At 67.9% G+C, this 57,671-nt stretch carries 46 protein-coding genes (1 of these 46 running past the window's edge); 24 read left to right on the top strand and 22 right to left on the bottom strand.

All coding sequences use genetic code 11. From position 1 onward, the window contains the following. The 3 genes from AC1HC7_RS01910 to AC1HC7_RS01900 all read left to right on the top strand — a co-directional run. On the top strand, positions 1 to 1,167 hold the 3' portion of the coding sequence (locus tag AC1HC7_RS01910; protein ID WP_479498595.1) for a multidrug effflux MFS transporter. 96 nt of this gene lie to the left of the window's left edge; only the last 1,167 of its 1,263 coding nucleotides appear in the window; its start codon lies off the left edge, out of view; the stop codon is at positions 1,165 to 1,167. 142 nt (positions 1,168 to 1,309) lie between these two features. Continuing rightward, positions 1,310 to 2,500, top strand: coding sequence for an efflux RND transporter periplasmic adaptor subunit (locus AC1HC7_RS01905; RefSeq protein ID WP_479496965.1), 1,191 nt, complete (start codon positions 1,310 to 1,312; stop codon positions 2,498 to 2,500). Then, complete coding sequence (locus AC1HC7_RS01900) at positions 2,497 to 5,601, top strand: efflux RND transporter permease subunit (protein WP_479496964.1); 3,105 nt, start codon at positions 2,497 to 2,499, stop codon at positions 5,599 to 5,601. The genes AC1HC7_RS01905 and AC1HC7_RS01900 overlap by 4 nt, the downstream gene beginning before the upstream one ends. A 251-nt stretch (positions 5,602 to 5,852) precedes the next feature. Here the strand turns inward: AC1HC7_RS01900 and AC1HC7_RS01895 are convergent, their stop codons facing one another. Further along, a complete protein-coding gene (locus AC1HC7_RS01895; protein ID WP_479496963.1) occupies positions 5,853 to 6,533 on the bottom strand; it encodes a TetR/AcrR family transcriptional regulator in 681 nt (226 codons plus the stop codon). A 133-nt stretch (positions 6,534 to 6,666) separates the two neighbouring features. Between AC1HC7_RS01895 and AC1HC7_RS01890 the strand changes: the two genes are divergently transcribed. Further along, complete coding sequence (locus tag AC1HC7_RS01890; RefSeq protein WP_479496962.1) at positions 6,667 to 7,488, top strand: CoA transferase subunit A; 822 nt, start codon at positions 6,667 to 6,669, stop codon at positions 7,486 to 7,488. Beyond that, positions 7,485 to 8,339 (top strand): CoA-transferase, encoded by an 855-nt coding sequence (locus AC1HC7_RS01885; RefSeq protein ID WP_479496961.1) that lies wholly within the window; start codon positions 7,485 to 7,487, stop codon positions 8,337 to 8,339. The genes AC1HC7_RS01890 and AC1HC7_RS01885 overlap by 4 nt, the downstream gene beginning before the upstream one ends. A 33-nt stretch (positions 8,340 to 8,372) precedes the next feature. On the opposite strand, the gene AC1HC7_RS01880 is transcribed toward AC1HC7_RS01885, so the two are convergent. Genes AC1HC7_RS01880 through fliF form a run of 5 tightly spaced genes read right to left on the bottom strand, consistent with a single transcriptional unit; the run spans position 8,373 to position 12,866 of the window. After that, positions 8,373 to 9,449, bottom strand: a complete 1,077-nt coding sequence (locus AC1HC7_RS01880) for a flagellar motor switch protein FliG (RefSeq protein WP_479496960.1) — start codon at positions 9,447 to 9,449, stop codon at positions 8,373 to 8,375. Positions 9,450 to 9,457: 8 nt separating this feature from the next. Then, positions 9,458 to 10,207 carry a flagellar type III secretion system pore protein FliP gene (gene fliP / locus AC1HC7_RS01875; protein ID WP_479496959.1) on the bottom strand — a complete coding sequence of 250 codons (750 nt, stop codon included), beginning with the start codon at positions 10,205 to 10,207 and terminating at the stop codon, positions 9,458 to 9,460. Beyond that, positions 10,197 to 10,523, bottom strand: a complete 327-nt coding sequence (locus AC1HC7_RS01870; RefSeq protein ID WP_479496958.1) for a FliM/FliN family flagellar motor switch protein — start codon at positions 10,521 to 10,523, stop codon at positions 10,197 to 10,199. Before AC1HC7_RS01870 ends, fliP begins: the two co-directional genes overlap by 11 nt. Continuing rightward, a complete protein-coding gene (locus AC1HC7_RS01865; RefSeq protein ID WP_479498594.1) occupies positions 10,516 to 11,277 on the bottom strand; it encodes a hypothetical protein in 762 nt (253 codons plus the stop codon). Before AC1HC7_RS01865 ends, AC1HC7_RS01870 begins: the two co-directional genes overlap by 8 nt. Continuing rightward, positions 11,274 to 12,866 carry a flagellar basal-body MS-ring/collar protein FliF gene (gene fliF / locus AC1HC7_RS01860; protein WP_479496956.1) on the bottom strand — a complete coding sequence of 531 codons (1,593 nt, stop codon included), beginning with the start codon at positions 12,864 to 12,866 and terminating at the stop codon, positions 11,274 to 11,276. Before fliF ends, AC1HC7_RS01865 begins: the two co-directional genes overlap by 4 nt. Before the next feature lie 232 nt (positions 12,867 to 13,098). On the opposite strand from fliF, the gene AC1HC7_RS01855 reads away from it, so the two are divergent. From AC1HC7_RS01855 to AC1HC7_RS01800, 12 genes are all read left to right on the top strand, one after another. Next, positions 13,099 to 13,506, top strand: coding sequence for a flagellar basal body-associated FliL family protein (locus AC1HC7_RS01855; protein WP_479497066.1), 408 nt, complete (start codon positions 13,099 to 13,101; stop codon positions 13,504 to 13,506). Between the two features lie 27 nt (positions 13,507 to 13,533). Next, positions 13,534 to 14,025, top strand: coding sequence for a hypothetical protein (locus AC1HC7_RS01850; protein WP_479496955.1), 492 nt, complete (start codon positions 13,534 to 13,536; stop codon positions 14,023 to 14,025). Then, positions 14,022 to 14,621 carry a MotE family protein gene (locus AC1HC7_RS01845; RefSeq protein WP_479496954.1) on the top strand — a complete coding sequence of 200 codons (600 nt, stop codon included), beginning with the start codon at positions 14,022 to 14,024 and terminating at the stop codon, positions 14,619 to 14,621. The genes AC1HC7_RS01850 and AC1HC7_RS01845 overlap by 4 nt, the downstream gene beginning before the upstream one ends. 90 nt (positions 14,622 to 14,711) lie before the next feature. Continuing rightward, positions 14,712 to 15,584: a flagellar motor stator protein MotA gene (motA, locus tag AC1HC7_RS01840; protein ID WP_479496953.1), complete on the top strand. Its 873-nt coding sequence runs from the start codon at positions 14,712 to 14,714 to the stop codon at positions 15,582 to 15,584. Beyond that, entirely contained in the window at positions 15,581 to 18,070 is a 2,490-nt protein-coding gene (locus AC1HC7_RS01835) for a prolipoprotein diacylglyceryl transferase (protein WP_479498593.1), read from the top strand. Before motA ends, AC1HC7_RS01835 begins: the two co-directional genes overlap by 4 nt. Further along, positions 18,063 to 18,785, top strand: a complete 723-nt coding sequence (locus AC1HC7_RS01830) for a flagellar hook-basal body complex protein (protein WP_479498592.1) — start codon at positions 18,063 to 18,065, stop codon at positions 18,783 to 18,785. Before AC1HC7_RS01835 ends, AC1HC7_RS01830 begins: the two co-directional genes overlap by 8 nt. Before the next feature lie 79 nt (positions 18,786 to 18,864). After that, complete coding sequence (flgG, locus tag AC1HC7_RS01825; RefSeq protein WP_479496950.1) at positions 18,865 to 19,650, top strand: flagellar basal-body rod protein FlgG; 786 nt, start codon at positions 18,865 to 18,867, stop codon at positions 19,648 to 19,650. Between the two features lie 38 nt (positions 19,651 to 19,688). Beyond that, the gene (gene flgA / locus AC1HC7_RS01820; RefSeq protein WP_479496949.1) at positions 19,689 to 20,177 is read left to right on the top strand and encodes a flagellar basal body P-ring formation chaperone FlgA; all 489 of its coding nucleotides are present in this window, start codon (positions 19,689 to 19,691) and stop codon (positions 20,175 to 20,177) included. Next, the gene (gene flgH / locus AC1HC7_RS01815) at positions 20,174 to 20,911 is read left to right on the top strand and encodes a flagellar basal body L-ring protein FlgH (RefSeq protein WP_479498591.1); all 738 of its coding nucleotides are present in this window, start codon (positions 20,174 to 20,176) and stop codon (positions 20,909 to 20,911) included. The genes flgA and flgH overlap by 4 nt, the downstream gene beginning before the upstream one ends. 9 nt (positions 20,912 to 20,920) lie before the next feature. Beyond that, entirely contained in the window at positions 20,921 to 21,439 is a 519-nt protein-coding gene (locus AC1HC7_RS01810) for a flagellar basal body-associated FliL family protein (protein WP_479496947.1), read from the top strand. A gap of 331 nt (positions 21,440 to 21,770) precedes the next feature. Next, positions 21,771 to 23,597 (top strand): FAD-dependent oxidoreductase, encoded by a 1,827-nt coding sequence (locus AC1HC7_RS01805; protein ID WP_479496946.1) that lies wholly within the window; start codon positions 21,771 to 21,773, stop codon positions 23,595 to 23,597. After that, complete coding sequence (locus AC1HC7_RS01800; RefSeq protein WP_479496945.1) at positions 23,594 to 26,998, top strand: adenylate/guanylate cyclase domain-containing protein; 3,405 nt, start codon at positions 23,594 to 23,596, stop codon at positions 26,996 to 26,998. Before AC1HC7_RS01805 ends, AC1HC7_RS01800 begins: the two co-directional genes overlap by 4 nt. A 50-nt stretch (positions 26,999 to 27,048) precedes the next feature. On the opposite strand, the gene AC1HC7_RS01795 is transcribed toward AC1HC7_RS01800, so the two are convergent. The 4 genes from AC1HC7_RS01795 to AC1HC7_RS01780 all read right to left on the bottom strand — a co-directional run bounded on the left by AC1HC7_RS01795 (position 27,049) and on the right by AC1HC7_RS01780 (position 33,467). Next, positions 27,049 to 29,463 carry a DUF1989 domain-containing protein gene (locus AC1HC7_RS01795; protein ID WP_479498590.1) on the bottom strand — a complete coding sequence of 805 codons (2,415 nt, stop codon included), beginning with the start codon at positions 29,461 to 29,463 and terminating at the stop codon, positions 27,049 to 27,051. Next, positions 29,460 to 31,433, bottom strand: coding sequence for an ABC transporter permease (locus AC1HC7_RS01790; protein ID WP_479498589.1), 1,974 nt, complete (start codon positions 31,431 to 31,433; stop codon positions 29,460 to 29,462). The genes AC1HC7_RS01795 and AC1HC7_RS01790 overlap by 4 nt, the downstream gene beginning before the upstream one ends. Then, entirely contained in the window at positions 31,433 to 32,461 is a 1,029-nt protein-coding gene (locus tag AC1HC7_RS01785; RefSeq protein ID WP_479496942.1) for a quaternary amine ABC transporter ATP-binding protein, read from the bottom strand. Before AC1HC7_RS01785 ends, AC1HC7_RS01790 begins: the two co-directional genes overlap by 1 nt. 67 nt (positions 32,462 to 32,528) lie before the next feature. After that, positions 32,529 to 33,467, bottom strand: a complete 939-nt coding sequence (locus tag AC1HC7_RS01780; RefSeq protein WP_479496941.1) for an ABC transporter substrate-binding protein — start codon at positions 33,465 to 33,467, stop codon at positions 32,529 to 32,531. Between the two features lie 273 nt (positions 33,468 to 33,740). Between AC1HC7_RS01780 and AC1HC7_RS01775 the strand changes: the two genes are divergently transcribed. Continuing rightward, on the top strand, positions 33,741 to 34,673 hold the full coding sequence (locus AC1HC7_RS01775; protein WP_479496940.1) for a LysR substrate-binding domain-containing protein: 933 nt from the start codon (positions 33,741 to 33,743) through the stop codon (positions 34,671 to 34,673). Positions 34,674 to 34,769: 96 nt separating this feature from the next. Here the strand turns inward: AC1HC7_RS01775 and AC1HC7_RS01770 are convergent, their stop codons facing one another. Further along, on the bottom strand, positions 34,770 to 35,426 hold the full coding sequence (locus tag AC1HC7_RS01770) for a VPLPA-CTERM sorting domain-containing protein (RefSeq protein ID WP_479498588.1): 657 nt from the start codon (positions 35,424 to 35,426) through the stop codon (positions 34,770 to 34,772). 338 nt (positions 35,427 to 35,764) lie between these two features. Continuing rightward, positions 35,765 to 36,490 carry a hypothetical protein gene (locus AC1HC7_RS01765; protein WP_479496938.1) on the bottom strand — a complete coding sequence of 242 codons (726 nt, stop codon included), beginning with the start codon at positions 36,488 to 36,490 and terminating at the stop codon, positions 35,765 to 35,767. A 364-nt stretch (positions 36,491 to 36,854) separates the two neighbouring features. On the opposite strand from AC1HC7_RS01765, the gene AC1HC7_RS01760 reads away from it, so the two are divergent. The 6 genes from AC1HC7_RS01760 (at position 36,855) to AC1HC7_RS01735 (ending at position 43,666) form a co-directional block, all read left to right on the top strand. After that, positions 36,855 to 37,607, top strand: coding sequence for an SDR family NAD(P)-dependent oxidoreductase (locus tag AC1HC7_RS01760; protein ID WP_479496937.1), 753 nt, complete (start codon positions 36,855 to 36,857; stop codon positions 37,605 to 37,607). Between the two features lie 13 nt (positions 37,608 to 37,620). Then, positions 37,621 to 39,321, top strand: coding sequence for an FAD-dependent oxidoreductase (locus AC1HC7_RS01755; RefSeq protein ID WP_479496936.1), 1,701 nt, complete (start codon positions 37,621 to 37,623; stop codon positions 39,319 to 39,321). 137 nt (positions 39,322 to 39,458) lie between these two features. After that, positions 39,459 to 40,511, top strand: a complete 1,053-nt coding sequence (locus AC1HC7_RS01750) for an ABC transporter ATP-binding protein (protein WP_479496935.1) — start codon at positions 39,459 to 39,461, stop codon at positions 40,509 to 40,511. 83 nt (positions 40,512 to 40,594) lie between these two features. Continuing rightward, positions 40,595 to 41,896, top strand: coding sequence for an ABC transporter substrate-binding protein (locus AC1HC7_RS01745; RefSeq protein ID WP_479496934.1), 1,302 nt, complete (start codon positions 40,595 to 40,597; stop codon positions 41,894 to 41,896). 70 nt (positions 41,897 to 41,966) lie between these two features. Continuing rightward, the gene (locus AC1HC7_RS01740) at positions 41,967 to 42,842 is read left to right on the top strand and encodes a carbohydrate ABC transporter permease (RefSeq protein ID WP_479496933.1); all 876 of its coding nucleotides are present in this window, start codon (positions 41,967 to 41,969) and stop codon (positions 42,840 to 42,842) included. After that, complete coding sequence (locus tag AC1HC7_RS01735; protein ID WP_479496932.1) at positions 42,839 to 43,666, top strand: carbohydrate ABC transporter permease; 828 nt, start codon at positions 42,839 to 42,841, stop codon at positions 43,664 to 43,666. Before AC1HC7_RS01740 ends, AC1HC7_RS01735 begins: the two co-directional genes overlap by 4 nt. 98 nt (positions 43,667 to 43,764) lie before the next feature. On the opposite strand, the gene phoB is transcribed toward AC1HC7_RS01735, so the two are convergent. The 10 genes from phoB to AC1HC7_RS01685 form a co-directional block, all read right to left on the bottom strand. Beyond that, positions 43,765 to 44,460, bottom strand: coding sequence for a phosphate regulon transcriptional regulator PhoB (gene phoB, locus AC1HC7_RS01730; protein WP_479496931.1), 696 nt, complete (start codon positions 44,458 to 44,460; stop codon positions 43,765 to 43,767). A 31-nt stretch (positions 44,461 to 44,491) separates the two neighbouring features. After that, positions 44,492 to 45,235, bottom strand: a complete 744-nt coding sequence (gene phoU / locus AC1HC7_RS01725; RefSeq protein ID WP_479496930.1) for a phosphate signaling complex protein PhoU — start codon at positions 45,233 to 45,235, stop codon at positions 44,492 to 44,494. Continuing rightward, the gene (gene pstB / locus AC1HC7_RS01720; protein ID WP_479497065.1) at positions 45,235 to 46,023 is read right to left on the bottom strand and encodes a phosphate ABC transporter ATP-binding protein PstB; all 789 of its coding nucleotides are present in this window, start codon (positions 46,021 to 46,023) and stop codon (positions 45,235 to 45,237) included. The genes phoU and pstB overlap by 1 nt, the downstream gene beginning before the upstream one ends. 112 nt (positions 46,024 to 46,135) lie before the next feature. Then, positions 46,136 to 47,941: a phosphate ABC transporter permease PstA gene (gene pstA, locus AC1HC7_RS01715; RefSeq protein ID WP_479496929.1), complete on the bottom strand. Its 1,806-nt coding sequence runs from the start codon at positions 47,939 to 47,941 to the stop codon at positions 46,136 to 46,138. A 124-nt stretch (positions 47,942 to 48,065) separates the two neighbouring features. Continuing rightward, positions 48,066 to 49,439, bottom strand: coding sequence for a phosphate ABC transporter permease subunit PstC (gene pstC / locus AC1HC7_RS01710; protein WP_479496928.1), 1,374 nt, complete (start codon positions 49,437 to 49,439; stop codon positions 48,066 to 48,068). 69 nt (positions 49,440 to 49,508) lie between these two features. Next, positions 49,509 to 50,507: a PstS family phosphate ABC transporter substrate-binding protein gene (locus AC1HC7_RS01705; protein ID WP_479496927.1), complete on the bottom strand. Its 999-nt coding sequence runs from the start codon at positions 50,505 to 50,507 to the stop codon at positions 49,509 to 49,511. A 303-nt stretch (positions 50,508 to 50,810) separates the two neighbouring features. After that, positions 50,811 to 54,248 carry an indolepyruvate ferredoxin oxidoreductase family protein gene (locus AC1HC7_RS01700; RefSeq protein WP_479496926.1) on the bottom strand — a complete coding sequence of 1,146 codons (3,438 nt, stop codon included), beginning with the start codon at positions 54,246 to 54,248 and terminating at the stop codon, positions 50,811 to 50,813. A gap of 232 nt (positions 54,249 to 54,480) precedes the next feature. After that, positions 54,481 to 55,905 carry a mannose-1-phosphate guanylyltransferase/mannose-6-phosphate isomerase gene (locus tag AC1HC7_RS01695; protein WP_479496925.1) on the bottom strand — a complete coding sequence of 475 codons (1,425 nt, stop codon included), beginning with the start codon at positions 55,903 to 55,905 and terminating at the stop codon, positions 54,481 to 54,483. A gap of 105 nt (positions 55,906 to 56,010) precedes the next feature. Beyond that, complete coding sequence (locus AC1HC7_RS01690; RefSeq protein ID WP_479498587.1) at positions 56,011 to 57,333, bottom strand: KAP family P-loop NTPase fold protein; 1,323 nt, start codon at positions 57,331 to 57,333, stop codon at positions 56,011 to 56,013. A gap of 174 nt (positions 57,334 to 57,507) precedes the next feature. Next, the coding region (locus tag AC1HC7_RS01685; protein ID WP_479498608.1) for a helix-hairpin-helix domain-containing protein at positions 57,508 to 57,671 on the bottom strand (164 nt) is incomplete at its 5' end.

The raw sequence follows: 57,671 nt of genomic DNA, 5'->3' as shown, positions 1-57,671 counted from the left end.
GCCGGGCTTTCGGCGCTGTCGATGAACATGTTCCTGCCCTCGCTGCCCGGCATGGCCGCGTGGTTCGAGACCGAATACGCGGTGGTGCAGCTCTCGGTCTCCGGCTATCTGGCGGTCACCGGGCTGCTGCAATTGTTCATCGGGCCGCTGTCGGACCGATACGGCCGCCGCCCGGTGCTGCTGTGGAGCATGGCGCTGTTCGTCGCCGCCAGCGCCGGCTGCGTGCTGGCCCCGGACATCGAGACCTTCCTGGCGTTTCGCGCCCTGCAGGCGGCGGTGGCCTCGGGGATGGTGCTGTCGCGCGCCATCGTGCGCGACCGCTATTCCGACGGTCGGGCGGCAAGCATGATCGGTTACCTGACCATGGGCATGGCGGTGGTGCCCATGCTGTCGCCCATGCTCGGCGGCCTGCTGGAACAGCTGTTCGACTGGCGCGCCAATTTCATCGGCATGGCGCTGTTCGGCGTGGCGGTGCTGGCGCTGGCCTGGGCCGATCTGGGCGAGACCAACGCCCACGCCTCCGCCAGCATCGCCGAACAGCTGCGCGCCTATCCCGAACTGTTCCGCTCCCGCCGCTTCTGGGGCTACGCGCTGGTCTGCGCGTTCTCCTCGGGGTCGTTTTTCGCCTTTCTCGGCGGCGCGCCCTTCGTGGCGAGCAGCGTGCTGGGCATGGCCCCGGCCGAGCTTGGCTTCTATTTCAGCTTCATCGCCACTGGCTACATGATGGGGAATTTCATTTCGGGCCGGTTTTCCGGGCGCATCGGCATCAACCGGATGATGTTCGCGGGGGCGCTGCTCACCGGCGCGGCGATGATCGCGTCCAACCTGCTGTTCGCCGTCGGAGTCGTGCATCCGCTGGCGCTGTTCGGGCCGGTGATGTTCGTCGGCGTGGGCAACGGGCTGACCATCCCCAACGCCATGGCCGGGTTCCTGTCGGTGCGCCCGCATCTTGCGGGCAGCGCCTCGGGGCTGGGGGGGGCGCTGATGATCGGCGGCGGCGCCGGGCTGTCGGCGACCACCGGCGCGCTGCTGGGGCCCGAGACCGGACCCTACCCGCTGCTGCTGATGATGCTGGCGACGGCGATCGGGGCGGTGCTGTGCACGCTCTACGTGATCCGGGTGGAGCGGATCGCCGGGCCGCTGCGGCGCAACGGGCGCGCGCTCTAGCCGCAATCGGCGCCCGGCGCCCGTCCGCAAGCGCGAATTTCGCGGTTCCGGGTTGCATGTTACGTCTGCTAACATATGTTAGCAGGCGTAACATGCGATTCCACGCAGCGAGTCCCGCCCCTTCAGATCAGCGAGCGCGCCGATGCCCGACCGTCATTCCGCCTGTCGTCCCGGCGTCTCGATTCTGGCGCGCCTGACGCGGATCGCGTTGGGGGCGCTGGCGCTGGTGATCATCGGCGGCGCCACGGCGTTCGGCGTCGGAACCCTGCGGATGCGCGCGGCGGATGTCGCGGCCCCGGTCGCGCCGCCGCCGCTGGAGGTCGCGGCGCTGCGGTTCCGGCTGGAGACCGGCTACCGCGCGCAGGCGCGGTTCATCGGCCGGGTGGAGGCGCGCCGCGTCGCCGACATGGCCTTCGAGGCCGGCGGGCTGATCGTTGAAATGCTGGTCGAGGAGGGCGGCGCAGTGCGCCGCGGGCAGCCGCTGGCGCGGCTCGACGACGCGCTGCTTGGCGCCGAGCGCGCCGTCGCCGCGGCGCAGCGCGCGCAGGTGCAGGCGCGGTTGTCGCTGGCCCGCCTGATCGAGGACCGCCAGCGCCAGTTGGTGGAGGGCGGCGCCGCCAGCCGCGCGCGCCATGACGACGCCCGCTTCAATGTCGCGGCGCTGAGCGCCGAATCCGCCGCCATCGACGCGCGCCTCGCCATGATCGACATCCGCCGCGACAAGACCCTGCTGCGCGCGCCCTTCGACGGGGTGGTGACGCGGCGCATGGCCGATGAGGGCGACGTGGCGGGCGCCGGGGCGCCGGTGCTGCTGCTCAAGGAAAACCGCCGCCCGCAGGCGCGCATCGGCGTGCCGCCGGGGCTTGCCGCCAGGCTGGCCGCGAGCTTCGCGGCGGGCGAGGCGCCGATCCTGCTGATCGACGGGCGCGAGATCGCCGCGCGGCTGGCGGCGCGCGTGCCCGACATCGATCCGGCGACGCGCACCGAAACCATGATCTTCGACCTGACCGGCGGCGCGGATCCCGGGGCCTCCGAGATCCTCGAGGGCGCGGTCGTCGAACTGCGCGCCGCGCGCTGGACCCCGGCCGCCGGCGGCTGGCTGCCGGTGGCGGCGCTCAGCGAAGGGCGCAAGGGGCTGTGGTCGGTGATGGTGGCGATCGACGGCGAAATCCGGCGCGAAGCGGTGGAGGTGGTGGCGCTGGACGGCGACCGCGCCTTCGTGCGGGGCACCCTGCGCGACGGCGCGACGGTGATCGCCGGCGGGGGCAACCGGCTGGCGCCCAGGCAGCCGGTGCTGGTGGCCTCGATCGACGGCGCGCCGGTTTCGCGATGACCACGCTGTTCCTGCGCGAACGCCGGGTGCTGGCGCTGGCCATCCTGATGATTCTGGCGCTGGGCGCCACGGCGATCCTGACCATCGGCCGTCAGGAGGATCCGACCATCACCAACATCTTCGCCGGCATCACCACGCCCTTCCCCGGCGCCTCGCCCGAGCGGGTCGAGGCGCTGGTGACCGAGAAGATCGAGGCCGAACTGCGCAAGATCCCGCAGATCAAGGAGATCAGCTCCACCTCCAGCGCCGGGATCAGCGCCATGCGGGTGGAGCTGAGCTCCTTCATCACGGACGCCGAGATCGACCGCACCTGGTCGGAGATCCGCGACGCGCTCGCCGACGCGGCGGCGAAATTCCCGCCCGGCGTGCCGGACCCGGAATTCGAGAACGACCGCGCCGGGGCCTACACCGCGATCTTCTCGCTGACCGCGCGCCCGCAGGCTGATCCGTCGCCGGGGCTGCTGGCGCGCCATGCGGAGATGCTGCGCGACCGGCTGCGCGCCCTGCCGGGCGTCCGCCGCGTCGATGTCTACGGCGCCGCCGAGGAGGAGATCCGCGTGGCGCTCGACGGCGTGCGCGCCGCCGGGCTGGGCCTGACCCCGCAGGCGATCGCGACGGCCCTGGCGCAGGCCGACGCCAAGGTCAACGCCGGGCGCGCGGCAGGCGAGACCAGCGATTTCCTGCTGGAGGTGGCGGGCGAATTCGACGCCGTGGCGCGGGTGCGCGACGTGCCGCTGCGCGTGGCCGGACGCCAGGGCGCGAACGCGCCGGCGGGGCGCGCGGCGCTGCGGGTCGGCGACGTGGCCGTGGTGACGCGCGCCGAACGCGCCCCGCGCGAGAGCCTCGCCTGGTCCGAGGGCCGCCCGGCGGTGCTGATCGCCGCGCGCATGGAGGACGACCTGCAGGTCGACAAATGGATGGCCCGGGTGCGGGCCGCCGCGCAAGCCGTGGACATGCCCGCCGGGCTGAAGCTGGAACAGTTCTTCGACCAGAGCGCCTACACCGCGGCGCGCCTGAAGGCGCTTGGCGTCAACATCGCCATGGGCGTCGGGCTGGTGGTGGCGGTGCTGTTCGTGACCCTGGGCTGGCGCGCGGCGGTGGTGGTGGCGCTGGCGCTGCCGCTGACCACCATGCTGTCGATCGCCATTCTCAAGGAAACCGGCATCGTCATCCACCAGATGTCGGTGACCGGGCTGATCGTGGCGCTGGGGCTGCTGGTGGACGCGGCCATCGTGATGACCGACGAGATTCGAAAACGTCTGATCGGCGGCATGGCGGTGCTGGACGCAGTGGATGAATCCGTGCGCCGTCTCGCCGTGCCGCTGCTGGCCTCGACGGTGACCACGGCGCTGGCCTTCCTGCCCATGGCGGCGCTGCCGGGGCCGGCGGGCGATTTCGTCGGGGCGATCGCCATATCGGTGATCGTGATGCTGTTTTCGTCGCTGGCGGTGGCGCTCACCATCACGCCGGCGCTGGCCGGGCTGCTGCTGCCGGGCGGGCTGGGGGGGCGCGGGATGCTCGCCGCCGGGCTGTCGGGGGGCGCCTTCGGGCGGCTGTTCGCCTGGAGCATCGACATGAGCCTGCGCCACCGCGTGGTGGCCCTCGCCGCGGCGCTGGCGCTGCCGGCGATGGGCTTCGCCGCCTTTCCGACGCTGACCGCGCAGTTCTTTCCCGGCGTCGATCGCGACCAGTTCCATGTGCAGGCGAAGCTGCCCGACGGCGCCTCGATCCGCGCCGCCGAGGCCACGGCGCGCCGCATCGACGCGCTGCTGGCCGCCGCGAATGGGGTGCGCCGCGTGGACTGGGTGATCGGCGAGAGCGCGCCGCCCTTCTACTACAACATGGAGGCCGACCGCCGCCGCACCGCCAGTTTCGCCGAGGCCCTGGTCAGCACCGACGGCCCTGCGATCACCGAAACGCTGATCCCGCAATTGCAGGCCGCGTTCGACCGCGCGATCCCCGAGGCGCAGGTGCTGGTGCGCGGTCTGGTGCAGGGGCCGCCGGTGAGCGCGCCGATCGAGATGCGCCTGGTGGGCCCGGATCTGGAGGTCCTGCGCCGGCTTGGCGACGAGGCGCGCGCGCTGATGGCGCGTCAGCCGGCGGTGATCCACACCCGCGCCGACCTGATGGGCGGCGCGCCGAAATACGTGTTCGAGATCGACGAGGACAAGGCGCGGCTGGCGGGGCTCGGGCTTCATGACATCGCCGGGCAGCTCGCGGCGCTGACCACCGGCGTGTCCGGCGGCTCGGTGCTGGAGGGCACGCAGGAGCTGCCGGTGCGGGTCATCCTGCCGCAAGGCGAGCGCGCCTCGCCCGCAGCGCTGGCGGCGCTCAACATTCTTGGGCCGAAGGGCGAGCTCATCCCGGCGACGGCGCTGGGCGCGGTGCGGCTGAGCCCCTCGGAAAGCCCGATCAGCCGCCGCAACGGCGAACGCGTCAACAACGTGCAGGCGTTCCTGACCCGCGGGGTGCTGCCCGAGGAGGCGCTGAAGGGCCTGCAGGCGGCGCTCGCCGAGACCCCGCTGCGGCTGCCGCCGGGGGTGCGCATCGAATGGGGCGGCGATTCGGATGCGCGCGAGGACACCGTGGCCAACCTGATCTCGACGCTGGGCGTGGTGATCGTGGGCACGGTGGCGACCATCGTGCTGACCTTCAATTCGTTCCGCCTGTCGCTGGCCGGGTTCGCGGTGATGGGCCTGTCCATGGGGCTCAGCCTGCTGTCGCTGGCGGTGTTCCAGTATCCCTTCGGCATCACCGCGCTGATCGGGGTGATCGGCTCCATCGGCGTGTCGATCAACGCGGCGATCATCCTCATCACCGGCATGCAGGAAGACCCGGCGGCGGCGCGCGGCGATCGAGCGGCGATGCGCAAGGTGGTGGTGGGCGCCAGCCGGCATATCGTGTCCACCACGGTGACCACCTTCGGCGGATTCCTGCCGCTGATCCTGGCGGGCGGCGGGTTCTGGCCGCCCTTCGCCATGGCGATCGCCGGAGGAGTGCTGCTGTCCACCGTGGTCAGCTTCTACTTCGTGCCGCCGGTGTTCAGCCTGCTGGTCCCGCGCCGGGCGCAGGCGGCGGATTCGCAAGCCGCGCGCGCCTGACCCGGGCGCCTGACCCGGGCGCCTGACCCGGGCGGGGGGGGGAGGGCGTTCCGGCCCGCCGACCGCCTGCCCGGCGCCCGGCGCGCGAATTCGCCGGGGAGCGCGGGTCGAAAGGCCGGGGGCGGCTCCCGCCCGTCGGCCGCCCCTGCGGGGCGACCTCCCGTTGGGCCCGGCCCTCGCGGCTGCGCCGCATCGGAGGCGGATCACGGGCGGGGCTCGCTCGCCCCTGGCGCTTCGCCCCTGGCGCCGGTTCAGATCTTGCCCTGGACCCCGCGCGCCTTCACGCCTTCGAGGATGCGCGGCACGGTCAGTTCGATCATCATATGCGGGGTCATGTCCGGCGCCACCGAGGCGAAGGCCCTGGAATTGCCGAGGCTCGCCAGCCCGTGCACCGCCATCCACATGGGCGCGGCGATGGTCGCGGGGGGGGCGATCGCGTCGGGATTCGCCGCGAGCCAGTCCTCGATCGCGCCGATCAGGCAGTCAAAGCATTTTCTGCCGCAGGCGGCGGTTTCGCTGTCCTCGTCCCGGGATTCCGGGTCGCCCCAGAGCAGGCCGTAGAGCTTGGGATGCGCGGCGTGGAAATCCACATAGGTCTTGCCGAGCGCGATCAGCGTCTCGGAGCTGCCGCGGGGGTGGCGGCTGCGCACCTGACGCATGCAGGCGGCGATCTCGTCGAAGACCGAGGCGGCGACATGGTCCTGGAAATCGTCCCGGTCGCGGAAATGCCGGTAGGGCGCGGTCGCCGACACGCCGGCAAGGCGCGAGGCGGCGGCGAAGGTTACGCCCTCGGCGCCGTGCTCCTCCGCCAGCCGCCGTCCCGCCGCGATCAGGGCGGAGCGCAGATCGCCATGATGATAGCGCTGCTTGCGCCGCGCCGGGGTTTGGGCGGCGGGCGTGGGCGGGTCCTCGGCCAGATCGGAGTCGCTCATGCGCCAGACGATACCGCTGTTCCCGGCGCAAGGGTAGGGGTTAAGGCGGCGTCGCGCCGCGAAGACGAGGATTTGCGCGCCGCGCCCGCCGCGCTATGCTGCGCCGGGCGCTTGGCAAACGGGAGACCCGCCAATGAATTTCCGGACATGCGAGAGCGTCGAGGCGCTGGCGGCGCTGGTCCCTGACGGCGCCGCGGCGGCGCTGGCCAAGGATCCCGCCGCGCCCATGGCGCTGGTCCGCGCGTTGATCCGGCGGGGCGCGCGCGACCTGCGGCTGCTGACCGTGCCCACCGGCGCCATGGCCGCCGACCTGCTGATCGGCGGCGGCGCGGTGGCGGCGATCGAGACCGCCGGGGTCTCGCTGGGCGAATTCGGCCCTGCAGGGCGATTCGCGGCGGCGGTGCGCGAGGGGCGCGTGGCGCTCAGCGATTCCACCTGCCCGGCGGTCTATGCCGGGTTGCAGGGCGGCGAGAAAGGCCAGCCCTTCGTGACGATCCGCGGGTTGATCGGCTCGGACATGCTGGCGCGGCGCGGGGATTTTCAGATTGTCGACAACCCGTTCGCGCCCGGCGATCCGGTGGTGGCGATGCCGCCGATCCGCCCGGATGTGGCGCTGATGCATGTGGAGCTGGCGGACCGGCAGGGCAATCTCTGGGTCGGCGCGCGCCACGATCTGAAACTGTTGGCCCATGCCGCGCACGCGACTCTGGCGACGGCGGAGCGGATCGTCGAGACCAGCCTCGCCGAAGATCCGCGCCGCGCCGCCAATCTGGTGAGCGGCATCTATGTGGGCGGCGTGGCCGAAGCGGTGAACGGCGCCTGGCCGACCGCGATGCCCGGGCGCTACGGGCGGGACGATGCGCATCACCGGCTTTACGCCAAGGCGTCGCGCGACGCGGGGGCGTTCGACGATTACCTGGCGCAATGGGTGCTGGATCGCGAGGCGGCGGCGTGAGCGGCCCGAAACCCGGCCCGAAACTCGGCCCGAAACCCGGCCCTGCGCCCGGCCAGATGTCCGGTCCGGTGTCCGGCCCTGCGCCTGACGCCGCGGGCGGCCTTCGTCGCGAGGAGCTGCTGATCAACGTCATCGCCAGGTTGCTGTCGGGCTGCGGCCATATCGCCGTCGGCGTGCTGTCGCCGATCCCCGGCGCGGCGGCGATCCTCACCGGGCTGCGCGAGGGCGCGCGGGTCTCCATCATCGGCTGCGACCTGCCGCGCTACCGTTCGGATGGCGGCGTGGAGATCTTCGATCAGGCGGCGCAGGGGCGGGTGGACGCGTTTTTTCTGTCCGGCGGGCAGATCGACGGGCAGGCCAACATCAACCTCACGGGCATCGGCGCCTATCCGAAGATGGATGTGCGCTGGTCGGGGGCTTTCGGCTCGGCCTATCTGTATTTTCTCGCCCCCCGGGTGATCCTGTTTCACGAGGAGCATTCCCGGCGGGTGTTTCCGCAAATGGTCGATTTCGTCACCTCGCCCGGGGTCAGCCCGCCGGAGGTGCATCGCCCCGGCGGCCCCCATGCGCTGGTCACCGAACTTTGCGTCATGGGGTTCGATCGCCGGAAAGGCCGGTTCCGCCTGCGGTCGACGCATCCGGGGGTGACGGTCGAGGAGGTGCGCGACCGGACCGGGTTCGATTTCGATGCGCCGCAGATCGTGCCGGAGACCCCGCGCCCCGACGCCGATGCGCTGGCGCTGATCCGGGGCGAGGTTGCGACGCTGATCGCCGATCCCTACCCGGTTTTCGCCGCCAGGACGTTCGGCGTCGCCAGCCCCGCGCGACCGGCGCCCGGGACCGCCGCCTGACGCGAATGCGCCGCCATGCGCGCCGGGCCGTGGTCAGTCGTCGTCGGATTCCACCTCGATGAGCTTGATCTCCCCGGCCTTGACCAGCGCCTGAATGCCCTGGATGAGCTCGGCCTGCGCGGCCTCGCCTTCCTTGCGGCTGGGTTCCGGCATGGCGTCGATATCCTCGATGAGGCGTTCGGACAGGCGTTTGGAGATGTTGCCGAGGAAGAAATCCACCGTGGCGTCGCCGGCGACCTTCGCGGTTTTCAGCGCGGCCAGCAGGACCGGTTCCTCGACCGCCTTGACCACCAGCGAGATGTCGCGCGCGGACACGCGGCTGGAGATGTCGGCGAAGGTGAACATCACCCGCTGCACATCCTGGGACAGCTTGGGGTCCACCTCGTCCATATGCCTCAGCAGATCCTCGCGCGAGGCGCCGGACACGTGGTTCAGCAGGCCGGCGATCATTTCCGAGGGCTTGCGCGCGCCCTGGGTGCGGGCCATGGCGGAGACGAAATCGCGCTCGATCACCCGGGTGATCAGATCCATGGCCTTGGGGTCGATGGTGGCGATGCGGCTCATGCGCAGCACCACCTCCTGCGCGAAACCGTTCTCCAGCCGTTCGAGAATCCGCGCCGCCTGATCGGATCTGAGGCGGGAAAGGATGACGCTGGCCAATTGCGGGTGCTCGGTCTGCAGCCAGGCGGCGAAGGGCGCGTCGGCGGCTTCGGACAGCTTGGTCCAGAGCGAGCGGCCGCCGCGGCTGTCCAGATCCTCCAGAATCCGCGACAGCGCCTCGCCGTCCATCATCTTGCCGAGAAACCGGCGCGCCGCGTCCGACCCGCCGCGCACGGTCATGTCGTCGCCGAGCACGGCAAGGAATTCGATCAGCACCTTCTCGACCGTTTCGCGCGGAATCTGGCGCATGTTGCTGACGGCGCGGGCGAATCGGCGCACCGAGACCTCGCCCATCTCGCGCAGCAGCTCCGAGGACACCTCCGGCCCCAGCGCCACGATGACGATGGCGGCCTTTTCCGACGGCGTCAGCCGCTCCGGCCCGGGCCCGCCGGGGCCGGGCAGCGCCAGATGCGCGCCGTCGGCCTCGGGGGCCGGCCCAGTGGTGGTCATTGCATCGCTCATGTTCCGTATCCCCGCACCAGGGCGCTTGCCAGCAGGGTCCAGCCGTCTGCGACCACGAAGAACGCCAGCTTGAATGGCAGCGAGACCACCGCGGGCGGCACCATCAGCATGCCCATGGACATGAGGATCGAGGCCACCACCAGATCGATCAGCAGGAACGGCAGAAACACCAGAAAGCCGATTTCGAAGGCGCGCTGGATCTCGCTGAGCAGAAAGGAGGGGATAAGCACCGACAGCGGCGCCTCCCCGCCGGCGGCGTCGCGGCTCGGCGACACCTCCAGCATGGCCGACAGCGTGTCGGGGCTCACGCGGGCCTCCATGAACACGCGGAACGGCTTGATGATCAGGTCAAACGCCGTGATCACATCGATCTTTTCGTCGAGCAGCGGCGCCAGCCCGGTTTCCCAGGCGGCGCGGAACACCGGCTCCATGACGAAATAGGTCAGGAACAGCGCCAGACTGACGATCATCATGTTGGGCGGCGCCTGCTGCACGCCGATGGCCTGGCGCAGGATCGACAGCACCGTCACCACGAAGGGAAAGCAGGTGACCATGATGGCGATCGCCGGGGCGAGGCTCAGCACCGTGACCAGCGCGAACAGCTGCACCGTGCGCAGGGTCAGCGAGCCCTCGCCGCCGAGATCGATCGCCACCTGCTGCGCCGCCGCAGGCCCCGCCCAGGCGAGGGCGAGGACAGCGGCGATCAGGACGGCGGCGCGTTGGATATGCCGGCTGTCAGACGCCATTCGACATGTCTGCCACTTCCGTGAGGCGCACGGCGAGGCGGCCGCTCTGGTCGTCCATCTCCTGCAATTCGCCCCGGGCGATGAGCCGGTCGCCGATATAGATCTCCACCGGGTCCTCGACCTTGCTGTCCAGCGGCAGCACCGAGTCGCGGCGCAGGTTGACCAGATCGGAGATCATCGGCCTGGCGCGGCCCACCGAAACGATGACCTCGATGGGCACGCCGAGCACGGCGCTGGAGCGCCCGGCTTCGTGCGAGACCTCGCCGGTCGCGGGCAGGTCCGGTTCGGGCTTGGAGGCGACTAGATCATCAGCCATGGGAGGTTTTTTCCTCGATGTGGTGGAAGAAGCCGTCCAGCGCCGCGCGGGCGCTGGAGATGCAGGCGTCGAGATCGATCTCGTCAAAGCCCGAGGCCCAGTCGACCCTTGCGCGCAGCGGGCCGAGCCCCGGCGTGATTTCGAGCCTGGCGTCGATCCCGGCCTCGGCCAGCGCCGCCGCGACCGCGTCGCGCTGGGTTTCCCCGATTCGCACGATCAGTTGCGCGCCGCCCGGCGTCGCAGCCGCCGCCGTCGCGGCCGCCGCCGCGGCGGCGGCGACTTCGGCGGCGAGCCCGGTCTGGGCCAGCGCCGGGGCCACGGCGCCCAGAAGCGCCTCGGCCATCCGGCGCATGGCGGCGGCGAGCTCCTCCCGGGCCTTTTCCCGCGAGAAATAGGCGTCCTGCATGCGCTCGCCGATCTCGGTGAGCAGAATGCGCCGCTCGGCGTTGAAATCGGCTTCGGCGCGGGCGACGCCCTCCTCGAAACCGGCGGCGCGGCCCTCGCCGCGCGCCCGGGCCAGCAACTGGTCGAGGTTGAACGCCGGGGTCTGCGGCGGCGCGGGCCGTTCGGCCTCGGTCGGCGCGAACCGGGCCAGGGCGGCGCTCGGCGCGGCGCCGAATCCCGCGTCCGGATCAATGGAGTGGGGCGCGTCGGCGCTTGCCTGAAACGCCTCGGCGACGGGATCGTCGGGGGGCGCGCCCGGCGCCGGGGCGTTGTTGGCGAACACCTCCCATCGCAATGCCGCGGTTTTCATGCCTGCTCCTTTCTGGTCGCGCTGGTGTCAAGCCAGTTGCTCAGCAGATGCGCGGCGTCCTCGGGCCGCTGGCTCACCGCGTCGCGCAGTTCGGTGAGCTGGTCGTTTTGCACCGTGGACGCGTCGATGATTCGGTCCGCCGCCTCGAGGCTGCCTTCCACCGCGCCCTCGAGCCCCGGCTGCATTTCGCCCAGCGCGTCCGGTCCCTCCAGCGCGCCCGCGGCGGCCAGCATCGGCGCCGGCTTGGCGAGAATCATCGGCCGCAGCACCAGCAGCCCGAGCGCCAGCGCCACCGCGCTGAGAACGCCCAGCTGCACCAGCGACATGGCGTTGACCGACAGGAAGTCGAAGGCGTCGGTTTCGGCCACCGTGCCGCGCTCCGGCTCGGCGCTGAACTCCATGGTCTGGATGGTCACGACATCGCCGCGCGCCGGATCGAAACCGATGGCCGAGCGGATGAGATCGCGCAGCGATTCGAGCTCCTCGTCGGGGCGCGGGATCCAGGTTTCCTGGCCGTCAGGGCCGGTCGCGCGGATCCCGTCCACCAGCGCCGCCACCGAGATCCGGCGGATTTCGCCGGGCCGGCGCACGCGTTCGCGCAGCACTTCGGACACCTCGTAATTGATGCGCTCGCGGGTCTGAGAGTTGGTGCGTTCGGAGCCGCTGCCACCGTTCGCGTCGCCGTCGGGGAGATTCGACGCCACGGTGACGTTGGCCGATCCGCCGGTCTCGTTTTCGGAGGTTTCCTCGGTGTCGGTGGAGATCGCCACCCTTCCCGCCGGGTCGATCACGCGCTCGGTGATCTTCTCGCTGTCGAGATCGGTCTCTACCGAGACCTCGACCACCACGGCGCCTTCGCCAACGCGCGCCGTCAGCAGACGTTCCACATTGACGCGCAGGGCCGCGGCGCGCTCGTCGGCGATGGCGCCGGCGCGGGTTTCGGGGCGTTCGTCGCCGGCGCGCAGCACCACGCCGTCCACCGAATCGACCACCGTCACGGCGTCTGGCTGCAGCCCGGCCACCGCCGAGGACACCAGATGGCGAATCGCCTGCGCCTGGCTTTCGCCCAACCCGCCGGTGCGCATGGTGACCGTGATCGAGGCGGTGGGATCGGTGCGGCGCTCGAAAGGCCGCCGCCTTGGGCTTGCGATGTGCACGCGCGCCCGGCGCACATTGGGCAGCGACAGGATCGTGCGCGCAAGCTCGCCCTCCTTGGCGCGCCAATATGTGGCGTCGAACATCTCCGAAGTGGTGCCGAATCCCGAAATCCCGTCCAGCAGCTCATACCCCGCGGCGCCGCCCGAGGGCATGTCCTGGGCGGCCAGATCCATGCGGATCCGGTCGCGCATGCCCTCGGTCACGAATATGGAATCGCCGCGCACGTCGAAGGCGACGCCGCGCTGTTCCAACGCGGACAGCACTTCGCCGGCCGCGGTTGATTCAAGGCCGGAATACAGCAGCGCCATGCTTGGCTGGGCGGCGATTCGCGCCAACCCGAACACGGCGACCAGCAGGGCAAGCCCCGCCAGGCCGGCCGCAAGGCGTTTTCGCGGCTCCGTCGCCGCCCATATCGTCAGAAACTGGTTCACGCTGCACTCTCGCTTAGCAGGGCCCGGGAGATCGGACCGGCCTTCTGGCTTGGGTGCAGCATTCAACTGACAGGTTTAACATTCGGTTAGCTGGTTGCGCATAGAACAGGATCTGACGCAGAAGTTGAACGACGGGCTTGAAATGGCCAATACGGCGGACATCGATTCTCAAGTGCTAGCGGAGGACCAGGCTCCTCGGCGCGGATTCGGGCTGATCATCGGCCTGGCGCTGATGCTGATTCTCGGCGCCGGCGGGTTCTACGCGGCCTATTCGGGGCTGCTGCCCATTCCCGGCGGCGAGGCGAAGAAGGCCTCGGCCCACAAGCCTGCGGACCTGCCTGCGATCGCCTTCGTGCCGATCGAGGAGCTGGTGATCTCGCTGAGCGCCCGCGCGCGCGCCCAACATCTGGTGTTCGAGGCGCAGCTCGAAGTGGCGCCGGAATACAAGGCCGAGGTCGAATTGCTGATGCCGCGCATCCTGGACGTGCTCAACACCTATCTGCGCGCCGTCGAGGAACGCGACATCGCGGAACCCAGCTCCATGCCGCGGCTGCGCGCGCAGATGCTGCGCCGGGTGCAGATCGTGACTGGCCAGGGCCGGGTGCGCGACCTCCTCATCACCCGCTTTCTGCTGAATTGACGTCGCTGGACCGGACGGAGACACCCGATGACCCTCATCGCTGACGGATTGATGATCGCCGCGGCCCTGGTCGCCGCCATTTACTGCCACGTGCTGGCGCGCCGTCTGAACAAGCTGCGCGATCTGGACAATGGCCTTGGCGGCGCGATTTCCGCCCTGGCGCATCAGGTCGACGAAATGCGCGTGGCGCTGGACGGGGCCAAGAAGGTCTCCGGCGCCTCGGTGAAGGACCTGGCTGAGCGCACGGCGCGCGCGGAAATCGCCGCCGGGCGGCTGGAGCTGCTGCTGGCGACGATCCATGACCGCGACGGCGCGCAGCCGATTCGCCCTGCGCCCGAAAAACCTCAGCGCGACGAGGCGGCCCGGGACAGCGCGCCCGCGCCGGATCGGGACGTGATGGCGCAACGCGGATCGGCGCGACCGGGCGCGGGCCTTGCCGATCCCGGTCAGGTGGTCGAGGCGCTGCGCGAGGAAATCGCCAGGGCGGTGCAGGAAATGAATCGCGGAGCCGTCGGGTGACACGCCGCGTCCGCTCGCCGCGCGCCCTGTTGATTCTGACGGTGTGCTTCGTTGGATCCGGGCTGGTTCGTCTCGGCGATCCCGACGGCGCCCTGGCCAAGGAGGCCGCGAATCTGGCGGCCGCCGTCGGCGCCGGAGAAGCGCTGAACGCCATGGCGACCGATGCGCCCGCCGCCTGCCCGGCGCCTCCTGACCCTTCGGCGCTGCTGGCGGGCATCAAGGAACGCGAATCGATGCTCAGCGCCCGCGCCATCGAAATCGCCGATCGCGAACGGCTTCTTGAAGCGGCGGAAGCGAAGTATCGCGAGAACATGATGCAGCTTGAAGAGGCGGAAAAGAAGCTGTCCGCCACGCTGGCGATCGCCGACAAGGCCGCGGACAAGGACGTCATGCGGCTGGTCTCGGTCTACGAAGCGATGAAGCCCAAGAACGCCGCGAAGATTTTCGAGACCATGGATGTGACTTTCGCCGCCGGCTTCATTGCGCGCATGAACAAGATCGCGGCAGCCCGGGTCCTCTCCCAGTTGAGCGCCGGCAAGGCCTATTCCGTCAGCGTGGTGATCGCCGGGAGGAATGCGCGGGCGCCGACGGAATAAGCGCGTCTCTTCGCGGCTTCTTAACCGTTGCGCCCCGATACTCGTCACATCCCGCTGGCGAGCGCGCCGGCCCTGCATCGCGAGGCTTACATGATTGGCATCGGCGGCATCGTGTTCACCTTGGCGATGGTGTTCGGCGGCTACCTGATCGCCGGCGGCAAGATGGCCATCATTCTCCACACGCTGCCTTACGAGATGATGATCATCGGCGGCGCCGCAATAGGCGCGTTTGCGGTCGCCAACGACATGTCCGCGATCAAGCATACGATCCGCGATGTCGGCAAGGTGTTCAAGGGCGCGAAGTGGAAACCTCAAGATTATCAAGATCTTCTGTGTCTGCTTTTCGAACTGATCCGCATCGGCCGCGCCAACCCCATGGATCTCGAACCCCATATCGAAGCGCCCGAAGAATCGACGGTTTTCGCCAAGTACCCGCGAATACTGAGCGACGGCGCCGCGGTGGATCTGATTTCCGACACTCTGCGCGCGGGGTCCATGAACTATGACGATCCGCATCAGGTCGAGGACGTGCTGGAAAAGCAGCTCGACGCCAAGCTGCACCACTCTCTGCACTCGAGCCACGCGCTGCAATCCATGGCGGACGGGCTTCCGGCGCTGGGGATCGTCGCGGCGGTGCTGGGCGTGATCAAGACCATGGCCTCGATCGACCAGCCGCCCGAAGTGCTCGGCGGCATGATCGGCGGCGCGCTGGTGGGAACTTTTCTCGGGGTGTTTCTGGCTTACGGGCTCGTCGGCCCGTTCTCGACCAAGGTGAAGTCAGTGGTCGAGGCGGATCACCAGTTTTACAATCTCATTCGCGAGGTTCTCGTCGCCAATCTATACAAGCATGCGCCCGACATCTGCATCGAAGTCGGTCGCCAGAACACGCCGCGGGAGCTGCGCCCGAGCTTTACGGACCTGAGCGACGCCCTGCGCGAAACCAAGACGGCGGCCGCGGCATGATTCGCCTGATTGTTTTCATTGCGATCTCCCTGGCGGGCGGCCTCGCCGTCGCGCAGGAAAAGGCCCGCGTGCGCGCGGGGGAGCACGCGACGTTCAGCCGGATCGCCATTGATCTGACCGACGTGACCGAGTGGTCGCTGACTCAGGATGGCCGCAAGGCCGTGCTGAGATTCCCGGGGCGAAAGGTTGATTTCGATACGCGCCAGATCTTTCCAGGGCGTCGCGTCACCAGAATCCTGAATGCGCGCGGCGAGAATGACGAAAGCGGCGCGCAGCTCGCGCTGACCTTGTCTTGCGCCTGCGAAGTCAAAGGCTATCGATTCGGCGCGAACATGCTGGTGGTCGACATACGAGAGGCCGTCAGGTCAGTCGAAGAAGCCGAAGCCGTCGCCACGCCGGAGACGCCTCCTGAACCGGCCGAGATCGCCGATATGCAACCCGGTGATTCGAATCCTGCCGAAATGCCGCCTGGAGACGCGATTTCGCTCCAGGAGCCAACCGAGGCCGTTGCAGAGACCGAAGCTCCGGGCATGATTGAACCTTCCGCATCGGATGACCCGGACGATCAAGCGCAAATGGCCGACGCGATCGCAGAGGCTCAGAGTCGCTTGCTGGCCCAGCTCACACGCGCCGCCGAGCAGGGCCTTGTCGAGTTTCGGCCGCCCGAGAAAAGCGACATGGAGGGCATGAACGCTTCCGCTCCGGATGACGCCGTCAAAGCCCCCGAGGCGATGCCCGAGCAGGAGGCGGATGAGGCGATGGTCTCCCACGGCGATGCGCCTCCCGAAGCCTCGGCGAAGGGGGATCATCGTCAAATCGCGCCCTCGCCGCTCACCCATGAGGAAAACCAGGCGAGGCTTGCTGAAGAACCGACCGAGCCGGTCGACGAAGTCACGACCAGCGATGCGCGCCTCACGGAACCTCAGCTAGTTGCGAGAACTGTGTTCGACCGGGCGCGCAAAACCGCGCCGGAGCCTGAGCGCCCGCGCGTCAACTGCCCGCCGGAGTCAAGCCTGGACGTGGAAAACTGGGCTACGGACAGCCCTCTGTCCGAGCAAATCGCCGATCTGCGTCGCAACCTTTACGCCGAGTTTGATCGCCCAAGCGCAGAAGCGGCGCTGGCGTTGGCGCGCCTCTACATTCGCTTTGGCTTCGGCGCCGAGGCGATGCTGCAGCTGCGCGACGTCGTGGCGGATGCGGCGGAGGTTGCGCTGCTGCAGGACCTCGCCAACATCGTTGAAGGTCGTCCCGCGTCTCCCGACGGACCCGTCTTCGCCGCCAGGGATTGCGAAGGCGCAATCGCCATGTGGCGTTCAGCCGCTCGAGTCACACGTGGCGGCGCGCGCGAGGACGGCGATGGTGCCGAGACGCATGTCGATGCGATCATCAAGGCCTATGCCGAAACGCCGCTCGAGCTTCGCGGCCTTCTCGGACCGGCGCTCATGGAGGATCTGCTCGATCGCAACATGCCCGAAGCGGCAGAAAGGATTCTTCTGATTCTTGATCGGGCCGTTGGCGATCGGGGCGCTTACGCAGACATGGCGGCGGCCAGAATCGCCGCCGTCAACGGTCGCGAGAAGGATTCAGATGCGATTTTTCGCAAGCTGATAGCGAAGAATGCGCCAAATCGCGCCGAGGCGATGATTCTGTTGGGCGACAGCATGATCCGGCGAAACGCGAAGCCGCCGGCGGCTTTTCTCACGGATGTCGCCGCCACCGCTTTCGAGTTGCGCGGCGCCGAGATCGGGCGTCGGCTGCGCGTTACCGAGATCACCACGCGTGCCGGCGCCGGCGGGCTGAAGGCGGCATTTCGAATAATTGACGGTGATCTGCGCCGCGACCCGGGTTCGGAGCCTTCACTGCGCCAGGCAGCGCGGGACATACTGTCTCGCGCCGCATCGCAGGAGATTGACGCCGTCGAGTATGCCAGCGTGATTGCGGACCATCTTGACATTGTCGGGGATGATGCAACTGCCGATGAGGTGAGGATATCCGTCGCTCAGGAAATGACGGCCATTGGTCTGGCCAATATGGCCTTGACCGTCCTGGCCCCTCCGCTTTCACGCGGGTCTGAAGCTGCGCGGCTCGCAGGCGCCCGGGCGCATCTCGCGCTTTCAGACGGGAAGTCAGCTCTCGAAATGCTCTCTGAAATTGAATCGGCCGACGCCGCTGAACTGCGAGCCCGCTCGCAAAATCTGCTTGGCGACTACGCCGCGGCGTTCGCCGCCTTGAGGGCCGATGACAATGCGCCGCCCGAGTCGGTGGCTGGATTCGCATGGCGAGCAGCGGATTGGAAGACGGCGGCGACGCTGTCAAAGGATCCTGTCCGCAAGGAGCTTGCGGCATTCATGGCGGCTGAAGAGCAAGCAATTGAGCCGGCATCTTCGACCGATGCCGAGGTTCCGTCGCTGAGCGCCGCTCTGGCGCTCGTGGAAACGTCGCGTGAGGCTCGAACTCTCCTGGAAAAGGCAATGTCCGATGGATAATGCAAGCTATGTCGCGCTTACGCGCCAATCCGCATTGCTTTCAGAAATGCAAGTCGTTGCGAACAACATCGCAAACATATCGACGGCCGGATACCGCAAGGAAGGCGCGATCTTCGCTGAAATGGTCAAGGCGTTGCCGGTTGAGGGCGGGTCCATATCGATGACAAGCGCGCGGGCCCGCGTGACGGACTTTCGTCAGGGCGACATGGCCCGCACAGACGGAACGTTCGATCTCGCGATCGAGGGCGACGGCTTTTTTCAAGTCGAGACGGCAGCCGGAATTCGCCTGACCCGCGCCGGCGTCTTTGCCCGCAGCGCGGAGGGAGAGCTTGTAACGCCCGATGGATACCGGGTCCTGGGCGATGGCGGCAGTCCCATATTCCTGCCGCCCGACGCGCGGATGTTTGAAATCTCCGCTGACGGCACCATTGCCGCGGATGGCTCGCCAATCGGCGCGATTGGGCTTGTGCGCGTGGAGAATCCCGAATCGTTGACGCGAGAGGGCGGCGTGCTCTTCAACACCGATGAAACTCCGCAGCCTGCGGAAAACGCGGCGATCCGGCAGGGTTTCATCGAGGGCGGAAATGTGGATCCGGTTTCCGAAATGGCGCGCATGATCACGATTCAACGCGCCTACGAACTGGGCCAACGGATTCTTGACGGCGAAGACGAACGGGTGAAGTCGGTCCTGCGCACGCTTGGCCAACGCGCCTGACGCTTAGAAATACGCGCCGCTCGCAGAACGCGAGCCCAGCCCGCCCCTGCGGACGGCGCCAATCCAGAAGGAGAAAAACATGCGCGCACTGAGCATCGCGGCCACCGGAATGGCGGCACAGCAAATGCGAGTGGAGGTCATCTCGAACAACCTCGCGAACATGAGCACAACCGCCTACAACACACGCCGCGCCGAGTTTTCGGACCTTCACTACCAGCAGGCCCAGCGCGCCGGCACGGTGAACGCGTCAAACGGTTCGGTGTTGCCCACGGGGGTTCAGCTCGGGCTGGGCGTGCGCGCGGCGGCCGTGTCCATGAGCGTGGCGCAGGGCGCGCTGGAGGACACTGGCGGCGATCTCGACATCGCGATCCAGGGCGCCGGGTATCTGGAGATCGACCTCCCCTCCGGCGTCACCGCCTACACGCGAGACGGCGCGCTGAAGCGCACGGGCGAGGGCCTGATCGTCACATCAGACGGCCATCCGGTGAAACCCGAAATCACCATCCCGGAAGACGCCCGCGCCATCACCATCAACCCACAGGGCGAGGTTTACGCCTATTTCAACGATTCGATCGATGCGCAGCTTCTTGGCGCATTCACGCTTGCGTCGTTCTCCAACCAGAAGGGGCTTGAGGCCATCGGCAACAATCTCTTCCTGGAGACGGAGGCGTCCGGCCAGGCGAATATCGGCGAACCCGGCGTGGATGGCCGCGGTTTCATTCGTCAGGGATTTCTGGAAGAAAGCTCGGTCGACCCGGTGCGCGAGATCACCGAGCTGATCGAGGCGCAGCGCGGCTACGAGCTCAACGCCAAGGTGATCACGGCCGCTGACCAGATGCTCGCCGCGACGACGCAGATCCGATGACCCGGCGCGCTGACAAGCGGCCGAGCGGCGTAGGCGCGATGGCGCTGATCGTCGGCGTCCTCTCGCTGGCGAGCCCATTGCAGGGCGCCGCGGCGCAAACCGCCGCGGCGATTGGCGCGGTCGCGTCCAGCATCGAATCGGCAAGCGTTGCGGGACAGGTGCTGGTCGCCGCGCGTTCGATCCGGAGTCAGAGCGTGATCACCATGGCCGATCTGGCATTCGCGAGCCCCGGGGCCGCAAATCTTGGCGCGCTCGTCGATCCGGCCGCGGCGATCGGCATGGAGGCGCGGGTGACCATCTATCCCGGCCGGCCCATTCGGCCTGGCGATCTGGCGACGCCGGCCCTGGTGGAACGCAATGAAATCGTGCGGCTTTCCTATAACCGCGGCGCGCTGACGATTCTCGCGGAGGGCCGTGCGCTGGATCGGGGCGGCCGCGGCGCGCGCGTGCGGGTGATGAACCTCGATTCGCGGCTGACCGTGATCGGTCGCGTTGCCGGCCGCGCCAGCGTGGAGGTGAGCAGATGAAACAGCTTGCGTTCACTGTGCTGACGATCGCCGCGATTGCCGGATGCTCGCGCCTTGAAAACGTCGGCAAGGCGCCGGCGTTCACGCCGCCCGGGACCGCCGAGAATCCGGCCCCGCCCTTGACCCAAAGGCGCGTTGCGCTGGCGACCCCGCGCCCGGCCCCGGCGCCGGAAGCCTACATGACCGGTTCGCTGTGGCGCTCCGGGCCCACATCGCTGTTCGGCGATCGGCGCGCCAAGCTGCTGGGCGACATCCTGACCGTGGTCATCGAGATCGATGACAAGGCGGAGATCGAAAACGACACCGAGCGCAGTCGCTCGGGGTCCGAGGATCTGTCGGTCTCCGCGCTTCTGGGCGCGCCGGCGCTCATCGAGAACGCATTCGGGATCAGCACCAACCCTGCGGCGGCGATCAAGTCGAAATCCAATTCCACGGGCGGCGGTTCGGTCAAGCGCAACGAGAAGATCACCCTGCGCATCGCCGTGACCGTGGTCGACGTGCTGCCGAACGGGCATCTGGTGGTCGCCGGCAACCAGGAGGTGCGCGTCAATTTCGAACTGCGCGATCTGCAGGTGGCCGGCGTGGTGCGGCCCGAGGACATCTCGCGCCGCAACGAGATCACCTATGACAAGATCGCCGAGGCGCGGATCGCCTATGGCGGTCGCGGACAAATCACCGATGTTCAGCAGCCGCGCTACGGCCAGCAGATCGCCGACATCATTTTGCCTTTCTAGGAGGGATCGTTGAAGAAGCTCATACCCCTGCTTCTGGCGCTCGTCGGTCTGGCGGGCGGCGTGGCGGCCGGCATCCTGCTCAAGCCGCCGCCGGAAGACGATGGCGAGATGCATGCCGGGACGGACGCCGAGAGCATGGCCGAGCCCGGCGAGGGCGAAGGCCAAGACGCCGCCATGGAAGAGGAGGCGCCGGCGGAAATCGTCGACTACGATTACGTGCGCCTCAACAAGCAGTTCATCGTGCCGATCGTGCGCGAGAACGCCATCGCCTCGCTTGTGATCCTGTCGCTGTCGATCGAGATCGAGCCGGGCGGTTCGGATGACGTGTTCAGCCGGGAGCCCAAGCTGCGCGACGCGTTTCTGCAGGCCCTGTTCCTGCATGCGCAATCCGGCGGGTTCAGCGGCGCATTCACCAGCGGCCAGGCGATGAAGGACATGCGCGGCGCGCTCCGCCGCGCAGCGCGAAAGGTGATCGGCCCGACGGTGAATGACGTGCTGGTGACCGAAATCGTGCGGCAGGATCTGTAGCGCCTCGCCCCTTCAGGGGCTGGGCGCCGCCGGGCGCCGGTTTGCGGTGTCGTCGGTCACAGATCGAAGCGGCGCCGAACAGCCGCGCCAAGAGGATCGCGGGCGACGGCGGGCCGGGCATTCAGGCCGCGTTGAGATGCATGAATGTCATGAACAGTCTCGGACTGGAAAGAATCTTCACAGATTTTGCGCGTGATTCGGCTGATTTGGTGTATGGTCGCCGCTGGCAATCACCTCTGGCGCTCATATTTGCTGGCTATCCGTTGCGTGTAGTCTTTGACCTCTAAGTTGTTGAGGTGAAGCTGGCAATATTCAAAAAGAGGGGCGACGCATGCGCAATGTCGTGGTCGTAGGAGCGGGAATCGCGGGACTGACTGCATGCCTCAGACTTCTTGAGCGCGGTTTTCAGGTCACCCTGTATGAGCAGGATGAATTCGTCGGCGGCATGCTGCGGGCCAATCAGGATCCTGTCACCGGGTTGCGCCGCGAACACAGCTACCACATGTTCATGAACTGGTATTACAACTTCTGGAAAATCGCGGAAGAGATTGGAATCGAAGACAACTTTTCGCCACGCGAGGCTTTCAAATTCCTGTATCCGGGGCGGCTTGCGGATCCGCCCGAACTTGTCAATCCCGGCGGTCCGCAGGACATGATGCGAAATCTCGCCTCCGGCGCCGCGTCGCCGCCCGAGCTGTTTCTGTTCATGTATTCCATGATCGATCTGCTGGCCACGCCGATCGGCCGGGATCGCATGCTTGACCGGTTTTCGATGAACGCTTTCCTGAATTCGCGACCCTACGCCACCGAAGGCACGGCCATGCTGCACCAGAAGGTGTGGGAAACGGTGTGGGCGATTTCCAGCGATCAGGCCTCGGCGAAAAGCTATCGGACGTTTCTGAAATACGGCAACCGCGTGCCGACGCCCCAGCTCTGGCTGCTGCGCGGCAACAAGCACGACATGCTGCTGCGCCCGTTGCTGCGCAAGTTGAAGGGCTTCGGCGACAGGTTCGACCTGAAGTTCAAGCACCGGCTGAAGCGCATCGAACCGGCGGCGACGGGCGCGAAAATCGCGACGCTGACCTTTGATCGGGTGGACAAGTCGCCCTCGGTCAACCCGCGCGGCCCCGGCAAGGGGATCGGCGACGGCGGCGGGTGGCGCCCGGAGGGCAAGCCGGTCGTCGTGCCGGTGGCCGAGGACGACGTCATCGTCTCGGTGACGCCGGGCATGATGGCCGATCTGGTCACGAACGATCTTTACAACGCCGACCCGCAACTGGGCGAATTGCGCTACCTGCAAGCCGAACCCATGGCCTCGGTCGAACTGCATCTGAAGGTGAAGCGCCACGACATTCCTGACGATGTCACCGTGTTCATGGACGCCAAGTACCAGATGACCTTTCTGGACTATTCGCAGCTGTGGCCCGATCAGCGGACGACGTTTCTCTACATCACCGTGTCCGATGTGAAGAGCCTGCTTTGCGTGCCCTCGGAACGCCGCGACGAAAACGGCGACCTGGTGCTGAATCTGGATCGCCCGACCACGGCGATCGAATACGTTCTGGACCAGGTGCGGCGCAGCATCGATCTCGACCTCGAGGAGATCAACCTGCGCCACACTTCGATCGAAATGAACACCGGCGAGGAGCTGTTCGCCAACATGGTCGGCAGCTGGGAATACCGGCCCACCACCGGCACGGCGCTGGAAAATCTGTTCCTTGCCGGGACTTACGTGCGCAATCTTGCCGATGTCTCGACCATCGAGGGCGCGGTGATCAGCGGGCTCAACGCCGCCGAGGCGGTGCGTCGGCGCGCCGGCGTCGGGGATCCGATCACGGTGATCGAGCCCGATCACTACCCGCCCGAATTGTTCGCGGCGCTGAAAGTCGTCTGGGCGCCGCTGGCCGCCGGGGCGAAGCTGTGGTCGATGGCCAACGACGCCGCGGGCTACGGCGCGGCGCGCCCGTCGCGCCCGTCGCGCCGACAGGGGCCGTCCGCTCAGGGCGACCGGCTGCCGCAGGATCTGGGCACGCTGTTCTGGGATTTCCTGCCGCGCAGCCTGTGGTCGGGGCAGGGGCGCGGCCTCGGGCCGCTGTTCTGGGAATACCGCGCCGACGGCCGCAGACGGGGACGCGGGCGCAGGAGCGATCCACGGTGAGCGAGATACGTCGATGGCTGGAACGCAGGAACCTGCAGCAATACGCTGATCTGTTCGAGCGGCATGAAATCGGCGTGGATGTTCTGGGCGAGCTTACGCATGACCTGCTGAGGGATATCGGCGTGGAGCCGCTGGGGCATCGGCTGGCGCTGCTCAGGCCCGCGCTGGAGTCCGACCCGGGCGTTGACGCAGGCCCGGACTTCGATCCGCCGCCCGGCCATGACGAAAACGCCCGGCCCGGGTCCGCCCCGGCCCCGGCGCGCCGCGCGGCCACCGCCGGGGCGCCCGAACGCCGCCAGCTGTCCATTCTGTTCTGCGATCTGGTGGGGTCCACGCAGATTTCCGGCATGATCGATCCGGAGGATTACCGGGATCTCATGCGGCTGTATCAGGAGACCGTGTCCGAAACCGCGGTGAGCTACGGCGGCCATGTGGCCAAGTTTCTCGGCGACGGGGTGATGATCTATTTCGGCTATCCCACCGCCTTCGAGCGCGCCGCCGAGCGCGCGGTGCAGGCGGCGCTGCGCATCATCGAGGCGATCGCCGCGCTCCGCACCGGTCACGACATCAAGCTGCAGGCGCGGATCGGCATCGCCACCGGGCTGGTGGTGGTGGGCGACATGATCGGCCGCGGGGTGGTCGAATCCTCGGTGGCCTCGGGCGAGACGCCCAACCTCGCGGCCCGTCTGCAAGGCGTCGCCTGGCCCGATGCGGTGGTGATCGACGGCGGTGCGAAAGCGTTGATCGGCGACGCGTTCCGGCTGGAATCGCTTGGTCCGCAGCGGTTGAAGGGCTTTGCGGCGCCGGTCGCCGCATGGCGCGTGCTGGGCGAATCCGAGCCCGAGGCGCGGGTCGAGGCGCGACGCCTGTCCACGCCGTCGCCGCTGGTGGGGCGGTGCGCCGAGATGGATCTGCTGCTGGGCGACTGGCGGGCGGCGGCGGCGGGCGACGGCGGTCGGGCGACGCTGCTGAGCGGCGAGCCGGGGATCGGCAAGAGCCGCCTGCTGGAGGAACTGGAGGCCCGGATCCAGTCCGACGCGCCGGTGGTGCTGCGCTATCAGGGCCGGGCGCGCTTTGCCAATTCCGCTCTCCACCCCATCCGCCGCCAGATCAAGCACGCGGCGCGTTTTGCGGCCGGCGACGACCAGGAAACCCGGCTCGACAAGCTGCAGGATCTGTTGCTGGACAATCTGGGCCCGGACCGGGCCGACCGCTTCGGCGCGCTGTTCGCGTCCTTGCTGTCGCTGCCGCTGGATCGTTTCGCGCCGCTGCGCCTGTCGCCGGCGCTGCAGAAACGGCGCACCATCGAGGCGATGGTGGAGCAGGTGGAGGTGCTGGCCGCGGAACGCCCGGTGCTGCTGCTGTTCGAGGACGCCCATTGGGTCGATCCGACCACGCTTGAGGCGTTCGACGCGCTGATGCGGCGGCTGCCGGATCTGCGGGTGCATCTGGTGGTTTCGTTTCGCCCGGAATTCGAACCTGCCTGGGTGGACATGGCGCATGTGCGGCGCTGCGACCTCGGGCGGCTGACGACCGAGGACTCGGCGCGGATCATCGCCCATGTGGCCGCCGGCGCCTCGGTGCCGGGGGAATTGCGCCGCACCTTGCTGGACCGCACCGACGGCATCCCGCTGTTCGTCGAGGAACTGACCCGTTACATCGTCCGGCGCGACGCGCAGGCGGCGGATGGAGACCTGGAGCGCGACGGCGAGCATGTGGTGCCCGCGACGCTGCAGGATTCGCTGATGGCGCGACTTGACCGGCTGCAGGATGTGCGCGAGGTGGCGCAGATCGGCGCGGTGATCGGGCGGGAATTCGATCTCGACCTGCTGTCCGCGATCTCTGGCTGGTCGGGGGCGGAATTGCGCGCGGCGCTGGTCTCGCTGGAACGCGAGGACCTGGTGACCCGCCTGCGCAGCCAGTCCCGCGAAGCCTGGATGTTTCGCCACGCGCTGGTGCAGGACGCCGCCTATCAATCGATCCTCAAGCGCAACCGGCAGGCGCTGCACGAAAGCATTGCGCGCACCATGGTCGCCAGTTTCCCCGAACGCTGCGAGACCGAGCCCGAATACGTCGCCTATCATTTCAGCCGGGCCGGGCTGGGCGGCGAGGCGGCGGCGCATTGGCTTGCCGCCGGGCAGGGCGCCTGGCGGCGCGCCGCCGCGAAGGAGGCGCTGGCGCATCTCGGCCAGGGGCTGGCGCATGTCGGCGCGATCGCCGCGCGGCCTGAACGCGAGACGCTGGAACTGAAGCTGCAATCGACGCTGGGCGTGGTGCATTTCGCCGCCACAAGCTACGCCTCGCCGCAGGCGCAGGCGGCGTTCATGCGGGCGCGGGCGCTGTGCGACACGGTCGGCAACCTGGATCTGCGTTTCGCGGTGCTGTATGGGCTTGGCGCGTTCGAGACCATGAAAGGCGATCTGCGCGCCGGCGAATCCACGATCGACCAGCTATGCGTGGCGGCCGATGCGGCGTCGACGCCGCGATATCAGGTCTACGCGGCCTCGATGCTCGCCTGGTCGCATTACAATCGCGGGCGGTTTCGGGATTCGCTCGCCAGCGCGCGGGCGCTGGCGGCGCTCTATGATCAGGGCGCCTGGGCGCAGGACGGCCCGCGCCTGTCCGCCGCCGATCCGCGGGTCATCAGCGACAGCTTCAGCGCGCTGGCGCTGTGGGCGATCGGGCGCGCGGATCAGGCGACCAGGGCCTGCGACGCGGTGCTGGACTACGCGCGCGAACTGAATGACCCCTACAGCCTCGTCTACGCCTACAGCACGGCGGGGGTTCGGATCCCGGACCTGACCGGGCAGACCGAACTGGTGCTGGAGCGCGCCGATGCAGGGACCGACATGGCGCGGGATTTCGGCTATGATTTCCTCGGCGTCTTCACCTCGTTCTGGCGCGCGCGGGCGTTGAGCAAGCTGGGGGAGACCGGCGAGGCGGTGCAGGTCAGCCAGGCGGCGCTGAAAGCCTGCCAGTCATTCGGCGTCGGTTACCACATGGCGCATTTCACCGGCAATCACGCCCGGATTCTGATGCGCGACGGGCGGATGGATGAGGCGTTGGCGACGCTGGAGGGGCTGGACGCCATGGCCGCCCGGACCGGCGAGCGATCGCAGGAGGCCGAGACCCACATCATCATCGCCGAGGTGGTGCAGGCGGCGCTGGGCGACGCGGCGCGCGCCGAGCGGGAATACCGCAAGGCCATGGACGTGGCGCGCCGCCAGCAGGCGCTGGGCTGGGATCTGCGCGCGCGGCTGGGCCTGTCGCGGCTGCTTGCCGCAAACGGCCAGCAGCGGCGGGTGGGCGAGGTGCTGCGCCCGGCCTGCGACGCGGTCACCGAGGGGCTGGACACCAGCGACGTGCACAGCGCCCGCGAAATGCTGAAAGGCGTGGCCTGAGCGCGGCGGGATCGGGAAAGGGCGGGGATCGGGGCCCTGATCGGGCCGGATCAGTCGTAGACGCCCTTCACCCGGGATTTGGTCGGATCGAAATGCGGGAACGCGCAGACCCGCGCGCGCAGGCGCATCTGCTGGCCGTCAAGCCGCCCGACTTCCACATCGGTTCCCGGCGCGGCATGGTCGACGGCAAGCCGCGCCAGCGCGATGGTCTTGCCCAGAATCGGCGATTTCATCGCCGAGGTCACCTCGCCGATCTGCGCGCGGCCCATGCGCACGCAATCGCCGGGCGTGGGCACGATGCCGCCTTCGATGTCCAGCCCCACGAGCTTTCGCTGCGGATGCGCCTTGCGGGCCTCCAGCGCCGCGCGGCCGATGAAATCGTCGGTCTTTGATTTCAGCGGCACGGTGAAGCCGATGCCGGCCTCGAACGGGTCGGTCTGGTCGTCGAATTCGCTGCCGGCGAAGATCAGCCCGCCCTCGATGCGCAGCATGTCCAGCGCGCCGAGGCCCAGCGGTTTCAGGCCCAGCGGCGCGCCGACCTCCCACACCCGGTCGAACATCGCCGGCGCATCCTTGGGGTGGCAGAAGATTTCGTAGCCCAGTTCGCCGGAATAGCCGGTGCGGCTGATCACCGCCGAGGCGCCGCGCAGGTCGCCGATGCGCGCCACGGTCAGGCGAAACCAGCCCAGTTCGTCGATGCTGGGCTGGGTGGGCGGGGTCCAGAATATCTCGCGCATGATATCGCGCGACAGCGGCCCCTGCACCGCGATGTTGTGCAGCTGGTCGGTGGAATCCCGCACCCAGACGTCGAGCCCGCGCTTTTCGGCCTGTTCGCGCAGCCACAGCCCGCTGGCGTCATTGCCGCCGATCCAGCGGAAATTCATCTCGCCCAGCCGATACACGGTGCCGTCGTCGATCATGCCGCCATGGTCGTAGCACATGGCGGTGTAGACCACCTGCCCGACGCCGAGCTTCTTCATGTTGCGGGTGACGCAAAGCTGCATCAGCGCCTCGGCGTCCGGGCCGGTGACCTCGTATTTGCGCAGCGGCGACAGGTCCATCACCGCGGCCTTTTCGCGACAGGCCCAGTATTCGGCGATCGCGCCCTCGCCGATGAAGGCGTTGGGCAGCCAGTAGCCGTTGTATTCGACGAAATCCCGCGTGTGGCGGGCAAAGCACTGGTGAAAGCCGGTTTCCTTGGTGTCTTTCACATCTGCCTCCGCTGTCTTTCGGTAACCGACGGATCGGCGAAAGCCCGCCGCCGCGTCATGGGTGCGGATCTGGATGTCCGTGGGGTTCCAGCCATTCGCCGGGTCCACGTCGCAGGGGCATGCGGTGGAGACGCAGACCAGATCGTCAAGGGCGCGCAGCAGCACGTAGTCGCCGGGGCGCGACCAGGGTTCGTCCATGGTGATGGCGTTGGCCGCGTCGAGCATGGTGTTGAAGAAGAAGTTGATCGCCGGCCAGCCGGCGCGTTCGCGCAGCCCGAAAAGCGCCAGTTCGGCGTTCATGTTGTCCGAGCAATTGACATGGCCGGGATAGCCGAGATCTTCGTAATAGCGCGCGGTGCAGGCCAGCCCGAACATGTCGTGACGCCCGCAGGTGTCCTGCACGATCTCCACCAGCGGCTGCTGATCGACGGTCCAGTATTTGGAAAAGATCCCCGGCGCCGGATACAGCGCGCCCATCAGCGCGCGGGTGGTGGTGGGGTCGATCTCGCGTTCTTCGCCCCGATCCAGCGCGCGGCGCGAGAAGGCCTGGAAATCCGAACATTCCCGACCCTGCACGTCGAGGATCTGGATGAAATCGCCCTTGTTCACCTCGTAGGTCACCGCCTGCCCGGGCCGGATGTTGAAATCCAGCAGCGGATCGGCGAGCGGGTCGGGCGGCGCCCCCGCCCCGTTCAGCCCCGCCCCGTTCAGCCCGGCCTTGCCCAACCCCGGCTTGCCCGGTCCGGGATGGGCGCGGCGCAGGTAAAGGATCAGCTCGCTGGGCGGGTTCTGGTCCTCGGGGGCCATGGGGCCGCCGGGGGCGGCGAGGATCAGCAGCCCGTCGCAGGCGGCGGTGAAGGCGGCGCTGTCGCCGGGGCGCGAGCTTTCGGCGAACACCCGCACCGCGTCGCCGCGCCCCAGGTCGAACCCGGCGCGGTCCAGCGCGCGCAGCACCGCGGCGCCGGACGGATCGCCATGGGCGAGAACCGACTGCACGCCGCTGGGCGCCCCGCGCCCGGCGGCCCCCAGCATCGCCGCGTCCGACCGGCCGTCGGGCGCGAAGAACACCAGTTCGCCAGGCTGCATGCCGTCGCGATCGAGCACGATGATCTCGTCGCCGGCGCGGATGGCGACCGTGCGCGATCCGCCGCCCGGGACCGGGTGACGTTCGACGCCATGGGGCAGGACCGGCAGCCCGGGGCGCAGCACGCCGCGCCGCTCCGCCGGCGTTTCGAACGACGCGCGGAAATTCACTGACCGACTCCCAGCGCGTCCTTGCGGGCCTCGGCCCAGCGCATGATCACGTGATCGATCGCCAGCGCCATCATCGCGACGCAGAGGCCGAGCACCAGATTCTTGCCAAGCTGGTTGCCCGCAAGCGTCTTTTGCAGCTCCTGCCCCAGATCCTGGGTGCCGATGAAGGCGGCGATGATGACCATGAAGAAGGCGAACATGATCGCCTGGTTGAAGCCCACGGCCATGGTGGGCAGCGCCAGCGGCAGTTGCACTGACCAGAGTTTCTGGCTGCGCGTGGCGCCGGACATGTCGGCGGCCTCGATCATCTCCGGCGGCACGCCGCGCAGGCCCTCGACGGTGTAGCGCACCAGCGGCACGGTGGCGAAGATCAGGATGGCGAAGACCACCGCCACGTCATTGACCCCGAACAGCATGATCGCCGGGATCAGGTAGATGAAGCTCGGGAAGGTCTGGGCGGTGTCGCAGATCAGCAGGATCGGCCCGGCCCAGCGGGAATTGCGCGCCGCCGCGACCCCCAGCGGCAGCCCGATCAGCGCCGCCAGGAACACCGCCGCCGTGACTGCGTAAAGGGTGATGATCGAGCGGTCCCACCAGCCGGTCAGCGCCACCATGGCGAAGAAGCCGCCGGTGATCAGCGCCGATCTGCGCCCGCCCACCAGCCAGCCCAGCGCCGCCGCCGCGAAAACGATGCTGAGCGAGGGCAGCCACAGCAGCCCGTTGCGAAACGGGATCAGCACCCAGGTGATCAGAAACCAGCGCAGCCATTGCGTGGTCGACTGGATGATCTCGATGTTGAGGAACGCCTTGATCACCCCGTCGATCTGCTTGCCCATGGACAGATCCTGCGCGCGGGTGATGTGGTCGGCGATCTGCACGACCTGCGCCACGGCGATGAACAGCGCGAAGGCGGCGATGCCGAGCAGCAGGTGGAAATGCCGCTTCCACCACGGCGCGCCGCGTTCGAAATGCTCCGGCTGCTTGACCACCCAGGCCTTGGACAGCCGGTCCAGCATCACCGCGAACAGCACGATGGTGACGCCGATCTCGAAACTGCGCCCCAGTTTCAGCGAATTCATCAGCGCCAGCAGCTTCGCCCCCAGCCCGGGCATGCCGATGAAGGCGGTCAGCACCACCATGGCGAGGCTGAGCATGATCACCTGGTTGACGCCGACCAGAATCTCGGTGCGCGCCGCCGGGATGTAGACGTGGCGCAGCATCTGCCAGCGGGTGGCGCCGCTCATGTGGCCGCTCTCGACGATCTCGTTGGAGACCTTCTTCAGCCCCAGCGTGGTCATCAGCACCATGGGCGGGATGGCGTAGACGATGGTGGCGACGCTGGCGGCGGCGGGGCCCACCTTGAAGAAGATCACCGCCGGCAGCAGGTAGGTGAAGAACGGCAGGGTCTGGAGCACGGCGAGCGTCGGGCGCAGGGCGGTCTCGAAGCGCCGCGACCGCCAGGCCAGCACCCCCAGAACCAGCCCGACGGCGAAGGCCACGGGGGCGGCGACAACGATCACCGACATGGTCTGCATCGCCAGCTTCCACTGGCCGATCAACGCCGTCCAGACCAGCGCGCCGCCGGCCAGCAGCGCCAGCCGCCAGCCGCCCAGCCAGTAGCCGGTGATCGCGGCGGCGGCGGCGATGGCGGTCCAGGGGATCGGCCCCAGATCGGGCCAGCGGCGCTTGCCGTAAAGCAGGTTCGCGGTGATGTCGAGCAGCCATTCCAGCCCGGCGGAGATCGTGCGCGTCAGGTATAGCAGCCCCAGATCGTCCTTGATGAAATCGAACAGCTTTTGCAGCCAGACGTCATAGGGCAGCACCGCCCAGTCCGGGACCCGCACCAGGAAATCCGGCAGCACGGGCCGCGCCAGCGCCAGCGCCACGGCCAGCGCCAGCAGGATCAGGGCCATGGTCCTGCGGCTTGACGGCGCAATCCCGTCCGCGGCGGCGGCGGCGGCGGCGCTCATCAGTCCTCTCCCAGCAGCAGGTCCAGCGCCGCCTGCCGGTTCATGGCGCCGATGATGGCGCCGTCGGCGTCGGCCACGGGGATGGAGACGCGCGCGTCGTTCACCAGTCGGCGGGCCAGCCTGCGGATGGTGGCGTCGGCGGGCACCGGTTCGCCCTCGGGCGCCTGCCCGTTCAGCGGCCGCGCCAGCACCGCGGCGTGCACCACGCGGGCCTTTTCGATTTCCTCGGTGAATTTCGCCACGTATTCGGTGGCCGGGTTCAGCACGATGCGGTCGGGGGTGTCGCATTGCTCCACCGCGCCGTCCTTCATGATGGCGATGCGGTCGGCGAGCCGCAGGGCCTCGTCGAAATCATGGGTGATGAAGACGATGGTCTTGCCCAGCATGTCCTGCAGGCGCAGGAATTCATCCTGCATTTCCCGCCGGATCAGCGGATCCAGGGCCGAGAAGGGTTCATCCAGGAACCAGATGTCGGGCTCGATGGCCAGCGACCGGGCGATGCCCACCCGCTGCTGCTGGCCGCCGGACAATTCGCGCGGAAAGTATTCCTCGCGCCCCTCCAGCCCCACCAGCTTGATGACCTCAAGCGCCCGGTCGCGGCGGTCGTGGCGGTCCTGCCCGCGCATTTCCAGGGGGAAGGCGACGTTTTCCAGCACCGTGCGGTGGGGCAGCAGGCCGAAGCTCTGGAACACCATGCCCATCTTGGAGCGGCGCAGCTCGATCAGCTCGCGTTCGCTGAGCGCCATGATGTCCTGCCCGTCCACCGTCACCTGCCCGCCGGTGATGTCGATCAGCCGCGACAGGCAGCGCACCAGCGTCGACTTGCCCGACCCCGACAGGCCCATGATCACCAGCATCTCGCCTTTCGAGATGTCCAGCGAGACATTGCGCACCGCCGCGATGTAGCCGTCGCGGCGGATGTCCTCGAAGGATCGGTCCTCGGGCATCGACGCCAGGTATTTTTCGGCGTCCGCGCCAAAGAATTTCGAAACGTTCCTGCAGGAAATCACCGGGGTGCCGTCGCTCATGGGGTTCTCCTGTAAAACCCCGCCCGATCAGGCCGGGCGGGGAAATGTCTGGAAAGGGTCGACGGCGCTACTTGGTCCAGCCTTTCCAGACGCTTTCATTGTTGGCGAGCCACTCGGCGGCGGCGTCTTCGGGCTCCATGTCGTCGATGTCCACCAGCTTGGCCATCTGCGCGATCTGCGGGTTGGTGAAGGAGATCTTCGTCAGCGTCGCGTAGGCGTCGGGCCATTTGTCCTTCATGCCCGCCCAGGCGGCTTTCTTCAGATAGCCGGTGGCCGGGTTGCCGCAGTCATAGGTGGCGTTGGGGTTGGGGCCGACGCTCGGGTCCTTGTCGCAGCCATCGACCCATTTGGGGAACTCGACGAATTCGCCCGGCCAGACGGCTTCGGCGAAATTCGGAGTCCAGTTGAACACCACGACCGGTTTCTTGTCCTTCTCGGCGGCGCCGATTTCAGCCCAGATCGCGGCGGCCGAACCGGCGTTCACCACGACGAAATTCAGGTTGAGCGAATCCACGCGTTCCTGATCGTGCTTCAGCCAGTCCACCGGACCGCCCAGGAACCGCCCCTTGTCGCCGGTCTCCGGCGTGGCGAAGGCGGCGGCGCAGGCGTCGAGCGCCTTCCAGTCGGGCAGGCCGGGGCAGGCCTCCTTGGTCCAGAGCGGATACCACCAGTCCTCGCGCGTCACCGCGTTGTGGTCCCCGGCGTCGACGATGCCGCCCTTTTCCATCGCGGCGCGGAAGGATGCGCCGAATGCGCCCTCCCAGACCTCCAGCTCCAGCGTCACGTCGCCGCTGCGCACCGATTCATACACCGCCTGACTGTCGGTGGTGACGTATTCCACATTGGCGCCCATGGATTCGAAGATCTGCCCGACCACGTTGCTCATCACGATCTGCGAGGACCAGTTGTGGATGGGGATGACGATGGGGTCGCTGCTGTCGGCGGCGTGGGCGGGGGACGTGGCGATCGCCAGCGCGGCGACGCAAAGCGTATGTTTCAGTTTCATGATGGCTCCCTGAATCGAACTGTATTGTCGAACTGTTCTGACGTCGGAGAGTTCCGGCTCTCCGATCTGGGACCATTGTGGGGGAAGGCCTGCGCATCGCAGCATAGAAAAATAAGGGGCTTTGCCCTGAGTTTTTGCTGGCAAATGCGGATTGTCATGCTTTTATCAATGCGTTGTGGGGGGCGCCGGCGCGCGAGTCCGTCGGATGGCCGCCGCCAGGTCTGGAAGGCGCCGCGCCGCAACGCGACGCTGATCATCGGGGTGGCGCTGAAAATGCCGCGAAAAACCAATGTGCTGCCGCCGCTGGATTACCTTCTGGCCTTCGAAGCCGCGGCGCTGCGCCAGAGCTTTGCGGGCGCCTCGCGCGACCTCAACATCAGCGAGACCGCGATCAGCCGCAAGGTGCGGCTGCTGGAACTGCATTACGACGTGCCGCTGTTCCTGCGCGGGCATCGCTCCATTCGGCTGACGCCGCAGGGGCGGAGCCTGCTCGACAAGGTCGGCCCGGCGCTGGAATCGCTGCGCGACTCCTCGCGCGAGATGCTTTCGCGCAACCGGCGCAACGCGGTGACGCTGGCGGCGACGAATTCGGTGGCGGCGCTGTGGCTGATGCCGCGGCTGCGGCTGTTCAACCGCGCCAACCGGCACTTGAAGATCATGCTGGTGGCCTCGGACAGCGACCAGGAATGCCTCGCCGACACTGTGGACCTGACGATCCTGCGCGGCGACGGCGACTGGCCGGGCTACCGGGCGCGGCTGCTGTTCGGCGAGACCATCTTCCCGGTCTGCGCGCCGGGGTTTCTGGCCGCCAATCCCGGGATCGCCGATCTGGCGCGCCTGCCCGAGCACGCGCTGATCGAGGTGTCGAGCGCCCATACCGAATGGATGAACTGGCGGGACTGGCTGGCCCATAACGGCGCGGCGGGGCTGGAGCTGGACGAGGCGGCGCTGTTCAACACCTATCCGCTGGCGATTCAGGCGGCGGTCGAGGGGCTGGGCGTGGCGCTGGGCTGGGGGCATCTGGTGGATCGGCTGCTGGCCGCGGGCAAGCTGGTGCGCCCGCTGGGGGCGCTCGACGTGCGCACCAGTCATGGCTACTACCTGCTGCGGCCCGAGGCGCGCCCGGGCTTCGCCGAACAAAGCAGCGTCGAAAGCTGGCTGCTGGAGGCCAGCGCCGCGCGCACCCGCTACCGCGCCAGGGGATGACGCGGAAAAACAGGCCCCCCGCGCCGCGAGGGGCCTGCCTGCAACCGATCCTGTCGGTTGTTTGTTGCGGCCCGGCGCGTGCGCCCGGCCATCCGGTCACGCGGCGTTGCGCTTGCGAAAGACGTAGCCGAAGCCGGCCATGCCGCTGACCAGCAGCAGAATGCCCGCCGGGATCGGCACCGGCGACACGTCGATCGCCGAGATGTACATCTGCTGGCTGTCGGGGCTGCCGTATTTGAAGTCGAAGATCTTGCCGATCAGCGGCGACATGCCGAAATCGAGCAGGCTCGTCAACGCGTAGTCCATGCCGTTGATGTTGACTTCGGACGAGGCGTTGAAGCTCGTGCCGTGACTGGCGTTGCGGAACCAGATCTTCTCGATCTTCCAATCCTGCGCGAACTCCAGCCGCAGGCCTTCGCCGGAACTCAGGTTGTCGTCGCCGCCAGGATTGCACTGACTGCCGCTGAGAGCCTTGCAGACGCCGATGCCGGCATTTCCGCTGTCGAGATAGGCGTAGTTGCTGGAATCGTCGAAAGCGTCATTCCAGCCCGTGGCGGAAACGGCGACGCCGTTCACGGACAGCGGATTGCCGATGAAACCTTCGACTGCCTGCTCGCCGACTCCGGCGCCATAGACGCCGCCGCCATCGATGAACTTTGCGAAGTCGAGATTCGTTGACACGGCGGCCGCGCTCAACGCGCTTCCCGCCAGGAAAGCCGCCGCGAGCGGCAGGGTTATGCATTTTTGCTTCATTGAGGGGTCTCCATCAGGAAGGAACGTCTACAACGCTGGCATGACGTATGAATCCGAGGCGAACATCCTCTAACGCTAATGTTTGTTAATGTATATGAATTTTTGGGTCTGCGCAAGAACATAAGCGTCCATATGGGCGCTTTCATTGAATATGTTCAATTTTTCGTTAAATACAAATAGCAATACTGATTGTATTTCTCCCGACGGGAGATCTGTTGACTTGACTGGTCGCGCCCTGGGTGCGCTGGCGCGCTTGGGATGATTCGTCTTTCGTGATTGGGGACCCGGGCTGCGACAAGGGCATCCACCCGCCCGGGGCGGTGCGATCGGCGCCTGGTTCAGGCCGCGCCGCGCTTGCGGAAGCCGTAGCCGAACCCCGCCATGGCGACCGCCAGCAGCAGCGCGCTGGCCGGGAGCGGCACCGGCGCCACGATCGCGCGCAGGTCGATCTTTTCGATATAGACCTGCTGGCCGGGATCGCCGTAGGCGAATTCCAGGATCCGGTCGGCGATCAGATCAAGGCCGCCGCCGAAGGCGATCTTGCGCTTCAGCTTGTAGGAATCGCCATTGATGAAGACCTGGCTTTTCCTGTTGAATTTGGTGTGGTGGTTGCGGTTGCGGAAATACACCGCCTCCAGCGCCCAGGTCTCGGCGAATTCCAGACGCAGGCCCTCGCCCTTGCTCAGATTGTCGTCGCTGGGGCGGGCGCATTGGCCCGTGCCGTTGGCGGTGACGCCCTTGCAGACTCCGAGGCCGCCGCGGAACCGGCCGGACTTGCCGTCCAGATAGGCGTAAAAGCCGCTATCCTGCGTGAAGCCGTCGTTCCAGCCGGTGACCGAGAGCGTGACGCCGTCGATGTCAAAGGCGTTGACCAGATCGACCCTGGCCTTCGCGCCGCCGCCGCTGCCGGCGAATTTGGCGATCGTCGCCTCGATCGCCTGTTCGCCGGCGATCTGGTCGGTGAACCTGGCGAAATCGACCCTGCTCGTCGTCGCCGAGGCGCCGAACGTGGCGACCGCCAGAATGGCGGCGGCGATTGGCAGGGGCATGAATCTGAAATTCATTGAAGGCGCTCCATCAGGAATGACGTCGGTGAAGCAGGCTCGACGTATTGGCTGAGGGCACATCCTCTCACGCTAAGACATGAACGATACCTTCATTTATTGTTAAAGGCAAGGTCCAAAATGGCAACGGCTGACGCGGGCAGGAACGCCGCCGCGACGATTGCGGCGATCGAGCGCGCGGCGATTTCGATGGCCGGGCGCGCCGCCCGGGGCGCCGGTCCGCCGCTTGATCGCGGCGCGGGGCAGGGCCTATAACCGACCCGGTCCGCGCGCGAATCCGCATTGGCGCGCGGCGGCACGGCGCAGGAGACGCCGAATCCGATGCGATTCGGCCAACAGGCGCCGGCCTCAGGGGGGGACGGCCATGATTGGCATCAAGGGCGCGGTCGCGGTGGTGACCGGCGCCGCGCAGGGCAACGGGCTGGCGATCGCCGCCGGTCTGGCGCGCCATGGCGCGACGGTGGCGCTGTGCGATGTTCAGGGCGAATCGGCGCGCCGCGCCGCCCGCGGTCTGGCGCTGGCCGGACATGCCGCCCGCGCCTATGCGCTGGACGTGACCGATCCGGGCGCCTGCGTCGCCGCCGCCGCCGCGGTGGCGCGGGATCTGGGCGCCGCGTCGATCCTCGTCAACAACGCCGGGATCATCCGCCGCGCCGCGCCCGACGATCCCGGGTTCGAGGCCGACTGGGCGGCGGTGCTGCGGGTGAACGCCGACGGGCCCATGCATGTGACCCGCGCCTTTCTCGGCCAGTTGCGCGAGACCGGAGGACGCATCGTCAACATCGCCTCGATCATGTCGGTGGCGGCGGGACCGGGGCTTGCGGCCTATGCGGCCTCCAAGGGCGCGCTGCTGCAGCTGACGCGGGTGCTGGCGCAGGATCTGGCCCCGGACGGCATCCGGGTCAACGCCATCGCGCCGGGGGTCATCGACACGCCGATGACGCAAGCCACCCGCGACGATCCCGAGGCCATCGGCCGGTTCATGGCGCACACGCCCATGCGACGCACCGGCAGGCCCGAGGAACTGGTGGGCCCGGTGCTGTTCCTGGCCTCGGATCAATCGAGCTACGTCACCGGCGCGCTGCTGCCGGTCGATGGCGGCTATCTGACGGCCTAGGCGGAAGAAAATCATGAAAACGATTGAATGCGACGTGCTGGTGGTCGGATCCGGGGCCGGGGGGCTGGCCGCGGCGGTCTGCGCCGCGCATCGTCGGCTCGATGTGATCGTGGCGGAGAAGGAGCCGGTGTTCGGCGGCACCACCGCGCGCTCGGGCGGCTGGATGTGGATCCCCGGCAACGCCCCGGCGAAGCGCGCCGGGATCGAGGACGGCGCCGCGCAGGGGCGCATATACCTGCAGCAGGAGGCGGGCGAGCATTTCGACGCCGCGCGCGTCGACGCGTTCCTGGCCGCCGGGCCCAAGGCGGTGGAGTTCTTCGAGCGGAACACCGCGCTGCAATTCGACCTCGGGCCGACCTTCGCCGATTATCACCCGGATGCGCCGGGGGGCGTGGATGGCGGGCGCTCGATCGTGGCGCGGCCTTTTGACGGGCGCGAGCTCGGGGCCGAGATCAAGCGCCTGCGCCCGCCGCTGTGGGAAATCACCTTTCTGGGAATGATGATCGGCTCGGGCAAGGAATTGCTGCATTTCTTCAACGTCATGCGCTCGCCGGTCTCGGCGGTGTTCGTTGCCGGGCTGTTCTTCAGATACCTGCGCGACATGGCGTTTCACGGTCGGCCCATGCGGCTGATGAACGGCAATGCGCTGGTGGGGCGGCTGGCGAAATCCTGCTTTGACATGGGCGTGCCGATCTGGACCGGCGCGCCGGTGCGCGCCTTGCTGCGCGACGACGACGGCCGCGTCGCCGGGGCCGTGGTCGATGCGCCGGACGGGCGGGTGGAAATCCGTGCGCGCAAGGGCGTGGTGCTTGCCGCCGGCGGCTTTGCGCAGGACGCGGTGCGGCGCAAGCAGCTGATGCCCCACGCCCCAAGCGGCCATGAACACGTGTCCCCGGCGCCCCCGGGCAATACCGGCGACGGGCTGCGGCTGGGCGAATCCGCGGGCGGCTCGGTCGATGCGACGCTGGCCCATTGCGCCGCCTGGGTGCCGATCTCGCGCCCGCGCAAAGCCGACGGCACGCTGGGCACGTTCCCGCATTTCGTCGACCGATCCAAGCCGGGGGTGATCGCGATCACCCGGTCGGGGCGGCGCTTCGTCAACGAGGCGGATTCCTACCATGATTTCTGCCAGGCCATGATGGCGCGCTGCGACGCGGAGGGCGGAGACCTGGCCGCATGGTTCCTCATCGACCACCGCGCCTTTCGCAAATACGGGCTCGGCTACGCCAAGCCGGCGCCGGCGCCCTATCGAAAGCTGATCCGCGACGGCTATCTGATCCGCGGCGCGACGCTGACCGATCTCGCGGGCCAGATCGGCGCCGACGCGGCCGCGCTCGAAACCACCGTGGCGCGGTTCAACGAGCACGCGCGCAACGGCGAGGACCCGGAATTTCACAAGGGATCGACCAGCTACAACCGGTCGCTGGGCGATCCCGAGCACAAGCCCAACCCCTGCGTGGCCCCGCTGGAAAGGGGCCCTTTCTACGCGGTGCGCCTGCATGTGGGCGATCTGGGCACCTTCGCCGGGCTGCGCACCGACGAAACCGCGCAGGTGCTGGGCGCGGACGGCCGGCCGGTCGGCGGGCTCTACGCCGCGGGCAACGACGCGGCCAGCGTCATGGGCGGCGCCTATCCGGGCGGCGGCATCACGCTGGGACCGGCGGTGACCTTCGGCTACATCGCCGCGCGCCACATGTCCGGGGGCAACGACTGAGCCGCGCGGGTCAATGCGGGTTTGCGGTTTCCCGCGGCATGGCTCTATGGTGAGCGCCAGGACAGGGCGTCGGGCTGCGCGCGGGGGGGCGGCGACCGCCGCCGGCGGCCCTCGGGCGCGAGGCGAAGGAGAACGGATTGTCGGCGATCACGGTCGAAAAGGCCAGCAAGTCATGGGGCGACGCGACCGCGGTTGACGGCATCTCGTTCGAGGCCTCCAACGGGGAATTCACCGTGCTGCTGGGCCCCTCGGGCTGCGGCAAATCCACCACCCTGCGCCTGATCGCCGGGCTGGAGAGCCTGAGCGCCGGGCGCATTCTCATCGCCGGGCGCGACGTGACGCAGCTGCCGCCCGCCGGGCGCGATCTGTCCATGGTGTTCCAGAACTACGCGCTGTTTCCGCATCTGGACGTGGCCGAAAACATCATCTTCGGGCTGAAGGTGCGCAAGGTGTCCCGCGCCGAGCGCGCCGAGCGCCTGCGCCGCACCGCCGACCTGCTGGGCCTGTCCAAGCTGCTTGATCGTCGCCCCGGGCAGTTGTCGGGCGGGCAGCAGCAGCGGGTGGCGCTGGGGCGCGCCATCATCGCCGAAAAGCCGGTCTGCCTGATGGACGAACCGCTGTCCAATCTTGACGCCAAGCTGCGTCACGAGATGCGCCAGGAAATTCGCGGCATTCAGCAGAAGCTCGGCATTTCCATGGTCTACGTCACCCATGACCAGACCGAGGCCATGTCCATGGCCGACCGCGTGGTGCTGCTGCGCGACGGGCGCATCGAACAGAACGCCGCGCCCGAGGACATCTACCAGCGCCCCGCCAACACCTTCGTCGCGCGCTTCATCGGGTCGCCGCCCATGAACGTCATCGACCTTGACGCGCCGGGGATCGAAGGGCTGGCGCGCCGGGGCGAGGGCCTCAGCCTGGGCGTGCGCCCCGAGGACATCGAGATCGGCGGGGAGGGCGTCCCGGCGGTGGTCAGCGCGCTTGACTATCTGGGCGCGGATTCGATCGTCGACTGCCGCATCGGCGAGCAGACCATCAGCCTGCGCGCCCATGGCCGCATCAGGATCGCGCCGGGCGAATCGGTGCGCCTTGCCTGGTCGCCTGACAATGTTCACTATTTCCAGTCCGCCACGGGCCTGCGCAACGCCGCAGGGCCGCAATACCGGGACCCGCCCGACGCGGCGCAATAAAAAAAGACAAAACCAGCGGTAAGGTCCGGCCCGGCGCCAGCCGCGACCCGGCCGACGCCGATCAGCAATGGGAGAAGACACACATGATATTCAGATCCAGCCTGGCCCGGACGGTCCTTTCGACGGCCCTCGCGGCGGGTCTCGCCATGGGCGTTGCGCAAAGCGCGGCGGCCGAGGTGACCCTGCAGTTCTTTTTTCCGGTGGCGGTGGGCGGCAAGGCGGCCGACACCATCGACGGCCTGACCGCCGACTACGTCAAGCAGACCCCCGGCGTGACCATCGACGCGGTCTATGCGGGCAGCTATCAGGACACCATCACCAAGGTGCTGACGGCGGTCAAGGGCGGCAACCCGCCGCAACTGTCGGTGATCCTGTCCGTGGACATGTTCACGCTGATCGAGGAAGACGCGATCATGCCGTTCGAGGACCTGTTCACCTCGGACGCCGAACGTGAATGGCTGGCCGGCTTCTACCCGGCCTTCATGGAAAACAGCCAGACCGGCGGCAAGACCTACGGCATCCCGTTCCAGCGCTCGACCCCGGTGCTCTACTGGAACAAGGAGGCCTTCAAGGAAGCCGGCCTCGACCCCGACACGCCCCCCGCCACCTGGGACGAAATGGTGGAGTTCGGCAAGAAGCTGACCAAGACCGACGCGTCGGGCAACGTGTCGCAATGGGGCGTGCGGATCCCCAGTTCCGGGTTCCCCTACTGGCTGTTCCAGGGCCTGACCACCGAGAACGACGCGTTCCTGATGAATGCGGACGGCAACCAGACCTATTTCGACGATCCCAAGGTGATCGAGGCGTTGCAATACCTTGTCGATCTCAGCGTCAAGCACAAGGTCATGGCCCCCGGGATCATCGAGTGGGGCGCCACCCCGAAGGCGTTCTTCGAACGCGAGACCGCGATGATGTGGACCTCGACGGGCAATCTCACCAACGTGCGGGCCAACGCGCCGTTCGATTTCGGCGTCGCCATGCTGCCGGCCAACAAGCGCCGCGGGGCGCCCACGGGGGGCGGCAATTTCTACATCTTCAAGGATTCCACCGACGCGCAGAAAAAGGCCTCGCTGGATTTCATCCGCTGGATCACCGCGCCCGAGCAGGCGGCGCGCTGGACCATCGCCACCGGCTACGTGGCCCCGCGCCCCGACGCGTGGGAGACCCCGGCGATGAAAGCCTATGTCGCCGATTTCCCCCCGGCGCTGGTGGCGCGCAACCAGCTTGAATTCGCCACCGCCGAGCTGTCCACCTATCAGAACCAGCGGGTGACCACGGCGCTGAACGACGGTCTTGAATCGGCGATCATCGGCAAGGCGACGCCCGAGGCGGCCATGAAGGCGGCGCAGAAGAAGGCCGACCGCATTCTCAAGGCCTATCGCTGACCCGATCGGGGGCGGATCGCCGATCCGCCCCCGATTTTTCCTTGGCCGCATTCGCCGCACAGGTGCCCCGATGCTGAAACGACGCGCCGCGATCAACGGCTGGCTGCTGCTGCTGCCGGCCATGGTCATGCTGGCCGCCTTCACCCACATCCCCGCCGTGACCACCATCTGGCGCAGTTTCTTTTCCACCCCGCGGGGCAAGCGCGAGGCGGCGTTCATCGGGCTCGACAACTACCGCACGCTGCTTGACGACGACATTTTCTGGCGGGTGCTGTGGAACAACCTCTGGTATGCGCTGGGCACCATCCCGGTTTCCGTGGGGCTGGCGCTGCTCATGGCGGTCTGGGTCAATGGCCGCATCAAGGGGCTCGGATTCCTGCGCATGGCCTATTTCATGCCCACCATGCTGCCGCTGATCGCGGTGGCCAACATCTGGATGTTCTTCTACACGCCGGGCTTCGGGCTGATCGACCAGATCACCGGCGGGCTCGGCTTTCCCAGCCAGAACTGGCTTGGCGATCCCGACACGGTGCTGGGCGCCATCATCGTGGTGGCGATCTGGAAAGAGGCCGGGTTCTTCATGATTTTCTACCTGGCCGCCCTGCAGACCATCCCGCCATCGCTGGGCGAGGCGGCGGCGCTTGAAGGCGCGGGGCGCTGGCATTTCTTTCGCCGCGTCACTTTCCCGCTGCTGATGCCCACAACGCTGTTCGTGATGGTCAACGCGACCATCAATTCCTTCCGGCTGGTGGATCACATCTTCCTGATGACCGAGGGCGGGCCGGACAATTCCAGTTCGCTGCTGCTGTTCTACATCTATGAAAACGCCTTCAAGTTCTGGGACACCAGCTATGCCGCGGCGCTGACCGTGGTGCTGCTGGTCTTTCTCGCCGCCGTGTCCATCGGTCAGTTCCTGTTCATGGACCGCAAGGTGCATTACCAATGATCTCGCCGTTCCAGAGCACGCGCTACGACCGGATGCTGAACACGCTCGGCGCCTGGGCGCTGGGGCTGATCTGGTTCCTGCCGCTGTTCTACGCGCTGTGGTCGGCGTTCCACCCGTCGGCCTATGCGGCGCGCTTCGACCTGCTGGCGCCGCTGACGCTGGAAAACTTCGTCAACGCCTGGAACGCGGCGCCCTTCGCGCGCTATTTTCTCAACACCATCCTGCTGGTGACCATGATCCTCGCGGCGCAGTTCGTGTTGTGCACGCTGGCCGCCTACGCTTTCGCGCGGTTCGAATTTCGCGGCCGGGACACCATGTTCGTGCTGGTGCTGCTGCAATTGATGGTCATGCCCGACATCCTGATCGTCGAGAACTACCGCACCATGCGCATGCTCGGCCTGCTTGACACCATCACCGCCATCGGCCTGCCCTACATGGCCTCGGGGTTCGGGATCTTCCTGCTGCGCCAGACCTTCAAGACCATCCCCAAGGAACTGGACGAGGCCGCCCGCGTCGAAGGCGCGAATTTCCTGCAGGTGCTGTGGAAGGTCTACGTGCCGCTGGCGCGCCCGACCTACATCGCCTACGGGCTGGTTTCCATCAGCTATCACTGGAACAATTTCCTGTGGCCGCTGATCGTCACCAATTCGGTGGAGACCCGGCCGCTCACCGTCGGGCTCAGCATTTTTTCGTCCACCGATCAGGGCGTGGACTGGTCGCTGATCACCGCCGCGACGCTGATGACCTCGGCGCCGCTGATGATCGCCTTCCTGCTGTTCCAGCGCCAGTTCATCCAGAGCTTCATGCGCGCCGGGATCAAGTAGGCCGCGCGCCGCTCTCGGCGTCGCCGACGTCCCGGTCGGGCCGCCTGAAACCGGACCGCTTCAAAAGACCGGCGCGATGCGCCGAAATCCCGGGGAAATCACCCCGAATAGGTCTCGTCCAATGCGTAGCCCGCCGAGCGCACGGTGCGGATGGGGTCGCGCTCGCCGCGCTTGTTGATGGCCTTGCGCAGGCGGCCCACATGCACGTCGACGGTGCGGGTCTCCACGTAAACGTCGCGGCCCCAGACCAGATCCAGCAATTGTTCGCGGCTGAACACCCGACCCGGGCGCCCGATCAGCACCTCCAGCAGCTTGAATTCGGTGGGCCCCAGATGCAGGTCGCGCTCGGCGCGGCGCACCCGGTGCGCCTGCCGGTCCAGCCGGATGTCGGCGAAAACCGCCACGTCGCCGGCCAGTTCGGGGCGCGATCGGCGCAGCAGCGCGCGCATCCGCGCCACCAGCTCGTTCATGGAGAACGGCTTGGTGAGATAGTCGTCCACCCCGGTTTCCAGCCCGCGCACCAGGTCCTCCTCCTCGGAGCGCGCGGTGAGCATGATGATCGGCGTGTCCTTGACCGATTTGCGCGCCCGGATGCGGCGGCAGATCTCGATGCCCGAGACGTTGGGCAGCATCCAGTCGAGCAGGATCAGGTCCGGCGTCTCGTCCTCGACGGCGATCAGCGCCTCTTCGCCGTCGCCGATCATGGTCACGGCGAAGCCCTCTTTCTTCAGATTGTAGTCGAGCAGGGCGCACAGCGCCTCTTCGTCCTCGATCACCATCACCCGCGCCGTCATGGCCCGTTCTCCCCGTTGGTTCGAAAATCGCTCAAAGGTCGTCCAGCCCGGCCGAGGGGCCGCGCGGGCGGTCGTCGCCCAGCGGCTCGCCCTCGACCAGATAATAGGTCAGCTCGGCCACATGGGTGGCGTGATCGCCGATGCGCTCCAGGTTCTTGGCGATGAACATGCAATGAGAGCCCAGCGTGATGATCCGCGGGTCCTCCATCATGTAGGTGACCAATTCGCGAAACAGCGAATTGTACAGCTCGTCCACCTCCACGTCGCGCCGCCACACCGACACCGCCATCGCCGTGTCGCGCGAGGAATAGGCGTCCAGCGCCTCGGCCAGCTGGCGGCGCACGACCTCGCCCATGCGCATGATCGAGCTGATCATCGGCTGGGGCTTTTCGCGCGACAGCTCGATGCCGCGCCGGGCGATGTTCTTGGACAGGTCGCCGACCCGTTCCAGCTTGGCCGACAGCTTCATGGCCGAGACCAGCATCCGCAGGTCCTGCGCCACCGGCGCGCGCAGCGCCAGCAGGCGGATCACCAGGTCCTCGACCTCGGCGTCGAGCCGGTCCAGCCGCTTGTCGCGCGCCACCACCTCGCGGCAGCGGGCCACGTCGCGCTGGCGCATGCCGATGAGGCTGTCGGCGAGCATGTCCTCGGCCAGCCCGCCCATCTCGGCGATCTTGGCCTGCACGCCGATCAATTCCTCGTCGAAGGCGGAAACGATATGGGGGCCCGAGACGGTCATGGTCTTGTCCTCCGGCTGGTCGGGATCCGGCGCCATCAGCCAATCCGCCCGGTGATGTAGTCCTGGGTGCGCTGGTCGTCGGGATTGGTGAATATCTGCGTGGTGTCACCATACTCGACCATGGCGCCCATATGGAAGAAGGCGGTTTTCTGGCTGACCCGCGCCGCCTGCTGCATGGAATGGGTGACGATGGCCACCGAATAGCTCTGGCGCAGCTCGTCGATCAGCGCCTCCACCTGCGCGGTGGCGATGGGGTCGAGGGCCGAACAGGGTTCGTCCATCAGCAGCACCTCGGGCGCGGTGGCGATGGCGCGCGCGATGCAGAGCCGCTGCTGCTGCCCCCCCGACAGCCCGGTGCCCGGCGCGTCGAGCCGGTCCTTGACCTCCGCCCAGATCGCCGCCTTGCGCAGGGCGTGTTCGACGATGGCGTCGAGATCGGCCTTGCGGCTGGCCAGCCCGTGGATCCTGGGGCCGTAGGCGACGTTGTCATAGATGGATTTGGGGAAGGGATTGGGTTTCTGGAACACCATGCCGACCCGCGCGCGCAGCTGCACCGGGTCCACGTCGCGGGCGTAGATGTCGGCGCCGTCGAGCAGCAATTCGCCGCTGACCCGGCAGCCGGGGATGGTGTCGTTCATGCGGTTGAGGCAGCGCAGGAAGGTGGATTTGCCGCAGCCCGAGGGACCGATGAAGGCGGTGACCGCGTTGGCGGGGATGTCCACCGACACGTCGCGAATCGCGTGGGTGTCGCCGTAATAGACGTCGACCCCCCGGGTGATGATCTTTGCGTCGCCGCAGTCCACCCGCGCGTCGTCGAGCCGCATATAGGTCATGTCGCGCTTCCTTGAGAGGTTGATCGGGCCAGGGGCCGTCGGGTCGGCATGGGGGCCGGCATGGGGGCCGGCATGGGGTGGGGCCGTGTCCATGGGCGCGCCCCTACCAGCGCCGCTCGAAGCGCTTGCGCAGGAACACCGCCAGCAGGTTCATCGCCATCAGGAAGGCCAGCAGCACGCAAATCGCGGCGGCGGTGCGGGCCTCGAAGGCGCGTTCGGGGAAATCGGACCAGCGGTAGATCTGCACCGGCATGGCGGTCGCCGGGTCCATCACCCCGCCGGGCACGTCGACGATGAAGGCCACCATGCCGATCATGATCAGCGGCGCGGTCTCGCCCAGCGCCTGCGCCATGCCGATGATCGCCCCGGTGAGCACCCCGGGCATGGCCAGCGGCAGCACGTGGTGGAACGACACCTGCAACGGCGAGGCGCCCAGCGCCAGCGCCCCGTCGCGGATCGAGGGCGGCACCGCGCGGATCGCGGCGCGCGCGGCGATGATGATGGTGGGCAGGGTCATCAGCGCCAGCACCAGCCCGCCGGCCAGCGGCGCGGAGCGCGGCGCGAAACCGCCGATGGTGACGCTTTCGCCAAACAGCGTCACGTGAAACCCGGTGAGGAAGATCGACAGCCCCAGCAGCCCGAACACGATCGAGGGCACGGCGGCGAGGTTGTTGATGTTGACCTCGACGAAATCCGTCAACCGGTTCTTCGGGGCGAATTCCTCCAGATAGATCGCCGACAGCACCCCGATGGGGAAAGCCACCGCGAAGGTCACCAGCATGGTCCAGAACGACCCGGCCAGCGCGCCCCTGATGCCGGCAAGTTCAGGGTCGCGGCTGTCGGATGCGGTGAAGAAGCGCCAGTTGAAGGCGCTGTCCACCGCGCCCTGCGCGCCCAGGGTCTCGATCAGCGCCGCCTGCAGGTCGGACAGCTTGCGGGCGCTTTCCGGGGTCGGGTTGACCAGCAGGCGCCAGCCGCCCGCCGGGGCCGCGTCCCCGTCCGGCGGGGCCAGCGCCGTGCCGGTCAGCCGGTCGCCGGCGATCCGCGTCGCCTTCACCCAGCCGCCGTTGACCGCCGCCAGCAGCGAGGGCAGGTCGGCGTTCAGCGCCTCCTCGCCGCCTTCCCGCGCGGCGCGCAGTTCCAGCGCGTTGGCCTCGAGGATCAGGGCGTCGCGCGCGGCGGCGAAGCCCTGCGCCTCGGCCAGCAGGGCGTCGCGGGCGGGGCCGGCCGGGGCCCGCAGCGCCTTGCCATGGGTGACGCGGCGGCCGTTTTCCTGCCGCGCGGCCTGGGCGTGCAGGGTCCGGGCGCGGTCCAGCAATGCGGACCGGGCCATCGCCAGCCAGGGGGCGAAATCGTCGCTGTCCGAGATCAGCGTCACCTCGTCGCCATCCCGCAGGATGGTCAGCGCGCCGGTCACCGGCCGGGCCGCGAACCGCCCGTAGGCGCCCTTCAGATACAGATCCGCGTCGTCGGACATCAGCAGCCGCACGGGCCGCGCCGCGCCGATCAGCGCCGGGTCGGCCAGCGCCTGTTCGCGCAGCTCGAACCCGGCGCCGCCGGAAACGATCCCATAGAGCGCCCGGCGCCCCGAACGGCCTTTCACGAAGGGAAACCGGGCTTTCAGGGCGCGCTTCACCGCCTTGTCGAAATTCGCGTCGCTGAGGTCGCCGGACCCGGCGATTCCCAGCGCCTGGGGGCTCAGATCGACCTCGATCACCGCGTAATGCTCGGTCAGGGCGGCGCCGGCCTTGCCGACCACCGACCACAGCAGCGCCGCCAGCGCCAGCGCGGCGAGCGCGATCGCCGCCACGCCGTAGAATTTCAACCGCGAATCCGCGGCGCGCCGCCGTCTGAGCCGCGCCGCCATGGCGGGCGATCCATGCAGCGCCGACAGCCCGGTCAGGCTCACGGGCGCGGCATCGGGCGCGGCATCCGGCCCTGGGCCGGGCGCGGCATCGGGCCCTGGGCCGAGCGCGGCATCGGGCGCCGCGGCGACGATGTTCCGGGCGGCGTCGGTCATCGCCATGCGCTCCCTATTCATAGGCTTCGCGATACTTGCGCACGATGCGCAGGGCGATCACGTTCAGCCCCAAGGTCACGCAGAACAGCGTGAAGGACAGGGCGAAGGCGGGCCCGGCGGCGGTCGCCGCCTCGGTGTCGCCGGTGATCAGCATGACGATCTGCACGGTGACCGTGGTCACCGCCTCCAGCGGGTTGGCGGTGAGATTGGCGCCCTGGCCGGCGGCCATGACCACGATCATGGTCTCGCCCACCGCGCGCGACGCCCCCAGCAGCATCGCCGACACGATCCCCGGCAGCGCCGCGGGCAGCACCACCTGGCGGATGGTCTCGGCCTGCGTGGCGCCCAGCGCGTAGGACCCGTCGCGCAGCGATTGGGGCACCGCGTTGATCACGTCGTCCGACAGCGAGGAGATGAACGGGATGATCATGATCCCCATCACCACCCCGGCGGCCAGCGCGCTTTCCGAGGCGACGCCGAGCCCCAGCGCCTCGCCCATGCCGCGCAGGAACGGCGCCACGGTGATGGCGGCGAAGAACCCGTAGACCACGGTGGGGATGCCGGCGAGGATCTCCAGCATCGGCTTCAGCGCGCCGCGCACCCGCGGCGAGGCGAATTCCGACAGGTAGATCGCGGCGAACAGCCCCACCGGCGCCGCCACCAGCATGGCGATCATGGTGATCATGAAGGTGCCCGCGAACAGCGGCAGCGCGCCGACCCGGGCGGGGTCGATCGCGCCGTCCTGCACGCCCGAAAGCGGGCTCCAGACCGTGCCGAAAAGAAAGTCGAAGATGCGCCAGTCGATCTGCGAAAAGAACGACAGCGTTTCGCCGGTCAGCGACGCGACGATGCCCAGCGTGGTCAGCACCGCCACCGTGGCGCAGGCGAACAGCACGCCGCGCAGCAGGGTCTCGGCGCGGTTGCGCGCGCGCAGCGTCAGGCTCACCTGCGCCAGCGTCAGCCCCAGCGCCGCCAGCGCGGCGCAGATGGACAGGGCGGCGGTGATCGAAAAGCGCAGCCCGTCCCAGGCGGCGAAGCTGTCCGCCGCCGCGCGGCGCGTCGCGTCGATGCGCGAGGCCACGCCGCCAGCCGCCAGCGCCCGGGCGTCCGACAGGATCAGCCGGGCCTCGATCTCGGCGAAATCGCCGGCGGCGTGGATCTGGCGCATCAGCGCGCCCTCGACCAGCGAATGGCCGATGAGCGACGCCGCCAGCAGCGCCCCGAGCCCGGCCAGCAGCACCCACAGCCCGCTGTAGAGCCCGTGATGCACCGGGCGAGAATGCAGCGTCGCCGGGCGATCCCCGGCGACGCGCAAGGCTTTGCGGCGGCTCAGCGCGAAACCCGCGGCGGCGAGCGCGACGATGACGAGGGCGATGGCTCCGCTCATATGGGGGACAGGCTCATGCTGGGGGTCCGTGGGATGGGGCCGCGCGACGCGCGCGCGGCCCTGTCGGGGTCAGTGCAGCTGCGCGCCGTCAAGCGGCGTCAGCGCCATCACCGCGGCGGCGTTGGCGGCGAAGGCGTCCTCCTCCAGCGGGATCAGGCCCTTGTCGGCCAGATAGCCTTCTTCGCCCGACGCGGCTGGCGAGGTGAACTCGCTCACATAGCCCATGATGCCGGGGATCACCCCCACATGCGCCTTCTTGATGTAGTAGTAGAGCGAGCGCGACACCGGGTAGGTCCCGTCGGCGATGGCGTCGAATGTCGGGGCCACGCCGTCGATGCGCGCGCCCTTGATGCGATCGGCGTTCTGGTCGAGGAACGAGAACCCGAACACCCCGAGCGCGTTGGGATTGACCTCCAGCTTGGAGACGATGAGGTTGTCGTTCTCCCCGGATTCCACATAGGCGCCGTCCTGGCGGATATGCGATCCGGCGCCCTTGCAGAATTTCTTGTCCCCGGCGCCGGCGGCCTTGCAGCCTTTCTGCATCACCAGTTCCTCGAAGGCGTCGCGGGTGCCCGAGGACGGCGGCGGGCCCAGCACCTCGATGCGCGCGGCGGGCAGCGAGGGGTCGATGTCGGACCACAGCCCGGGCTTGTCGCCCGCGGCGGCCAGCGCGCGCCACAGCTGTTCGCGGGTCAGTTCGAATTCGGGGGCCGATTTGGCGTTGGCGACCACGATGCCGTCAAAGCCGATCACCGATTCGACGATCTCGGTGACGCCGTTCTCGGCGCAGAGCGCGAATTCCCGGGCCTTCATGCGGCGCGAGGCGTTGGCGATGTCGGGGTGCTTTTCGCCGACCCCGGCGCAGAACAGTTTCAGCCCGCCGCCCGAGCCGGTGGATTCCACCACTGGGGTGCGGAAATCGGTGGTCTTGCCGAAACGCTCGGCCACGGCGGTCGAGAACGGGAACACCGTCGAGGAGCCGACGATGCGGATCTGATCGCGGGCCGAGGCGACGCCGGCGGCGATCGCGCAGGCCGCGGCGAGGGCGAGGAGGCGGGTGGGTTTCACGAGGAAAGCTCCGTTTGTCCGTTGCTGTTCGCCGATCCGCCGGCTTGTGAGGCCGGCGATTCGAACAAGCGCAAACTGACCGTTAACGGCAAAGCTTAGATGTCAATTTCGCAACGATTTCATGACGGAGCAAGGCTTTGAAATTATGTGGAGATTTTCAAGAAATGCTGGATGGCGCGCCCGTCGCTGCGGGGGAATCGCCGCGGGTTTCGCTGCGCTGCGGCAATCGCATGATCCAAGGGCCGGGCGGAATGACGATCCCGCCCGGCGATGGCGGCGGCGACGGCTGCGGCGGCCTGCGGGTCAGGGCGCGGCGGCGGCTTCGAGCTTGGCGCGCAGCGCGGCGATGCGCGGCGCGATGCGTTCGGCATTGCGCGCGCGCACATGGCCAAAGCCCCTGATCTCCAGCGGCAGGGCCAGCAATTCGGCGCAGAGCGCGTCGGTCTGAGGGCCGAGCCGCCGCGCCGCCAGCGCGCACAGCGCTTCGACCTCTTGCGCGTGGGCGCGCTCCTCGCGGCGTTCGGCGCTGCGCCCGAATATGTCGAGCGGCCCGCCGCGCAGCGCCTTCATGCGCGCCAGAACCCGGAACAGCGGCAGGATCCACGGCCCGAATTCGGTTTTGCGCGGCAGGCCGGTGACGGGATCCCTGCGCCCCAGAATCGGCGGCGCCAGATGAAACCGCAGCTTGGCGCCCGGGGCGAAATCCCGGGCCAGCATGTCGCGGAATTCTGGCGCGGTGTGCAGGCGCGCGACCTCGTATTCATCCTTGATCGCCAGCGCCTTGACCAGCGACCGGGCGGCCAGCCGCGACAACTCGCGCCGCCCCGGGGCCAGCGCCGCCTCCGCCGCCTCGACCGGGGCCAGCGCGGCGCGGAACCGCCTGGCGCAGGCGGCGTTCTGATAGGCGGTCAGATGGGCTTCGAAGCGGGCGATCAGGGCGTCGTAATCCTGCGCGTCGGCCACCGCGGCCGGGCGCGACTGCGCCGCCGTCTCGGCCCGGGCCGGGTCGATGGCGATCCAGCGCCCCCAGGCGAAGGCGGCGAGGTTCATGTCGATGGCGGCGCCGTTCAGGCGAATCGCACGCTCGATGGCGGCGGGCGGGACAGGCAGCGCGCCGCATTGGCTCGCCACCCCCACCAGCATCAGGTTCGCGCCCATGCCGTCGCCGACCAGCGCGCGCGCCAGCCGCGCGGCGTCTGCGACCTTCACCCGTTCAGGGTCGAGCCACGCCGACAGCCTTGCGGCCAGTTGTTCGCCGTCGGGGCGGGCCGAGGGATCGCGGGCGAAGATCGGCAGCGGTTCGACCTCGCCATTGGCCACGGCGCGGCCCCTGTCGGGGTCGATCAGCCGCAGCGCCGCGTCCGACGCCCCGGTGAGCATGTCGCAGGCGATCAGCGTGCGCGCGGTCCCCGGCGCGATCTTGGACGGCCGGTCGTCGAGCGGCGCGCGGCCGATCTGCAGGTGGCTGGACACCGCGCCGTTCTTCTGGCTGAGCCCGGTCTGGTCCAGGGTCAGCGCGTGCAGCCCCTCCAGCCGCGCCGCCATGGCCAGCACCGCCGCCACGGTCACCACCCCGGTGCCGCCGATGCCGGTGATCACGGCGGCGAAATCCTCCGCCGGGGCCAGATCGGGGTCTGGCAGCGGGTCGTCGGGCGGCGCGTGCAGCACCCCGGCCTTGGCGGCCAGCGGATCGCCGGCCTCGCCATGCACGGTGACAAAGGACGGGCAGAATCCTTCGAGGCAGGAATAATCCTTGTTGCAGGCGGTCTGGTCGATGCGCCGCTTGACCCCGAACGCGGTGTCCAGCGGCTTGATGGCGACGCAGTTCGACACCAGCCCGCAATCGCCGCAGCCCTCGCAGACCGCCGGGTTGATCACCACCCGCTTGGGCGGATCGGGGAACTTGCCGCGCTTGCGGCGGCGGCGTTTTTCCGCCGCGCAGGTCTGCACGTAGAGCAGCACGGTCGTGCCCGGCTCCTCGCGCAGGTCCCGCTGCACCGCGTCAAGATCGGTGCGCGAATGAAAGCTCACATGGCGCGTCGGCCATTCGCCCAGCGCCTTCGCCGCCTCGGGCTGGTCCGAGACCACGGCCACCCGTTTCACCCCCAGCGCCAGCACCTGCGCGCCGATCTCGGCGGGCAGCGGCTGGCCTTCCAGCGGCTGGCCGCCGGTCATCGCCACCGCGTCGTTGCAGAGGATCTTGTAGGTGATGTTGATGTTCGCGGCGATGGCGGCGCGGATCGCCAGCATCCCGGAATGCACATAGGTGCCGTCGCCGAGATTCTGGAACATGTGCTTGCGCGACGAAAACGGCGCGCGGCCCGCCCAGCTCATGCCCTCGCCGCCCATCTGGGTGAAATACTGGGTGGAGTCCGGGTTGATCCAGATCGCCATGGCGTGACAGCCGATGCCGGCCCCCGCCGCCGAGCCCTCGGGCACCCGGGTGGACCGGTTATGCGGGCAGCCGGCGCAGAAATACGGCATGCGGTCCACGGAGGGCGCGTTGCCGATCTGGCGCGGCGCGCCGCTCGCGCCGGTTTCCGCGCAAGGCGTCAGCCCGGCGGCGCGGGCGATGGCGGCGGCGACGATCTCGGGGCTCAGCTCGCCGTATTCGGGCAGCAGCGGCGCCCCGGCGCCGTCGCGCTTGCCCGACAGCACCGGGCGGTCGCGCCAGTTGACCAGCAGGCGGGCCAGCTCGGTCTCGACCAGCGCCTTCTTCTCCTCGATCACCAGCACTTCGTCATAGCCGTCGCAAAAGGCGCTCAGCCCTTCCGGCTCAAGCGGCCAGACCAGCGACATGCGAAACAGCCCGATGCCGTTTTCGGCGGCCTGCGCCGGGCTCAGCCCCAGCCGCGACAGGGCCGCCATGGCGTCCACATGGGCCTTGCCCACGGCGATCAGCCCCAGCCGCTTGCGCGCCGGGCTGATGACCTCGCGGTTCAGCTTGTTGGCGCGGGCGTAGTCGAGCGCCGCGTCGAGCCGCGCGAATTGCCGCTGCTCCTGGGCGATGAACGGCATGAAGCCGGGCGAGTTGTTCAGGTCGGGGCTCTGGCCGGACCCGGGCGGCGGGACGATGTCCGGGCGCAGCCGGTCCAGCGCCACGGTGGCGGAACTGTCCGCGGTGTCGGTGACGATCTTCATCGCCACCGCCAGCCCGCTATGGCGCGACATGGCGAAACCGTGCAGCCCAAGCGGCACGTAATCATGCAGCGAGGCCGGATACAGGATCGGCAGCTGCGCCGAGATCATCGCCTGTTCCGACTGATGCGCCACGGTCGAGGATTTCGAGGACGGATCGTCGCCCATCAGGAACAGCATCCCGCCCTTGGCGGCGGCGCCGGCCAGATTGGCGTGCTTGATGGCGTCGATGGACCGGTCGACCCCCGGCCCCTTGCCGTACCAGACCGCGAACACGCCTTCGACCTCGGGGTCGTCGAAATGCGCCAGCCCCTGCGTGCCGTTCACCGCCGTGGCGGCCAGATCCTCGTTGATCGCGGGGTTGAAGACGATGTTGCGCTGGTCCAGATCCTCGCGCACGCGGGCCAGTTCGATGTCGAAGGCGCCGATGGGCGAGCCGCGATAGCCGGTGACATAGCCGCCGGTGTTCAGCCCGGCGTCGCGGTCGCTGTCGGATTGTTCGAGCACCAGGCGCACCAGCGCCTGCATGCCGGTCATCAATGCGGCGCCCTTGCTGACGCGATACTTGTCGCTCAGGGCGATTTGAGCGTCGAGCGGCGCCATCGCGAGTCTCCCTTGACGGACTTGACGGAAATCCGCGCGGCGGCTGTCGGCGCCGCGCAGGTCAGACCTGACGATAGGGGACGGATCGCCGCAGCGCAATTCGCATGGCGCGACGGCCGAACGTTGCGCGCCTGTCACGCAATTTGGGTAGGGCGGATCCCGATCCGCCATTGGCGGCGGTTCAGCCGGCGCCGGAATCGACCGTCAGCAGCGCGGGCGCGACCCGCCCGGATCAGTCGCGATCGTAGTCATCCTCGTAGCGGATGATGTCGTCCTCGCCCAGATAGGGGCCGGACTGCACCTCGATCAGATGCAGCGGCACCTTGCCCGGATTGGCCAGCCGGTGCGTGGCGCCCACGGGGATGTAGACCGACTGGTTCTCGGTCATCAGCTTTTCCTCCTCGCCCACGGTCACCGTCGCGGCGCCCGCCACCACCACCCAATGCTCCGAGCGATGCACATGCGATTGCAGCGACAGCTGCGCGCCGGGATAGACCATGATCCGCTTCACCTGGAAACGGCCGCCGAGGCTCAGCGTCTCGTACCAGCCCCAGGGCCGGTGGAAGCGCGGGAAATTCACCGCCTGATCGACGCCGTCGGCCTTCAGCCGGGCCACCGCCTCCTTCACCCGCTGGCTGTCGCGCATGTCCGCCACCAGCACCGCGTCGCGCATCGCCACCGCGACCACGTTCTCAAGCCCGATGCCCACCAGATGCACGCCGTCGTTTTCGGTGCGCAGCAAGGTGTTTTGGCAATCGATCGCCGTCGCCCCGCCGCTCAGCGCCACGCCGTCCTCGTCGGGGCCGCTCTCGCGCCAGACCGTTTCCCAACTGCCCAGATCGTTCCAGCCGCCCTTGAACGGCACCGCGGCGAGGTTTTCCGCCCGCTCCATCACCGCATAGTCGATGGAGATGTCGTCGGCCTGCGCGAACGGCGCCTCGGCGAGGCGAAAGAAACACAGGTCGTCGCGCCCCTCGGCCACCGCCGCGCGGCAGGGGGCCATCAGATCCGGCGCATGGGTCTCGAACGCGTCGAGAATGGCGCGCACCGAAAACAGGAAGATCCCGGCGTTCCACAGGAACCGCCCGGTGGCGAGCATCGCCGCCGCCGCCGCCGCGTCCGGCTTTTCCACGAAGCGCAGCAGCGGCAGCACCTCGGCGCCGCCATTGGGCGGGGTTTCCAGCTCCAGATAGCCATAGCCGGTCTCCGGGCGGTCCGGGGCGATGCCGAAGGTCACCAGCCGCCCCGCATCCGCCGCCGCCGCCCCCGCGGCGACGCAGGCCCGGAACGCCGCGTCGTCGCGGATCACATGGTCCGAGGGCGCGACCAGCATCAGCGCCTCGGGCCGGTCCTCCAGCGCCAGCGCGGCGGCGAGGATCGCCGGCGCGGTGTTGCGCGATTCCGGTTCGATCAGGATGCGGCTGGCGTTGCCGTCGATCTCGGACAATTGCTGCGTGGCGATGAAGCGGAACTCGGCGTTGGTGAGCAGCACCGGATCGGCGAAGTCATCCCCCGCGAAGCGCGCGACGGTCTTCTGGAACAGGCTGGTGTCGCCAAAGATGCGGCTGAACTGCTTTGGATAGCTTTTGCGCGACAGAGGCCAAAGCCGCGTGCCGGAGCCGCCGCAGAGAATGACGGGGTAGATCGGTCGGGTCATGGGAGGCTCCGTATGCGCCGGGCGGTGATTATATGGGGTTGTAGCGGGCGCGCAGGCCGCTGCAAACCGGGAAAAATCCCGAGGGCCGCCCGGGCGCGGCGGCTATCAATCGCGAACCGAGAAGGTGTCGAGGCAGTCGGCGAGCAGGCGCTCAAGCGTCGCGTGAATGTCGCCAAAAGGAAAAGATTCTTTAAATCTAGATAGGAATTCTTCACTTTCAGGGTCAGGTTGGGGGCTTGCGTAGAAGTCGATGAGGCTCCAAAGGAGGTTGTCAATCGATCTACCAAGTTTCAGTGGCTTTTTCAGCCCAAACCACTTGAATACATCCTCGCTGCACGCGCCCTTGTTTCTGAATCTATTGTATAATACTAAATTGGTTACTTCCAAAAAAATAGCTATTATTACCATATACCTTTCAGGCGCATGGTATTTTTCGAAATCATCGGGAAGCAGGGATATACGAGCCAACACCCTTTCGATATCTCTGATGGAGGCGGCCCTTATAGGCTTATTTAGGCTTTCAATTTCTAAAATTGCCCTGCCGGTATTTTGACCAATTTCAAAACGACCTTTCACCCCTTCGAGATACCGCTCCACCGTGCCTTTCTCGTTGTCCTCGGGAAACCGGACTGACAAGTGGATGAACTTCCGCAGATAGCCATCAGCATCGATTCCGGCGCCGTAGCGGCTGGTGACCGAGGCCGCCAGCGCTTCAAAATTCACACCAAGCACAAAATGCACGCCGGGCGCCGCAAAGAAATGCTTGACGATCTCAAGCACGGCCAGCGCGTAATCGGGTCTGCAGCGGTCAAGCTCGTCCACGATGAACACAATTTTGTTTCGCGGCCCGTCCGTTTCTGCGGGCTTCGTCAGGCTTTGAAGCGCCGCACGGAACTGCTCCATGGCTTCAACCCGCCCGCTCTCCCTTCTCCAGAACTCTTCGGCAGCTTTGGCGGCTTCATCACCGATCGCATTCACGCCAGCGGCCCATACGGCGCCGACGGTCTCGCTTGCGCCCGCTGTCGCCACCGCCAGTCCGGTGCGCAAGACGGGCGCTGCGAGCAACATGGCGGCATTCTTGAGTTTCGCGATGGGTTCTGCTTTTGCGCCGTCATCTTCTGTAGCGCGCGTCACCGCTGCAACAAGACTGACAAGCGGATCGCCCAGGTCGTCATGCTCAAAGGCATCAAAATAGATGATTTTGGCCTGCCCGCGGAATTCGTTCTTGTGATCCCCGGTCCACATCTTGAGAAAAAATGACTTTCCCGTGCCCCAATGCCCATCCAGCGCAATCACCAATGGCTGATCTATTCGATCGACAATCTCGGTCAATCGTTTGCCGACAGGTTTTCGATTCAACAGATCATTGCCGTCGAAGCCATCTTCGCCGATTTTCAAATCAGGTTCCGTCGGGTATAGAGACGTCACCTTCAATTTCCATCATTTATTACTTGAAATTGCAAATAATATATAATAACGGGGCTGTTTCAGCGGTGAATATGTCGCGCGCCGTCGGGTCAATCGCCGGCGCACGAAAAAAGCAAGGCGCCGCGGGCGGGTTTGACGGGGGTTTCTGGATGGCGGCAATCGCATCGGCGGCGCTCACCCGCCCGAATGGAAATGCGCGTAGATGGTTTCGGCCATCGCCGCCGACACCCCCCTGACCGCCTGCAGATCCGCCAGCCCGGCCCGCGTCACCGCCTTGGCCGACCCGAAATGCGCCAGCAGCGCGCGCTTTCGCGCCGGGCCGATGCCGGGCACGTCGT

It is taken from the genome of Oceanicella sp., from assembly GCF_056449545.1.
This window is presented reverse-complemented; position numbering and strand designations above follow the sequence as displayed.

Bases quoted from the DNA above. Each gene is read 5' to 3' on its own strand.
- AC1HC7_RS01755 (WP_479496936.1), top strand. From the start codon at position 37,621: ATGAAAACGATTGAATGCGACGTGCTGGTGGTCGGATCCGGGGCCGGG.
- AC1HC7_RS01870 (WP_479496958.1), bottom strand. From the start codon at position 10,523: ATGGCTGATGATCTAGTCGCCTCCAAGCCCGAACCGGACCTGCCCGCG.
- AC1HC7_RS01790 (WP_479498589.1), bottom strand. From the start codon at position 31,433: ATGAGCGCCGCCGCCGCCGCCGCCGCGGACGGGATTGCGCCGTCAAGC.
- AC1HC7_RS01775 (WP_479496940.1), top strand. From the start codon at position 33,741: ATGCCGCGAAAAACCAATGTGCTGCCGCCGCTGGATTACCTTCTGGCC.
- AC1HC7_RS01765 (WP_479496938.1), bottom strand. From the start codon at position 36,490: ATGAATTTCAGATTCATGCCCCTGCCAATCGCCGCCGCCATTCTGGCG.
- AC1HC7_RS01745 (WP_479496934.1), top strand. From the start codon at position 40,595: ATGATATTCAGATCCAGCCTGGCCCGGACGGTCCTTTCGACGGCCCTC.
- AC1HC7_RS01890 (WP_479496962.1), top strand. From the start codon at position 6,667: ATGAATTTCCGGACATGCGAGAGCGTCGAGGCGCTGGCGGCGCTGGTC.
- AC1HC7_RS01830 (WP_479498592.1), top strand. From the start codon at position 18,063: ATGGATAATGCAAGCTATGTCGCGCTTACGCGCCAATCCGCATTGCTT.
- AC1HC7_RS01865 (WP_479498594.1), bottom strand. From the start codon at position 11,277: ATGAAAACCGCGGCATTGCGATGGGAGGTGTTCGCCAACAACGCCCCG.
- AC1HC7_RS01735 (WP_479496932.1), top strand. From the start codon at position 42,839: ATGATCTCGCCGTTCCAGAGCACGCGCTACGACCGGATGCTGAACACG.
- AC1HC7_RS01740 (WP_479496933.1), top strand. From the start codon at position 41,967: ATGCTGAAACGACGCGCCGCGATCAACGGCTGGCTGCTGCTGCTGCCG.
- pstB (WP_479497065.1), bottom strand. From the start codon at position 46,023: ATGCGGCTCGACGACGCGCGGGTGGACTGCGGCGACGCAAAGATCATC.
- AC1HC7_RS01805 (WP_479496946.1), top strand. From the start codon at position 21,771: ATGCGCAATGTCGTGGTCGTAGGAGCGGGAATCGCGGGACTGACTGCA.
- flgH (WP_479498591.1), top strand. From the start codon at position 20,174: ATGAAACAGCTTGCGTTCACTGTGCTGACGATCGCCGCGATTGCCGGA.
- AC1HC7_RS01700 (WP_479496926.1), bottom strand. From the start codon at position 54,248: ATGGCGCCGCTCGACGCTCAAATCGCCCTGAGCGACAAGTATCGCGTC.
- AC1HC7_RS01780 (WP_479496941.1), bottom strand. From the start codon at position 33,467: ATGAAACTGAAACATACGCTTTGCGTCGCCGCGCTGGCGATCGCCACG.
- flgG (WP_479496950.1), top strand. From the start codon at position 18,865: ATGCGCGCACTGAGCATCGCGGCCACCGGAATGGCGGCACAGCAAATG.
- AC1HC7_RS01905 (WP_479496965.1), top strand. From the start codon at position 1,310: ATGCCCGACCGTCATTCCGCCTGTCGTCCCGGCGTCTCGATTCTGGCG.
- phoB (WP_479496931.1), bottom strand. From the start codon at position 44,460: ATGACGGCGCGGGTGATGGTGATCGAGGACGAAGAGGCGCTGTGCGCC.
- AC1HC7_RS01695 (WP_479496925.1), bottom strand. From the start codon at position 55,905: ATGACCCGACCGATCTACCCCGTCATTCTCTGCGGCGGCTCCGGCACG.
- AC1HC7_RS01855 (WP_479497066.1), top strand. From the start codon at position 13,099: ATGCTGATTCTCGGCGCCGGCGGGTTCTACGCGGCCTATTCGGGGCTG.
- AC1HC7_RS01770 (WP_479498588.1), bottom strand. From the start codon at position 35,426: ATGAAGCAAAAATGCATAACCCTGCCGCTCGCGGCGGCTTTCCTGGCG.
- pstC (WP_479496928.1), bottom strand. From the start codon at position 49,439: ATGAGCGGAGCCATCGCCCTCGTCATCGTCGCGCTCGCCGCCGCGGGT.
- AC1HC7_RS01835 (WP_479498593.1), top strand. From the start codon at position 15,581: ATGATTCGCCTGATTGTTTTCATTGCGATCTCCCTGGCGGGCGGCCTC.
- AC1HC7_RS01760 (WP_479496937.1), top strand. From the start codon at position 36,855: ATGATTGGCATCAAGGGCGCGGTCGCGGTGGTGACCGGCGCCGCGCAG.
- AC1HC7_RS01850 (WP_479496955.1), top strand. From the start codon at position 13,534: ATGACCCTCATCGCTGACGGATTGATGATCGCCGCGGCCCTGGTCGCC.
- AC1HC7_RS01895 (WP_479496963.1), bottom strand. From the start codon at position 6,533: ATGAGCGACTCCGATCTGGCCGAGGACCCGCCCACGCCCGCCGCCCAA.
- phoU (WP_479496930.1), bottom strand. From the start codon at position 45,235: ATGGCGCCGGATCCCGACCAGCCGGAGGACAAGACCATGACCGTCTCG.
- AC1HC7_RS01900 (WP_479496964.1), top strand. From the start codon at position 2,497: ATGACCACGCTGTTCCTGCGCGAACGCCGGGTGCTGGCGCTGGCCATC.
- AC1HC7_RS01785 (WP_479496942.1), bottom strand. From the start codon at position 32,461: ATGAGCGACGGCACCCCGGTGATTTCCTGCAGGAACGTTTCGAAATTC.
- AC1HC7_RS01880 (WP_479496960.1), bottom strand. From the start codon at position 9,449: ATGACCACCACTGGGCCGGCCCCCGAGGCCGACGGCGCGCATCTGGCG.
- flgA (WP_479496949.1), top strand. From the start codon at position 19,689: ATGGCGCTGATCGTCGGCGTCCTCTCGCTGGCGAGCCCATTGCAGGGC.
- motA (WP_479496953.1), top strand. From the start codon at position 14,712: ATGATTGGCATCGGCGGCATCGTGTTCACCTTGGCGATGGTGTTCGGC.
- fliP (WP_479496959.1), bottom strand. From the start codon at position 10,207: ATGGCGTCTGACAGCCGGCATATCCAACGCGCCGCCGTCCTGATCGCC.